General features: G+C 35.4%; 49 protein-coding genes, 1 riboswitch and 1 other annotated feature (1 of these 51 running past the window's edge). Of the genes, 45 read left to right on the top strand and 4 right to left on the bottom strand.

All coding sequences use genetic code 11. The annotated features are described in order from the left end of the window. The 7 genes from ezrA to KRR19_RS07885 form a co-directional block, all read left to right on the top strand. A protein-coding gene (ezrA, locus tag KRR19_RS07915) for a septation ring formation regulator EzrA (protein WP_002481192.1) crosses the window boundary here: on the top strand, positions 1-275 show its final stretch. The gene continues 1429 nt to the left of window position 1, outside the view; the window shows 275 of its 1704 coding nt (coding positions 1430-1704); the start codon falls outside the window, past its left edge; it ends in the stop codon at positions 273-275. Between the two features lie 141 nt (positions 276-416). Further along, positions 417-1556, top strand: a complete 1140-nt coding sequence (locus tag KRR19_RS07910; RefSeq protein WP_023015974.1) for a cysteine desulfurase family protein — start codon at positions 417-419, stop codon at positions 1554-1556. Then, positions 1553-2776 carry a tRNA uracil 4-sulfurtransferase ThiI gene (gene thiI, locus KRR19_RS07905; RefSeq protein ID WP_023015973.1) on the top strand — a complete coding sequence of 408 codons (1224 nt, stop codon included), beginning with the start codon at positions 1553-1555 and terminating at the stop codon, positions 2774-2776. The genes KRR19_RS07910 and thiI overlap by 4 nt, the downstream gene beginning before the upstream one ends. Before the next feature lie 30 nt (positions 2777-2806). Continuing rightward, positions 2807-3580, top strand: coding sequence for a TSUP family transporter (locus tag KRR19_RS07900; protein ID WP_207021163.1), 774 nt, complete (start codon positions 2807-2809; stop codon positions 3578-3580). A gap of 197 nt (positions 3581-3777) precedes the next feature. After that, the gene (tpx, locus tag KRR19_RS07895) at positions 3778-4278 is read left to right on the top strand and encodes a thiol peroxidase (protein ID WP_002481188.1); all 501 of its coding nucleotides are present in this window, start codon (positions 3778-3780) and stop codon (positions 4276-4278) included. Between the two features lie 118 nt (positions 4279-4396). Beyond that, positions 4397-5344 carry a class I SAM-dependent methyltransferase gene (locus KRR19_RS07890; protein ID WP_002481187.1) on the top strand — a complete coding sequence of 316 codons (948 nt, stop codon included), beginning with the start codon at positions 4397-4399 and terminating at the stop codon, positions 5342-5344. Between the two features lie 83 nt (positions 5345-5427). Continuing rightward, on the top strand, positions 5428-6624 hold the full coding sequence (locus KRR19_RS07885; RefSeq protein ID WP_002481186.1) for an acetate kinase: 1197 nt from the start codon (positions 5428-5430) through the stop codon (positions 6622-6624). Between the two features lie 140 nt (positions 6625-6764). On the opposite strand, the gene KRR19_RS07880 is transcribed toward KRR19_RS07885, so the two are convergent. Next, the gene (locus tag KRR19_RS07880; RefSeq protein WP_002481184.1) at positions 6765-7268 is read right to left on the bottom strand and encodes a universal stress protein; all 504 of its coding nucleotides are present in this window, start codon (positions 7266-7268) and stop codon (positions 6765-6767) included. A gap of 206 nt (positions 7269-7474) precedes the next feature. Here KRR19_RS07880 and ald point away from each other — a divergent pair, with 206 nt between their 5' ends. Further along, positions 7475-8590: an alanine dehydrogenase gene (gene ald / locus KRR19_RS07875; RefSeq protein WP_023015972.1), complete on the top strand. Its 1116-nt coding sequence runs from the start codon at positions 7475-7477 to the stop codon at positions 8588-8590. A gap of 177 nt (positions 8591-8767) precedes the next feature. Here ald and KRR19_RS07870 read toward each other — a convergent pair whose 3' ends face one another. Then, positions 8768-9823: a M24 family metallopeptidase gene (locus KRR19_RS07870; RefSeq protein WP_156666912.1), complete on the bottom strand. Its 1056-nt coding sequence runs from the start codon at positions 9821-9823 to the stop codon at positions 8768-8770. A 142-nt stretch (positions 9824-9965) separates the two neighbouring features. On the opposite strand from KRR19_RS07870, the gene KRR19_RS07865 reads away from it, so the two are divergent. Beyond that, positions 9966-10655, top strand: coding sequence for a metal-dependent hydrolase (locus KRR19_RS07865; RefSeq protein ID WP_002481181.1), 690 nt, complete (start codon positions 9966-9968; stop codon positions 10653-10655). A 51-nt stretch (positions 10656-10706) separates the two neighbouring features. Here KRR19_RS07865 and KRR19_RS07860 read toward each other — a convergent pair whose 3' ends face one another. After that, positions 10707-11120, bottom strand: coding sequence for a universal stress protein (locus KRR19_RS07860; protein WP_002481180.1), 414 nt, complete (start codon positions 11118-11120; stop codon positions 10707-10709). A gap of 223 nt (positions 11121-11343) precedes the next feature. Between KRR19_RS07860 and KRR19_RS07855 the strand changes: the two genes are divergently transcribed. From KRR19_RS07855 to pyk, 8 genes are all read left to right on the top strand, one after another. Then, positions 11344-12639, top strand: coding sequence for a DRTGG domain-containing protein (locus KRR19_RS07855; protein ID WP_002481179.1), 1296 nt, complete (start codon positions 11344-11346; stop codon positions 12637-12639). A gap of 35 nt (positions 12640-12674) precedes the next feature. Beyond that, entirely contained in the window at positions 12675-13613 is a 939-nt protein-coding gene (locus tag KRR19_RS07850; RefSeq protein ID WP_156666911.1) for a DHH family phosphoesterase, read from the top strand. Between the two features lie 32 nt (positions 13614-13645). Next, positions 13646-16846: a DNA polymerase III subunit alpha gene (locus KRR19_RS07845; RefSeq protein WP_156666910.1), complete on the top strand. Its 3201-nt coding sequence runs from the start codon at positions 13646-13648 to the stop codon at positions 16844-16846. 275 nt (positions 16847-17121) lie between these two features. Continuing rightward, positions 17122-18351: an NADP-dependent malic enzyme gene (gene ystJ, locus KRR19_RS07840; RefSeq protein ID WP_156666909.1), complete on the top strand. Its 1230-nt coding sequence runs from the start codon at positions 17122-17124 to the stop codon at positions 18349-18351. A 63-nt stretch (positions 18352-18414) separates the two neighbouring features. After that, positions 18415-19287 (top strand): acetyl-CoA carboxylase, carboxyltransferase subunit beta, encoded by an 873-nt coding sequence (gene accD / locus KRR19_RS07835; protein ID WP_216733577.1) that lies wholly within the window; start codon positions 18415-18417, stop codon positions 19285-19287. Beyond that, positions 19280-20227: an acetyl-CoA carboxylase carboxyltransferase subunit alpha gene (locus tag KRR19_RS07830; RefSeq protein ID WP_002481174.1), complete on the top strand. Its 948-nt coding sequence runs from the start codon at positions 19280-19282 to the stop codon at positions 20225-20227. The genes accD and KRR19_RS07830 overlap by 8 nt, the downstream gene beginning before the upstream one ends. 283 nt (positions 20228-20510) lie before the next feature. Continuing rightward, on the top strand, positions 20511-21479 hold the full coding sequence (gene pfkA, locus KRR19_RS07825) for a 6-phosphofructokinase (protein ID WP_216733576.1): 969 nt from the start codon (positions 20511-20513) through the stop codon (positions 21477-21479). A 36-nt stretch (positions 21480-21515) separates the two neighbouring features. Continuing rightward, complete coding sequence (gene pyk / locus KRR19_RS07820) at positions 21516-23276, top strand: pyruvate kinase (protein WP_216733575.1); 1761 nt, start codon at positions 21516-21518, stop codon at positions 23274-23276. A gap of 302 nt (positions 23277-23578) precedes the next feature. Here the strand turns inward: pyk and KRR19_RS07815 are convergent, their stop codons facing one another. Beyond that, positions 23579-24940: an amino acid permease gene (locus KRR19_RS07815; protein WP_002481171.1), complete on the bottom strand. Its 1362-nt coding sequence runs from the start codon at positions 24938-24940 to the stop codon at positions 23579-23581. A gap of 361 nt (positions 24941-25301) precedes the next feature. Between KRR19_RS07815 and KRR19_RS07810 the strand changes: the two genes are divergently transcribed. The 28 genes from KRR19_RS07810 to KRR19_RS07675 all read left to right on the top strand — a co-directional run bounded on the left by KRR19_RS07810 (position 25302) and on the right by KRR19_RS07675 (position 57512). Then, the gene (locus tag KRR19_RS07810) at positions 25302-26420 is read left to right on the top strand and encodes a citrate synthase (protein WP_216733574.1); all 1119 of its coding nucleotides are present in this window, start codon (positions 25302-25304) and stop codon (positions 26418-26420) included. A 62-nt stretch (positions 26421-26482) separates the two neighbouring features. Beyond that, entirely contained in the window at positions 26483-27748 is a 1266-nt protein-coding gene (gene icd, locus KRR19_RS07805) for an NADP-dependent isocitrate dehydrogenase (protein ID WP_216733573.1), read from the top strand. Positions 27749-27921: 173 nt separating this feature from the next. Continuing rightward, complete coding sequence (locus KRR19_RS07800) at positions 27922-28638, top strand: response regulator transcription factor (RefSeq protein WP_002481168.1); 717 nt, start codon at positions 27922-27924, stop codon at positions 28636-28638. After that, positions 28635-30353: a two-component system histidine kinase PnpS gene (pnpS, locus tag KRR19_RS07795; RefSeq protein ID WP_002481167.1), complete on the top strand. Its 1719-nt coding sequence runs from the start codon at positions 28635-28637 to the stop codon at positions 30351-30353. Before KRR19_RS07800 ends, pnpS begins: the two co-directional genes overlap by 4 nt. A gap of 92 nt (positions 30354-30445) precedes the next feature. Beyond that, a complete protein-coding gene (gene polA, locus KRR19_RS07790; RefSeq protein WP_207021167.1) occupies positions 30446-33076 on the top strand; it encodes a DNA polymerase I in 2631 nt (876 codons plus the stop codon). Positions 33077-33091: 15 nt separating this feature from the next. After that, the gene (gene mutM / locus KRR19_RS07785) at positions 33092-33964 is read left to right on the top strand and encodes a bifunctional DNA-formamidopyrimidine glycosylase/DNA-(apurinic or apyrimidinic site) lyase (RefSeq protein WP_156666383.1); all 873 of its coding nucleotides are present in this window, start codon (positions 33092-33094) and stop codon (positions 33962-33964) included. 26 nt (positions 33965-33990) lie between these two features. Further along, positions 33991-34605 carry a dephospho-CoA kinase gene (gene coaE, locus KRR19_RS07780; protein WP_023016089.1) on the top strand — a complete coding sequence of 205 codons (615 nt, stop codon included), beginning with the start codon at positions 33991-33993 and terminating at the stop codon, positions 34603-34605. A gap of 159 nt (positions 34606-34764) precedes the next feature. Beyond that, positions 34765-35787, top strand: a complete 1023-nt coding sequence (locus KRR19_RS07775) for a glyceraldehyde-3-phosphate dehydrogenase (RefSeq protein WP_156666382.1) — start codon at positions 34765-34767, stop codon at positions 35785-35787. A gap of 144 nt (positions 35788-35931) precedes the next feature. Beyond that, positions 35932-36405 carry a transcriptional regulator NrdR gene (nrdR, locus tag KRR19_RS07770; protein ID WP_002481162.1) on the top strand — a complete coding sequence of 158 codons (474 nt, stop codon included), beginning with the start codon at positions 35932-35934 and terminating at the stop codon, positions 36403-36405. Further along, the gene (locus tag KRR19_RS07765) at positions 36405-37835 is read left to right on the top strand and encodes a replicative helicase loading/DNA remodeling protein DnaB (RefSeq protein WP_103364028.1); all 1431 of its coding nucleotides are present in this window, start codon (positions 36405-36407) and stop codon (positions 37833-37835) included. The genes nrdR and KRR19_RS07765 overlap by 1 nt, the downstream gene beginning before the upstream one ends. Before the next feature lies 1 nt (position 37836). Next, positions 37837-38757, top strand: a complete 921-nt coding sequence (gene dnaI / locus KRR19_RS07760; RefSeq protein ID WP_002481160.1) for a primosomal protein DnaI — start codon at positions 37837-37839, stop codon at positions 38755-38757. Between the two features lie 319 nt (positions 38758-39076). Further along, positions 39077-41020 carry a threonine--tRNA ligase gene (thrS, locus tag KRR19_RS07755; protein ID WP_002481159.1) on the top strand — a complete coding sequence of 648 codons (1944 nt, stop codon included), beginning with the start codon at positions 39077-39079 and terminating at the stop codon, positions 41018-41020. A 57-nt stretch (positions 41021-41077) separates the two neighbouring features. Then, a riboswitch (Lysine riboswitch) is annotated at positions 41078-41253 on the top strand. A gap of 88 nt (positions 41254-41341) precedes the next feature. Beyond that, positions 41342-42829 carry an amino acid permease gene (locus KRR19_RS07750; protein ID WP_002481158.1) on the top strand — a complete coding sequence of 496 codons (1488 nt, stop codon included), beginning with the start codon at positions 41342-41344 and terminating at the stop codon, positions 42827-42829. Between the two features lie 64 nt (positions 42830-42893). Then, positions 42894-43030 (top strand) — a sequence feature (ribosomal protein L20 leader region). A 23-nt stretch (positions 43031-43053) separates the two neighbouring features. Next, positions 43054-43581, top strand: a complete 528-nt coding sequence (gene infC / locus KRR19_RS07745; RefSeq protein WP_031262802.1) for a translation initiation factor IF-3 — start codon at positions 43054-43056, stop codon at positions 43579-43581. A 31-nt stretch (positions 43582-43612) separates the two neighbouring features. Next, positions 43613-43813, top strand: a complete 201-nt coding sequence (gene rpmI, locus KRR19_RS07740) for a 50S ribosomal protein L35 (RefSeq protein WP_002481156.1) — start codon at positions 43613-43615, stop codon at positions 43811-43813. Positions 43814-43923: 110 nt separating this feature from the next. After that, positions 43924-44280, top strand: coding sequence for a 50S ribosomal protein L20 (rplT, locus tag KRR19_RS07735; RefSeq protein WP_002481155.1), 357 nt, complete (start codon positions 43924-43926; stop codon positions 44278-44280). A gap of 132 nt (positions 44281-44412) precedes the next feature. After that, positions 44413-45024, top strand: coding sequence for an NUDIX domain-containing protein (locus KRR19_RS07730; protein ID WP_156666380.1), 612 nt, complete (start codon positions 44413-44415; stop codon positions 45022-45024). 15 nt (positions 45025-45039) lie between these two features. After that, positions 45040-45981 carry a hypothetical protein gene (locus KRR19_RS07725; protein WP_156666379.1) on the top strand — a complete coding sequence of 314 codons (942 nt, stop codon included), beginning with the start codon at positions 45040-45042 and terminating at the stop codon, positions 45979-45981. Between the two features lie 161 nt (positions 45982-46142). After that, positions 46143-47477 (top strand): trigger factor, encoded by a 1335-nt coding sequence (gene tig / locus KRR19_RS07720; protein WP_107593436.1) that lies wholly within the window; start codon positions 46143-46145, stop codon positions 47475-47477. 400 nt (positions 47478-47877) lie between these two features. After that, on the top strand, positions 47878-49140 hold the full coding sequence (clpX, locus tag KRR19_RS07715) for an ATP-dependent Clp protease ATP-binding subunit ClpX (RefSeq protein WP_023016082.1): 1263 nt from the start codon (positions 47878-47880) through the stop codon (positions 49138-49140). 148 nt (positions 49141-49288) lie between these two features. Further along, complete coding sequence (gene yihA, locus KRR19_RS07710; RefSeq protein ID WP_023016081.1) at positions 49289-49876, top strand: ribosome biogenesis GTP-binding protein YihA/YsxC; 588 nt, start codon at positions 49289-49291, stop codon at positions 49874-49876. A 252-nt stretch (positions 49877-50128) separates the two neighbouring features. Beyond that, the gene (gene hemA, locus KRR19_RS07705; RefSeq protein ID WP_002481149.1) at positions 50129-51466 is read left to right on the top strand and encodes a glutamyl-tRNA reductase; all 1338 of its coding nucleotides are present in this window, start codon (positions 50129-50131) and stop codon (positions 51464-51466) included. 22 nt (positions 51467-51488) lie between these two features. Continuing rightward, entirely contained in the window at positions 51489-52313 is an 825-nt protein-coding gene (locus tag KRR19_RS07700; RefSeq protein WP_002481148.1) for a cytochrome C assembly family protein, read from the top strand. 31 nt (positions 52314-52344) lie between these two features. Further along, complete coding sequence (gene hemC, locus KRR19_RS07695; RefSeq protein WP_002481147.1) at positions 52345-53271, top strand: hydroxymethylbilane synthase; 927 nt, start codon at positions 52345-52347, stop codon at positions 53269-53271. A 60-nt stretch (positions 53272-53331) separates the two neighbouring features. After that, the gene (locus tag KRR19_RS07690) at positions 53332-53985 is read left to right on the top strand and encodes a uroporphyrinogen-III synthase (protein ID WP_234016460.1); all 654 of its coding nucleotides are present in this window, start codon (positions 53332-53334) and stop codon (positions 53983-53985) included. Continuing rightward, positions 53982-54965 carry a porphobilinogen synthase gene (gene hemB, locus KRR19_RS07685; protein WP_002481145.1) on the top strand — a complete coding sequence of 328 codons (984 nt, stop codon included), beginning with the start codon at positions 53982-53984 and terminating at the stop codon, positions 54963-54965. The genes KRR19_RS07690 and hemB overlap by 4 nt, the downstream gene beginning before the upstream one ends. Then, complete coding sequence (hemL, locus tag KRR19_RS07680) at positions 54966-56255, top strand: glutamate-1-semialdehyde 2,1-aminomutase (RefSeq protein ID WP_002481144.1); 1290 nt, start codon at positions 54966-54968, stop codon at positions 56253-56255. It begins immediately after the preceding gene. A gap of 180 nt (positions 56256-56435) precedes the next feature. Next, positions 56436-57512, top strand: coding sequence for an AbrB family transcriptional regulator (locus KRR19_RS07675; RefSeq protein WP_002481143.1), 1077 nt, complete (start codon positions 56436-56438; stop codon positions 57510-57512). The last annotated feature ends 159 nt before the right edge of the window (positions 57513-57671 follow it).

The raw sequence follows: 57671 nt of genomic DNA, 5'->3' as shown, positions 1-57671 counted from the left end.
AAGTTACAAAAGTTGTCTTACAAATGAATAATTTCGAAAATGAAGCAATGGATGTTTTAGTCAATGCAGTTCTTGCTGAAAAATTAATCCAGTATGGTAACCGTTATCGTAAAGATGACAGCAGCATTGATAAGAGCTTGAATGAAGCAGAACGTCTATTTAAAAATAATAGATACAAACGTGCGATTGAAATTGCAGAACAAGCTTTAGATTCAGTAGATCCAGGGATCTCACAACGTATTGAAGATGAAGTTGTTTCACAAAGTCAAATTTAGTACTTTATACAAGAAGGCGAGAGCAGTATTTTGTTCTCGCCTTCTTTTTGCTTATTGAGAATTCATTGATTTGTGGTAAAATATTAAAATTGGAACAAAAGACTCAAAAAGATAGAATTCATTAAGTGGAAGTGACGAAAAGTGATTTATTTAGATAATGCAGCGACTACAAAACCTGCACAAGATGTGTTAGACACCTTTGTTAAAGTCAACCAAGATTTATATTTTAATCCGAATAGTCCACACCAAGCAGGTTTGCAAGCTGAACAATTGTTGAAACAAGCAAAGCTACAAATCAACCAAATTCTGAACTTAGAAGATAGATACGATATTATTTTTACAAGTGGTGCGACAGAATCCAATAATATGGCATTAAAAGGTGCTGCTTATAACCGAAAACCTTATGCTGATGAAATTATTGTTTCTGTTTTAGAACATCCATCAGTGTTAGAAGTGATGCGTCACTTAGAAGAAGAAGGGTTTAAATTACGTTATGTGAATGTGACAAAAGCAGGCACCATTGATTTAGAACACTTAAAATCATTGATGAATCCGAATGTTGGTCTTGTCACATGTATGCACGTTAATAATATTACTGGCCAAATTCAACCGATTGAAGCGATTGCTGAAATACTTGAAGCGTATCCAAAAGCACATTTTCATGTGGATGCTGTGCAAGCTATCGGAAAAACTCCTTTACACTTTAATGGTGTAGACAGTGTTAGTTTTAGCGGTCATAAGTTTAATGGCTTAAAAGGACAGGGATTATTATTAGTACGTAATATTCATAACCTTGAACCTGTGATTCATGGCGGTGGCCAAGAATATGGTTTAAGAAGCGGAACAGTTAATTTACCGGTAGATATTGCGATTGTTAAAGCATTGAAACATGCTGTAAGCGAACAAGAACAACTGAATTCAAGATTGACTGAATGGAATGAAGACTTACGAAACTTCTTTAAAGCGTATCCAGGGGTACATGTGAATTCACCACATCAAAGTGCACCACATATTCTAAATGTTGGCTTTGATGGCGTGAAAGGGGAAGTATTAGTCAATGCTTTCTCAAAACAAGGTATCATGTTATCTACAACAAGTGCATGTTCATCAAAACATAGTCGTTTAAATGAAGTGTTACTAGCGATGGGGATCAGTGAATCAAGAATTGAAGGCAGTATTCGTATTTCTATGGGTGCAATAACGACTGAATCAGACATTGAAGGATTTAAAGAAGCGTTTAAAATTGTTTATGAAGAAATGAAGGAGTTGTTAAAGAAATGATCTATGATCATATTTTAGTGCGTTATGGTGAACTAACGCTTAAAGGTGCGAACCGAAAAATGTTTGTGAACCGTTTACGTTCAAATGTCAAACAGGCTTTAATGCCGCTTCAAGGCTACCATGTTAAAGCAAACCGAGACAGAATGTATATTGAAGTCACACCTGAAGCGGATATCGAAGAAATTATGCGTCGTATTAGCCAAGTATTTGGTGTGAAGTCCATCAGTCCTGTGATGAAGCTTGAAAAAGATTTAGAAGTAGTGAAAAAACAAGCAAGTGAATTTGCGAAAGCTTATGCAGACGGAGATTCATTCAAAATCGATGTGAAACGTGCGGACAAGCAGTTTCCATATGATACGTATCAATTACAACGTATGCTTGGCGGGGCAGTGTTAGAAAACAATGAACAAGTCCATGTAAATGTTAAACAACCAGATCATGTCATTAAGACAGAAGTACGCTTAGATGCAATTTATATTTATGACCGTGTGATTGATGGCGTTGGCGGATTACCAGTTGGTACAGGCGGTAAAACATTATTAATGTTATCAGGTGGTATTGATTCACCAGTAGCAGGTATGGAAATCATGCGTCGTGGTGTTACAGTAGAAGCCATTCATTTCCATAGTCCGCCATTTACTAGTGAAAAAGCTAAAGAAAAAGTCATTGAACTAACGCGTATCTTAGCTGAACGTGTAGGGCCGATCAAATTGCACATCGTTCCATTTACAGAAGTTCAAAAACAAATTCATAAAGTAGTCCATGAACGCTATACTATGACATCTACAAGAAGAATGATGATGCGCATTGCTGATAAAGTAGTACATCAAATTGGCGCAGATGCGATTGTTAATGGTGAAAACTTAGGACAAGTTGCCAGCCAAACACTTAAAAGTATGTATGCGATTAACCATGTTACTTCAACGCCAGTCTTACGTCCATTATTAACTTTAGATAAAGAAGAAATTGTCATTAAAGCAAAACAATATGGTACGTTTGAAACATCAATTCAACCATTTGAAGATTGCTGTACAATTTTCACTCCTAAAAACCCGGTTACAGAACCTGATTTTGAAAAAGTAGAACGCTATGAAAGTGTATATGACTTTAGTGAAATGATTGATCGTGCTGTAGAAGGTATTGAAACTATTGAAGTCACTAAAAATTATCAAAGTCAAAAAGACAAAACAACAGAAGCGTTAATGGAAGATTTATTCTAAGTAATATGTGAGTAAAAAGGGGTAAACATCGTGGAATGGGATTTGACACTGATATTAATCATAATTGTATTTGGATTTTTAGCTGCGTTTATTGATGCAGTAGTTGGTGGCGGTGGTTTGATATCTACACCGGCTCTACTTGCCATAGGTCTCCCGCCAGCAAATGCACTTGGAACAAATAAACTAGCAAGTTCATTTGGTTCTTTAACCAGTGCGATTAAGTTTATACGTTCCGGCAAGGTCGATTTGAAAATTGTAGGCAAGCTCTTCCCATTTGTCTTTTTAGCGGCAGTGGGCGGTGCGAGCTTGGCTTCCTTTTTACCAGCTTCAGTCTTAAAGCCGCTTGTCATAATCATCTTAACGATTGTGATGATTTATACACTCGTGCGTAAAGATTGGGGCAGTATACGAACATATCAAAAGCTTTCAACTAAAAAAGCGATTCTCTTTACAAGTGTACTATTACTGATCGGTTTTTATGACGGCTTTTTAGGTGGAGGCACAGGCTCGTTCATGTTGTTCACTTTACTGATAGTCGGATTTGATTTCTTAAGTGCTGCTGGTAACGCGAAAGTCCTTAATTTCGCTTCAAATATCGGTGCATTATTGCTATTTATGTTGCTAGGCAAAGTTGATTACGGGATCGGTTTGATTATGGCTTTCAGTATGATTGTCGGTTCCTATGCAGGTGCGCAATTTGCACTGAGACAAGGTGTCGGTTATGTCAGAGTATTGTTTGTCATCGTAACGAGTGCATTAATTCTTAAAAATATCTATGATTATATGCAGCAATGGTTTAATTAAAGTAAACTGCGTCTTAAACTGTACGCAGTTTACTTTTTGTTTATGACGATAAATCTTTCAATTCAAGGCATCTTCTACATGAAAAATAGTAAATAGTTCATTCAATCGAAGGATAAATATTGGAGTTGACGTGTTGATATCGGTATAATGGGGTAAAGAAAAAGTACTAACAAAATCTCAGGAGGTTGTTTATTAATATGGTACAAATTACATTCGGCGGAGATCCCGTTTCATTAGTAGGTAATGCAGTAGAAGAAGGGCAAGAAGCACCAGACTTCACAGTAGTAAACAATGATTTAGAAGAAGTTACACTTGCAGATTACGAAGGCAAGAAAAAACTAATCAGTGCAGTACCATCTATTGATACAGGGGTTTGTGATAAACAAACACGTAAATTCAACGAAGAAGCAGCATCAGAAGAAGGTGGCGTAGTGCTTACTATTTCTGAAGACTTACCGTTCGCTCAAAAAAGATGGTGTGCAGCAAGCGGTTTAGACAATGTTATTTTATTAAGTGACTACCAAAAACATTCATTTGGTAAAAACTTTGGCGTATTAATGGACGACTTACAATTATTAGCGCGTTCAGTATTCGTATTAGATAAAAATAACAAAGTTGTTTATAAAGAAATCGTGAATGAAGGAACAGACTTCCCTGATTTCGAATCTGCATTAAAAGCATATAGAGAATTAGACTAAAGTAAAGCAAGTATTTAAAGTAATTTTAAGTTAATAAATTTAGACCAGACTGCTCATAATTAGTGTAAGGATTTTAGATTCATTGATTATGAGCAGTCTTTTTAGGAAGGATTTTAAAATGGCTGAAGAACAAACAATTATGGAACGTTTGTTTCATGAATTAGATACTAAAACAAAAGAACTCAATAAAGAAAATGGTCAAAGTTTTATTGAGAACTTAGGGCTTGCGATGGAACAGATTTATCGTAATGACCGTGACTTATTAGAACAAGCAACACTAGCAGACCGACGTAAAGCTTTCCAATTTGCATATTTAAGCTTGTTGCAAGAACAAGATATTCAGGCAAATCATCAAATTACTCCTGACTCGATCGGCTTGATTCTTGGATTCTTAGTACAACAGTTTACACAAGATAAAAAAGAACTGAACATTGTTGATTTAACCAGCGGCAGTGGTCATTTAAGTGCAACTGTGCATGAAGTGTTAACAGAACAGACATTAATGCATCATCTTGTTGAAGTGGATCCAGTGTTATCTCGTGTCAGTGTACATCTAGCGAATTTCTTGGAAATTCCTTTTGATGTTTACCCACAAGATGCGATATTGCCTTTACCGTTTGAAGAAGCGGATGTCGTGATTGGAGATTTGCCTGTAGGTTATTATCCAGTAGATGATCGCAGTCATGAAATGAAATTGGGATTTGAAGAAGGACATAGTTATGCGCATTTCTTATTAATTGAACAAGCAATTGAAGCGTTAAGAGGTGCAGGTTTTGCATTTTTAATTGTGCCTAGCAATATTTTTGAAGGTGAACATGTAAAACAGCTCGAAAAATTCATTGCAACAGATACAGAAATGCAAGCATTCTTGAACTTACCGAAAACTTTGTTCAAAACTGAGCAATCTCGCAAATCAATCCTGATTTTACAGAAAAAAGAACGCGAGGTAACGCATGCTGTTGAAGTGTTGTTGGCCAATATACCAGATTTTAAATCTCCGCAACAGTTTCAAGGATTTTTAAAGGAATTGTCAGAATGGCTGCAACAAAATCATCACAAAAAATAAACTGTAATAATCTTGAAATTGAACTGTATTAATGGTTAAATAGATATGGTAAAAGAAAATGTAAATATTGGAGGCATAGTTTTATGTCAAAATTAGTGTTAGCAATTAACGCAGGTAGTTCATCACTGAAATTCCAACTTATAGAAATGCCTGAAGAAAAATTAATAAGTAAAGGTTTAATTGAGCGTATCGGCCTTAAAGGCTCAAAAATAACAGTAGAATTTAATGGTCAAAAGTATACTGATGAAAAAGAAATCAGCGACCACGTAAAAGCTGTTGATTTAATGTTGGATAGCTTAATTAACCACGGTATTATTCGTGACATCAATGACATTGATGGTACAGGACACCGTGTTGTTCATGGTGGGGAATTATTCCCTGAATCTGCGTTAGTTACAGACGAGGTAGAGAAACAAATTGAATCATTGACAGAATTAGCACCACTTCACAATCCAGCAAACTTAATGGGTATTCGTGCATTCCGAAAATTATTGCCGAATATTCCACATGTTGCAGTGTTTGATACATCATTCCATCAAACAATGCCAGAACAAGCATATTTATACAGCTTGCCATTCCATTACTATAAAGACTATGGCATCCGTAAATATGGTTTCCACGGTACAAGCCATAAATATGTATCACAACGTGCTGCTGAAATTTTAAATCGTCCAATTGAAGAATTACGTATTATTTCTTGTCACATCGGTAACGGTGCTTCTATTGCAGCAATCGATGGCGGCGAATCAGTAGATACTTCAATGGGCTTCACACCATTAGCAGGTGTTACAATGGGTACACGCTCTGGTGATATTGACCCAGCATTAATTCCATATATTATGGAAAAAACAGGTAAAAACGCTGAAGAAGTGTTAGATATCCTAAATAAAGAATCAGGTTTATTAGGTATCTCAGGTACTTCAAGTGACTTACGTGACTTAGAACAAGATGCGGATGAAGGTAAAACACGTGCACAATTAGCACTAGATGTATTTGCTTCACGTATCCACAAATATATTGGTTCTTATACAGCGAAAATGCACGGTGTAGATGTTATTGTCTTCACTGCAGGTGTCGGAGAAAACTCTGACGAAGTGCGTGGCCGTGTATTAGAAGGTTTAGAATTCATGGGTGTTTATTGGGATCCTAAGAAAAACGAACAAATTCATGGTTCAGAAGGATTTATCAACTACCCACATTCACCAGTTAAAGTATTAGTTATTCCAACAAACGAAGAAGTAATGATTGCACGTGATGCAGTTAAATTCGGTAGTTTATAATTGATAAAATTCATCCAGTTAATAGGGGAGATAACCTTGTTAACTGGATTTTTTTATGCGTAATGATAATTTTTAAAGTAATAAAAAAACCGATCAGTTATTAACTGACCGGTTAAACACTCATAGTAAAAGCAAATTAATTATCTTGCTTGATATTGTTTACGTAATTCTTCAGTTGCTACTTGAGGTTCGAAATCTTCAGGCATTTCTTCTGTACGAACTACTAGAACATCACAAGGTGAATGACGAACAATAGCTTCTGAAACAGATCCTACGATAAAGCGTTCTACTGCATTCAAACCAGAAGTACCGCAAATAACTAAGTCTGCTTTGACTTCTTGTGCGATTTTTTTAGGAATGATTGCTTTAGGTGAACCAAATTCAAGGAGTGTTTCAACGTCTTCCACGCCTTCTTTTTGGGCAAAATCTTTATAACCTCTAAGTAATTCTTCAGCGAATTGTTTAGATTTTTCAGTGAACTGAACATCATAAACTTCGTATGAAGTATATGTTCTAGAGTCAATAACATTAGTGATGATAAGTTTAGCGTTGTTACGTTTCGCTACTTCCACCGCTTTATTGAATGCCCATTCAGCTTCTTGTGATCCATCTACTGCGATTAAAATATTTTTATAAGTTAACATCGTACATGACCTCCTTCTTCTATTCACTTATATTTTACCACATTGACAGAATATTAGAAATAAAAGTAGCGATTGAATTTTTATAATTGATTGAATTTTATGAATATCTTATCTTTCATGATAACTTAATCTTATCATCCTTTTCCAACCGTAATGATTGCGCTTTCAGCATATAAGCGTTAGGATAAGGATGGGAGGTGTACGGAATGAAAATAGGTATTCCAAAAGAGATAAAAAATAATGAAAACAGAGTAGGTTTATCACCAAGCGGTGTTCATGCTTTAGTTGAAGCAGGGCACACAGTTAAAGTAGAGAGCAGCGCAGGTGAAGGTTCATTCTTTACAGATGAGGATTATAAAGACGCAGGTGCAACAATTGTTGATGGACCTGGCGAAGCTTGGGATGTTGAAATGGTTATCAAGGTTAAAGAACCAATTGAACCAGAATACAAATATTTCAAGAAAGATTTAATCTTATTCACTTATCTACACTTAGCAAACGACGAAACATTAACAAAAGAACTTGTTGATAATGAAGTCGTTGCGATTGCATACGAAACGGTGCAATTACCAGATAGATCATTACCATTATTAACGCCAATGAGTGAAGTTGCAGGTAGAATGGCGACACAAATCGGTGCGCAATTCTTGCAAAAATTCTATGGCGGTATGGGCGTATTGCTAGGAGGAATTCCTGGTGTACCTAAAGGTAAAGTCACAATTATCGGTGGCGGCCAAGCAGGTACAAACGCAGCGAAAATCGCTTTAGGCTTAGGTGCCGACGTAACAATCTTAGACGTTAATCCAAAACGTTTACAAGAACTTGATGATTTATTCGGCGGACGTGTGCATACAGTTATGTCTAACCCGCTTAATATCGAACAAAATGTTACGCAAAGTGATTTAGTTGTCGGTGCGGTATTAATTCCAGGCGCTAAAGCACCAAAACTTGTAACTGAACAAATGGTTAAAGACATGAAAGACGGTGCTGTATTGGTAGATATCGCTATCGACCAAGGTGGTATCTTCGAAACATCTGACCACGTTACAACGCATGATGATCCAACTTATGTTAAACATGGTGTGGTTCACTATGCAGTAGCAAATATGCCAGGTGCGGTACCACGTACTTCTACAATTGGTTTAAACAATGCGACATTACCTTATGCGCTACAAATCGCAAACAAAGGTTATTTACAAGCATTGAAAGATAACCAACCATTATCTTTAGGATTGAATGTGTACGACGGTAAAGTTACAAATGAAGGTGTAGCTAACACGTTTGATCTTCCGTATACACCAGTAGATCAAGCATTAAATTAATTATTAATTTAATGGGATGTAAGGAGCGTATAAAGCTCTGAAAACATCAAAAATGACGCCATCTCATTGCTGTTTGGGGTATAAACAGCGATGGGGTGGCGTTTTTCTATACTTAAAAATTTTTCAGCTCATAAAAAAGGTGGAGTATTCGTACTCCACCTTAAATTATTAATCTCATTATTTATCATAATGTGTTAAGACTTCATTTCCATCTTCTGTGACTAAGATGTCGTCTTCGATACGGACACCCACTTCACCAGGAACATAAACACCAGGTTCAACTGTGACAACCATACCTGGAACAAATTGATTTGTGTTGAATCCAGCAACATCTTGATATTCATGTTCTTCTAAGCCTAAACCGTGGCCAAGACGGTGTACGAAGTATTCACCAAAACCAGCATCATCAATAATACCGCGTGCTTTTCTGTCTACGTCACCAATAACTACGCCCGGTTTAATCATGTCAATTGCAGCTTTTTCAGCTTCTAATACAACATTATAAACAGATTGTGCTTTTTCGCTTGGGTTACCGAAAGCTACTGTTCGTGTCATATCTGAGCAATAGTTTTCATAAATAACACCTAAGTCGAATAAGACATATTCATCTTTTTGAAGTTGGCGATCACCAGGAATACCATGTGGTGAAGCAGCATGGTCACCAAATAAGACCATTGTATCGAAACTCATTGCGCTGACACCGTATTTTGTTTGGATTTCATACTCAATATGACGTACTACTTGTTTTTCTGTTACGCCTTCTTCTAAGAAATCTACACCGATTTCAATACATTTATCAGCAAGTCTTGCAGCTTCTTTGATTTTGTCAATTTCCTCAGGAGTTTTGACATTACGTAAATCTTTGATTGTTTGGTCAATTGAACCGAATGTTTCAACACCAAATCCTTCAATTAATTCTTTTTGACGTTTTAATGTCAGATGATCTTCTTCCACAAGAATTTTATCAAAGTTGTAATCTACAAGCTTAAATGGATCTTCACCATCAGCATTACCGACAACTTTACCAGTGAACGGAGAGGCTTTAACCTCTTCTACTTCTAATTTAGGGACAAATAAAACTTCTTCACCCTCAGCAGTAATTAGCAAGGCTAATAAACGTTCGTGGGGATCGCTTAAGTAGCCAGAAAAGTAGAATACGTTAAGCGGTGTCGTAATCCAAGCAGCCCCTGCATCTTGATTACGTATTTCATTAACAATTTCTTCTGTTTTCAAAATTCTTCAACCTCCATTCGTATGATTAACTTTATTTTAAGTCAAAGCGGTTCAGAATTCAAAAGGCAATGGTGTCATTTAGACTAAAGTGGGGTAAATGTTATACTAGAGTTAAGATTGAAGCATAAGGGGGCTTTTTAAAATGGAATTATCATTTCATGGACAATCAACAATCTATTTTGAAGCAAACGGCAAGAAAGTCATCGTAGATCCATTTATTACTGGTAATGATTTATCAGATTTAAATGCAGAAGATTTAGAGGTAGATTATATTATTTTAACGCATGGTCACGCAGACCACTTCGGTGATACTGTGAAAATTGCGCAAAAAAATAATGCGACAGTTGTCGGCCTTGCGGAAGTTGCAGATTATTTATCAACTGCACAAGGTGTAGAAAATGTACACCCAATGAATATCGGAGGTAAATGGGAATTTGACTTTGGAACAGTTAAGTATGTACAAGCGTTCCATAGTTCAAGTATCACAAATGAAAACGGCATTCCAGTTTATTTAGGTTCTTCAACTGGTTTGATTTTAGAAATTGAAGGCAAAACGATTTATCACTGTGGTGACACTGGCTTATTCAGTGATATGAAATTAATCGCAGATCGTCATCCAGTAGATGTATGCTTCGTACCAATCGGTGATAATTTCACAATGGGTATTGAAGATGCCAGCTACGCGATCAATGAGTTTATTAAACCGAAAATCACTGTACCTGTGCATTACAACACATTCCCATATATTGAACAAGATCCTGAAGAATTCAAGAAATTGGTTAAAGAAGGCGAAGTACAAATCTTAAAACCAGGTGAAGCTGTAGAATTCTAATAACACAGATAATAAAGATGCTTGTACAACTCAATGTACAAGCATTTTTCATTATTTTACAATCAATACTGGGATATGAGCACGTTTTGCGACTTTATGGCTGACGCTGCCTAGCACAAATTTCTTTTGCTCTTGTGCTTTACGGTTACTTACTACTAAAATGTCATAATCACCACTGTTCGCAAACTTAACAAGTTCTTCTTTTGGATTACCGCGTACAATGATTTCATCGTATTCGATACCGTATTCATCAAGAATATCACGTGTTGGTTGTAATTCTTGACTACGCGCTTTTGTTAAATCGTTTAAATGTGTGCCGCCCTTAATAGATGCTTGTGCATCTTGTTCAGTGATCGCATTTAATAATGTGACAATTGTGCCTTCACCAGACAATTTTCTGATATTAGCTAATGCTTTTTTGTTTTCTAAATCAGTATCAACGCCGAGTAAAATATTTTTATACATTCTCAATCCCTCCTTAATACATATTCTAATAAAAATGTGTCAACTTTTCCAATTAAATTTATTGTCAACTTAACAAACCGTATTTAAATTACAAAATGTCAACTATTGAGTTAGGTACTCCACCTATAACATGTTAAAATTCAAGAGAGATTAACTTCGATTTTTAGACTGAATCAAGTTATAATTAATAAGAAGAGTAAGCAGAGAATGAGGGAAGTAAGTAATGACAAAACATGAACAGATTCTTGCACACATTGAATCACTCGCTGTGGGTCAGAAAATATCTGTCCGTAAAATAGCAAAAGATTTAGAGGTATCTGAAGGAACAGCTTACCGTGCAATTAAAGATGCTGAACAACTTGGACTCGTCGCTACCATAGATCGAGTCGGAACTGTGAGAATAGAAAAGAAAACTAGAGAAGAAATCGAACATTTAACGTTTGGTGAAATTGTTAAAATTATTGATGGTCAGGTACTTGCAGGTCGTAACGGTCTTCATAACACGCTGACTAAGTTTGCTATTGGTGCCATGAAATTAGAAAATGTGGTTAAATATCTGACTAAAAATACTTTGTTGATTGTCGGTAATAGGACGGATGTACAATTAGAAGCATTGAGACATGGCAGTGCAGTGTTGATTACAGGTGGTTTTAGTACAACACCTGAAATTAAACGTTATGCAGATCAACATGATTTGCCTATCTTATCGTCTAATTACGATTCATATTTAGTTGCGAATATGATTAACCGTGCGATGTATAATCAGATCATTCGTAAAGAAATTTTAATTGTTGAAGATATTGTTAAACCTGTCACTGAAGAGACTGTATTGAAAGAAACAATGAAAGTTGCAGATGTTAAAAGTCGTTCGCAAGAGACAGGACATTCAAGATTTCCAGTTGTCGATGATGACTTTAAATTAGTGGGGATTGTGACAAGTAAAGATATTATTGCAAAAGATTCAGAAGAATATCTTTATAAAGTAATGACAAAGCCTGTGTTAAATGTGCAAGTGTCTACAACTGTTGCGACATGCGCGCATATGATGATATGGGAAGGTATTGAATTGCTGCCGGTCACGACAATCAATAAGAAATTACTTGGCGTAGTATCACGTGAAGATGTTCTGCGTGCTATGCAATTATTAGGACGTCAACCGCAAGTAGGGGAAACTATCAATGATCAAGTCGGCAAGTACATTTCAATTAATAAAGATAAAATTACTGTAGATGTTGCACCCCAACTGACAAGCCAATACGGGACGTTAAGTAAAGGTGCTTTTGTCGCAATTATTGAAGAAACGATTCGATATAAAATGCGTCAAATAAAAAAACAAGAAGTTATGATTGAAAGTTTAAGTATTATTTATATGAAGACAGTTTCTATTGAAACAGAACTTGAAATTAATTATGACATGTTAGATGTTGGGAGACACTTTGCTAAAATTGAGGTCAGCATGCGTGAAGGACAACAAGATGTAGCTAAAGCATTGATTATTTGTCAAATGCTAGAAAGCTGATGTACTGCATCAACAGATAATGAAGGAGTAATGATATGAATACATTTAATGAAATTATGAACCGAATTGAACAAGAAGATACAATTATTATCCATAGACATGTGCGACCAGATCCAGATGCCTATGGTTCTCAATTAGGTTTAAAATCTTATTTACAATTAAAATTTCCAGATAAAAAACTCTATGCTGTAGGTGAAAGTGAGCCTTCTTTAGATTTTATGGGAACATTTGATGCAGTAAGTGATGATACTTACAAAGAAGCCTTAGTCATCGTATGTGATACAGCTAATGCGCCTCGTATTGATGATCAACGTTTTGCTAATGGTAAAGGTTTAATCAAAATTGATCACCATCCTGCATTAGATCAATATGGCGAGTTAAATTATGTGAACACTGAAGCTTCATCAACAAGTGAAATCATCTTTGATATCATTGCGCATTTTAATGATACATCCATCATTGATGCAGAAACAGCACGCTTACTGTATTTAGGTATCGTTGGCGATACAGGTCGTTTCTTATTCAGCAATACAAGTGCGCATACAATGGAAGTTGGGGCACAACTTTTAAAATATCCATTTGACCACACTGCAGAATTGAATAAAATGGCTGAAAAAGATCCTAAACTTATGCCATTCCAAGGCTATGTGCTACAAAACTTTGTAATGAATGACAACGGCTTTGCGAAAGTTCAAATTACACAAGATGTTTTAAAACAATTTGATATTAAACCGAACGAAGCTTCTCAATTTGTAAATACAATTGCTGATTTACGCGGTTTAAAAATTTGGGTCTTTGCAGTTGATGAAGGCGAAGATATTCGTTGTCGTCTGCGTTCTAAAAAAGTTGTTATCAATGACGTCGCACAACAATTTGGAGGCGGCGGACACCCGAATGCATCTGGTGTTACAGTTTATAGTTGGGAAGAATTTGATCGTTTAGCAGAAGCCTTAAATCAAAAATTAATCGACTAACTGCACAATATTAAAAAGGGAGGGACAAAATTATGAAGGCACATCTAAATATCCACACTGCGTATGATTTGCTAGAATCTAGTCTACGTGTTTCTGACATTGTTGAAAAAGCAGTCGCAGAAGGCTATCAATCGTTGGCACTGACTGATAGAAATGTCTTGTATGCTGTCCCTCAATTTTATGATGCATGCAGACAAGCAGACATCAAACCCATTATCGGTATGACTGTAGATTTAAGTGATGGCTTAACAGAGTTAGAAACAGTATTATTAGCTAAAAATAATCAAGGATTAAAATCGTTATATCAACTTTCTTCAGCAATTAAAATACAAGATAAACGTACGATTTCTACAGAATGGCTAAAACATTATCAAAATGATTTAGTCATTATTTTTAAGCGTATCAATGCTGAACAAATGAATTTAGCGGAAATGTTTAGTGAACACGCAGATGTATTCACGGATCATTTAAGCAGCGGTGCAGCAGAACAATTAGATTTAAATCAAGTGTGGATGCAAGAAGCAAAATATCTTGATGAAGCAGATGCTGAAACTGTCAGTGCATTGCAAGCAATTAAAAACAATAAAGCATTAGACTTAGTAAATACAGGTAGCGAACAGCATGCCCATTTATATAGCCAAGCTGATATAGTTAGCTTGAGTTTATCTCAAGACATTATTGATAATACAAATGACCTTGCTGATCAATGTAATATTACGATTGAATATCATCAATCACTGTTACCACAGTATGATACACCTGAAGGTACTTCATCTAAAGAATACTTATACCAATTATTAGATAATGCTATTAAACGTATGAACTTAGATACTCCTCAGTATAGAAAACGTTTAGATTATGAGTTCGATGTCATTACGAAAATGGGGTACGAAGATTATTTCCTAATTGTAAGCGATCTGATTCATTACGCGAAAACACAAGATGTCATGGTCGGTCCAGGTCGTGGTTCATCTGCAGGTTCTCTAATCAGTTACTTGTTGAATATCACAACGATTGACCCATTAAAATATAACTTATTATTTGAGCGATTTTTAAATCCCGAACGTGTCACAATGCCAGATATTGATATCGACTTTGAAGATACAAAACGTGAACGTGTGATTGAATATGTACAACAAAAATATGGAGATTACCATGTTTCAGGTATTGTGACATTCGGACATTTACAAGCGAAAGCAGTCGCAAGAGATGTAGGACGTATTATGGGGTTTGAAGAAAAAACACTCAGTGAAATTTCACATTTAATTCCGTCTAAATTAGGTATAACTTTAAATGAAGCTTATGACACACAAGCATTTAAAGACTTTGTGCATCGCAATCATAGGCATGAAATGTGGTTCAAACTCAGTAGGAAATTAGAAGGATTGCCGAGACATACATCAACGCATGCGGCAGGCATTATTATTAACGAACGCCCATTATATCAATATGTACCATTATTAATGGGAGATACGGGTCTATTAACACAGTGGACAATGACTGAAGACGAACGACTTGGTTTGTTGAAAATCGACTTTTTAGGTCTGAGAAATTTATCCATCATTCACCAAATCATCAATCAAGTAAAGAAAGATTTAAATATCGATATTGATATAGAATCTATTCCTTTTGATGATGAGAAAGTATTTAAAATGTTGTCATTAGGGGAAACAACCGGATTATTCCAATTAGAATCAGACGGTGTCAGAGATGCGTTAAGACGTTTACAGCCGCAACATTTTGAGGACATTGTCGCAATGACTTCTTTATATCGCCCAGGTCCAATGGAAGAAATACCGACATATATTGCTAGACGTCATGACCCATCTAAAGTGGCCTATCTCCATCCTGATTTAGAACCGATATTAAAATCCACATACGGTGTTATTATTTATCAAGAACAAATCATGCAGATTGCAAGTAAGTTCGCAGGGTTCAGTTATGGAGAAGCGGATATTTTACGTCGAGCAATGAGTAAAAAGAATCGGGCTGTGTTGGAAAATGAACGTCAACACTTTGTAGAAGGTGCCAGTCGAAATGGCTACTCAGAACAATTAAGTAAACAAATCTTTGATTTAATTCTTAAATTCGCAGATTATGGTTTCCCACGTGCTCATGCGGTGAGTTATTCTAAAGTCGCCTATACGATGGCGTATTTAAAAGTACATTATACTAATTATTTTTATGCCAATATTTTAACGAATGTGATTGGCAGTGAGAAAAAGACTGAACAGATGATTGCTGAAGCTAAAACGATGAACTTAAAGATTTTACCTCCAGACATCAACGAAAGTCATTGGTATTATAAAGCAGCTGAACAAGGTATTTATTTATCTTTAGGTACCATCAAAGGTGTCGGTTATCAAAGTGTTAAAGCCATTGTAGATGAGCGTTATCAAAATGGTCGATATAAAGATTTCTTTGATTTTACACGTCGTTTATCTGGGCGCGTTAAAACACGTAAGTTATTAGAAGCGCTCATATTAGTGGGAGCATTTGATCAATTCGGTGAAACACGTGCAACCTTATTAGGAACATTAGATGAGGTTTTAGATTCATCAAGTCAAGTCGAACAAGATGCTTTGATTTTTGACTTTGTGACACCGAAATTAGAGTACCAACAAAAAGAAGAGTTGCCTGATTTAGCATTAAGTAACTTTGAAAAAGAATACTTAGGATTTTATATTACAAAACATCCAATGGAAAAATTGTTTGATTCAAAACAGTTTTTAGGCATTTATAAATTAAACAATGCGAACAATCATCAACCTGTACTTGTACAAATGGACACACTGAGACGTATTCGTACAAAAAAAGGGCAACCGATGGCTTTTGCGACTTTAAATGATGGTGAGCACACGTTAGATGGTGTTATTTTCCCTGATACTTTTCAACGTTATGAAACACTTCTATTAGAAGAAAAACCGTTTATTGTAAAAGGGAAATTCGAAAATAGAAATCAAAAGCATCAATTAATTATTAATGAAATACAAGATTTAGATGCATATGAAAAAACGATGTTTGAAAAAGCAACACGTATTATACTCAGAAAAATTAATGTTGATGATTTAGAATTTGATACTGAACCATCTGAAACACATCAACAACTTCCAATATATTTTTATGATGAACAGTCAAACCAAATGCGGCAAGTTGGAAGAATTGAACGTGATGTTGACACGATTGAAAGATTGGTTGAACAAATTGATCCTGAAAATATTCGCTTAATGTAATAGAAGTCTGTGACAATGGATTGCATTAGTTACAGACTTTTAAAACTTTTAAGCAATTCATTGACAAAATTAAGGAAATTAATAATTTAACCCATGAGAATCAGTGAAACAGTGACATCTGTGTTATAATCAGTACATAAAATTCAGAGTAGTACTAAAACCAAAAGTTTATTGTAAATTTTCGGTAAAAATAATAAAACAACTCAGTAATAGATTGAACATAATATGCGTGAATTTATTTCGATATTAAGATACAGAACAAAGGAGCGATTGGTTTGTCATTAAGAGACGATGCTTTAGAAATGCATAAAAGAAATCAAGGTAAATTTGATGTTACACCCAAAGTAAAAGTTACAAATAAAGAAGAATTAAGTTTAGCTTATTCTCCTGGTGTTGCAGAACCATGTAAAGAGATTTATGAGGATCCTCGTAAAGTCTATGATTATACATCTAAAGGCAATACTGTAGCTGTAGTAACAGATGGCACTGCAGTATTAGGATTAGGTAATATTGGTCCTGAAGCAAGTATTCCTGTAATGGAAGGTAAAGCAGTTCTATTCAAAAGCTTTGCTGGGGTAAGTGGTGTACCAATAGCTTTGAATACAACAGATACAGAAGAAATTATCAAAACAGTTAAATTATTAGAACCTAATTACGGCGGTATCAACTTAGAAGATATTTCTGCGCCGCGCTGTTTTGAAATTGAAAACCGATTAAAAAAAGAAACTAAAATTCCAGTCTTTCATGATGATCAGCATGGGACAGCAATCGTGACAATGGCTGGATTGATTAATGCTTTAAGAATTACAGATAAATCGCTATCAGATATCAAAGTGGTATTGAATGGTGCAGGCGCTGCAGGTATTGCGATTGTGAAATTATTATATTCATACGGTGTGCGCAATATGATTATGTGTGATTCTAAAGGTGCTATTTATAAAGGACGCTCGCATGGCATGAATGAAACCAAAGAATTTGTGGCAGAATGGACGAACAAGGATAAACAAGAAGGTAAGTTAGCTGATGTTATCCAAGGTGCTGATGTCTTTATCGGTGTTTCTGTTGCTAATGCATTATCTCAAGATATGGTAAAATCAATGAATAAAGACAGTATCATTTTTGCGATGGCAAATCCTAATCCAGAAATTAATCCAGATGACGCAAAAGCGGCTGGAGCAAGAGTAATTGGAACAGGCCGTTCAGATTATCCGAACCAAATTAATAACGTGTTAGCATTCCCAGGCATCTTCAGAGGGGCTTTAGATGTACGTGCAACACATATTAATGAGAAAATGAAACAAGCTGCTGTACAAGCTATCGCTAATTTAATTGGGCCGGATGAGTTGTCACCGGAATACTGTATTCCAGCACCATTTGATAAACGTGTAGCACCATCGGTTGCACGCAATGTAGCGAAAGCAGCTATGGAATCTGGAGTTGCTAGGGTTGAAGTTGACCCAGATGAAATATACAATAAAACGATGAGATTAACTGATATTAAATAGATTATTTTTACAATGTACTGTTATGTCTTTAAATTAACATAATAGTGATGTGGAGGTTGACCAATGTTTAAAGATTTTTTCAATCGAGGCAGTAAAAAGAAAAAATATGTAACTGTCCAAGATTCAAAACAGAATGACGTTCCATCAGGTATCATGACTAAATGTCCAAAATGTAAAAAAATCATGTATACAAAAGAACTATCTGAAAACCTCAATGTGTGTTTTAATTGCGATCATCACTTATCTTTGACTGCATATAAACGAATTGAAGCAATTTCAGATGAAGGAACATTTAAAGAGTTTGATAAAGGAATGACATCTGCCAATCCTTTAGACTTTCCTGGTTACGAAGAAAAAATTCAAAAAGATCAAAGCAAAACAGACTTGAATGAAGCGGTAGTAACTGGAACAGCCGAATTAGATGGTACAAAATACGGCGTTGCAGTTATGGATTCACGTTTCAGAATGGGGAGTATGGGTTCTGTTGTCGGTGAGAAAATCTGCCGTATTATAGATTATTGTACAGAACAACGTTTGCCGTTTATCCTTTTCTCTGCAAGTGGCGGTGCCAGAATGCAAGAAGGTATTATTTCATTAATGCAAATGGGTAAAACAAGCGTATCATTGAAACGTCATTCTGATGCTGGTTTATTATATATTTCTTATATTACACATCCTACAACAGGTGGTGTTTCTGCCAGCTTTGCATCAGTTGGTGATATCAACTTGTCAGAACCGCGTGCTTTAATCGGTTTTGCAGGTCGTCGTGTTATTGAACAAACAATTAATGAAAAATTACCGGATGATTTCCAAACAGCGGAATTCTTATTAGAACACGGCCATTTAGATAAAGTAGTTCACCGTAAGGATATGCGTGCTACTTTAAGTCAATTATTGAAAATGCATACAGGACAAGAGGTGAAAAAAGATGCTTGATTTTGAAAAGCCGTTATTTGATATTAAAAATAAAATAGATGCTTTGAAAGAATCACAAGAGAAAAATGATGTAGATTTGCAAGAAGAAATCGATATGTTAGAGGCTTCTCTAGAGCGTGAAACTGAAAAAATATACAAGCATCTTAAACCTTGGGACCGTGTTCAATTAGCTAGAATGCAAGAACGACCTACAACTTTAGATTATATTCCATACATCTTTGATGATTTCATGGAATTACATGGGGATAGAAATTTCAGAGATGATCCAGCAATGATAGGCGGCATTGGATATTTAAATGGTCAGCCAGTCACTGTAGTTGGTCAACAACGTGGTAAAGATACAAAAGATAATATTTACCGTAATTTCGGAATGGCTCATCCAGAAGGGTACCGTAAAGCGTTACGTTTAATGAAACAAGCTGAGAAATTCAACAGACCTATCTTTACATTTATTGATACTAAAGGCGCATACCCTGGTAAATCTGCTGAAGAACGTGGTCAAAGTGAGTCTATTGCTAAAAACTTAATAGAAATGTCTAGCTTGAAAGTGCCTGTCATCACTTTAGTTATTGGTGAAGGCGGAAGCGGTGGTGCTTTAGGTATTGGTATTGCAAATAGAGTATTAATGCTTGAAAACAGTACGTATTCAGTGATTTCACCAGAAGGTGCAGCAGCGTTGTTATGGAAAGATAGCAACCTTTCAAAAATTGCTGCTGAAACAATGAAAATCACAGCACCTGATTTAAAAGAATTAGGTGTGATTGATGAAGTTATTACAGAACCACTTGGCGGCGCACATAAAGATATTGAACAACAAGCGCGCAGTATTAAACATGCGTTTGTTTCTCATTTAGATGCGTTGAAAAAATTAGATGGTCCAGCGTTAGCTGACGATCGTTTTGATAAATTCCGTCAAATGGGTGAATATAAAGAACAATAAGGGAAAAGGATTCTATACTTCTTTTTTAGGGAAGAGTGTAGAATCCTTTTCATTTTGTATTTGAGAATTAATCCGGTTATGATGGTTAAAAATAGCAGAAATTGAAAAAATTAGACTGTAAAAATATGTCTATCGTATCCATATTAAATAAAAAGTGTGGCTATATTTCGAAAATAGAAATATAAAACGTTTACATTATGGATTGCATGGTATTTTTATGGATAACCACGCTATTTTATGGTATTTTTAATGTAAATCATACAAGTTAGGAAGGTCAGTTGTCATGAAAAAAATTGCAGTTTTGACAAGTGGTGGAGACGCTCCGGGAATGAACGCTGCTGTTCGAGCAGTTGTGCGTACTGCCATTTATAATGGGATTGAAGTTTACGGTGTGTACCAAGGCTACCTCGGATTGATAAATGATGATCTTAAAAAGCTTGAACTAGGATCAGTGGGAGATACAATTCAAAGAGGAGGTACATTCCTTTACTCTGCACGTTGCCCAGAATTCAAGGACAAAGAAGTACGTGCCAAAGCAATTGAAAACTTAAGAAGTCATGGTATTGATGGATTAGTTGTAATCGGCGGTGACGGAAGTTATCGTGGTGCTCAACGTATCAGTGAAGAATGCCCTGAAATTCAAACTATCGGTATTCCGGGAACAATCGATAATGATATTCCAGGTACAGACTTCACAATTGGTTTTGACACAGCACTCAATACAATTATTGATTCTGTCGATAAAATCAGAGACACTGCTTCAAGTCACGCGAGAACATTTATTATTGAAGTTATGGGCCGCGATTGTGGTGATCTTGCATTGTGGGCTGGTTTAGCTGTCGGTGCAGAAACAATCCTCGTTCCAGAAGTAAAAACAGATATCAAAGATATCGCAGAAAAAATAGAAGCCGGTATTAAAAGAGGTAAAAAACATTCTATCGTTATGGTAGCTGAAGGTGTTATGTCAGGACAAGATTGTGCAGAAGAATTAGCAAAATACATCCATGTAGATGGACGTGTATCTGTACTCGGTCATATCCAACGTGGTGGTAGCCCAACTGGACAAGACAGAGTGTTGGCATCAAGACTTGGCGGTCATGCCGTAGAATTATTAATTGAAGGTAAAACAGCATTGGGAGTTGGCATTAAACAAAATGAATTAACTCAAACACCATTTGATGATATCTTCAGTAATAAAGGTAGTAAGTTTAATTTTGATATGTATGAGTTAACACAAGAATTATCAATTTAATGATAGATTTAGTGAAATTTTTAGGAGGCTTTTATAATGAGAAAAACTAAAATCGTTTGTACGATTGGACCTGCATCAGAATCTGAAGAAATGTTAGAAAAATTAATGAACGCTGGCATGAACGTTGCCCGTTTGAACTTCTCACACGGTGATCACGCTGAACACAAAGTTCGTATTGACCGCATCAGAGAAGTTGCACAACGTTTAGACAAAACTATTGCAATCATGCTTGATACAAAAGGACCTGAAATCAGAACACACAACATGAAAGACGGTGTGATTTTCTTAGAAAAAGGTAAAGAAGTTATCGTAAGCATGGAAGAAGTTTTAGGTACAGCTGAGAAATTTTCTGTAACATATGCAGATTTAATCAACGACATTGAAATTGGTTCTTATATTCTATTAGATGATGGTTTAGTAGAATTAGAAGTTAAAGAAATCAATAAAGATAAAGGCGAAGTTTTATGTGAAGTCCTCAACTCAGGTGAAATTAAAAATAAAAAAGGTGTTAACTTACCAAACGTTAAAGTTAACTTACCTGGTATTACTGATAAAGATGCTGATGATATCCGCTTCGGTATCGATCAAAACATCGACTTAATCGCAGCAAGCTTTGTACGTCGTCCAAGTGACGTATTAGATATCCGTAAAATTTTAGAAGAAGAACGTAATACTAACATTCAAATTCTTCCTAAAATCGAAAACCAAGAAGGTATCGACAACATTAAAGAAATCCTTGAAGTTTCTGATGGTTTAATGGTAGCTCGTGGTGACATGGGTGTTGAAATTCCACCTGAAAATGTACCTGTAATCCAAAAAGACCTTATCAGACAATGTAACAAATTAGGTAAACCAGTTATCACAGCAACTCAAATGTTAGACTCTATGCAACGTAACCCACGTGCAACAAGAGCCGAAGCAAGTGACGTAGCTAACGCTATCTATGATGGTACAGATGCAGTTATGTTATCTGGTGAAACTGCTGCAGGTTTATATCCTGAAGAAGCTGTTAAAGCAATGAGAAACATTGCAGTTGCAGCTGAAGCCGCTCAAAACTACAAAAAATTATTAAATGACCGTACTAAATTAGAAGAAACTAACTTAGTAAATGCAATTGGTGTTTCTGTAGCACATACTGCCCTTAACTTAAAAGTTAAAGCAATCGTTGCTGCAACTGAAAGTGGTTCAACTGCAAGAACTATCTCTAAATTCCGTCCACATTCAGACATTATCGCTGTAACACCAAACCCAGAAACAGCTCGTCAATTAGCATTAGTATGGGGCGTATTCCCAGTTGTTAAAAAAGGACGCAAAACTACTGACGCATTACTTAACAATGCAGTAGCAACAGCAATCGAAACTGGCCGCGTTCAAAATGGTGATTTATTAATCATCACTGCTGGTGTTCCAACTGGTGAAAAAGGTACAACTAACATGATGAAATTACACTTAGTTGGTGACGAACTTGTTAAAGGTCAAGGTGTTGGACGTAATTCAGTAGTAGGTAACGCAGTAGTTGTAAACGAAGCATCTGAATTAGAAGGCAGAGATCTTTCAAACTCAGTAATCGTTACTCATTCTACAGATGAAACATTCGTACCTTATGTAGAACAAGCTGCTGGTTTAGTTGCTGAAGAAGCTGGTATCACATCACCAAGTGCAATCATCGGTTTAGAACAAGGTATCCCAACAATCGTTGGTGCTAAAAACTCAACTAAATTAATCGCTGATGATGTTACAATCACAGTTGATGCAAACACTGGCCGTGTATATGACGGTTATGCAAACGTACTTTAATCATCTCTAAATTATCAATATTAAACTTTAATTAGACAAGCTGTCTGTTCCTCTGGAGCAGACAGTTTTTTATTTTGATTTGGGAAGTGAATGTATCACCTTATAATTCATGTAGCATTTAAAAGCAGTCTATGCATTGTTTTAAGCATGATATAACATCAGATATGTATTTATAATAAAGAGAGTGTTGTTAATCTATGGGGCTCATATAGGGGATAGGAGAGGATAGGTTTTAGACAAAGCAAAATGCGCTTACTCTAAAAGTGAGTAAACGCATTTTGTTAGGGTGCGTATTTTTAATTTTATGATTGATGTTTCTTAAGTTGTTGTGTGTATCTCCAGTACATTAATCCTAAAAGGATAAACCAGATTGGAGATAAAAATACTGCAGTTCTTGTTACCGGGTTGACGAATAGCAATGCGAATACAAAGATGAAGAAAAATAAAATCATGTATCCTGAGAAACGTCCACCTGGCAATTTATAAATTGAATTTTTGTGTGCTTTTGGATTACGTTTATGATAGTTAATATAAGCAACGATAATCAATGCCCAAACTACTAAGAATAAAACTGTTGATACTGTTGTTACATATGTGAATACTAATGTTGCATCTGGGAAAATATAGTTCAATAATGCTGCGATAAGTAATAATGCACATGAAACAAAGATCGCAATGTGCGGCACACCATTTTTATTTGTTTTGTTGAAAACAGGTGGTGCTTGTTCTTGTCTTGATAATCCAAATAACATACGGCTGTTTGAGAAAATACCACTGTTACAAGATGATGCAGCAGCTGTCAGTACAACAAAGTTGATGATACCTGCTGCGAAAGGTATTCCGACTAACGCAAACAATCTTACGAATGGACTGTCAGAAGGATCTACTTTATACCAAGGAATGATTGACATAATTACTGCAAGTGATCCTACATAGAATAGTAAGATACGTACAGGTACACTGTTGATTGCTTTAGGAATAATCTTTTCAGGGTCTTTTGTTTCACCAGCTGTTACACCAATCAACTCAATCCCTACGAATGAGAAGAGTGCCATTTGGAAAGACATGAAGAAACCTGATACACCTTTAGGGAAAATACCATGGTCATAAAGGTGTGTGATACTCGCATGACCGAATTTAGTTTCATAAGCAACGAATATCATACCTAATCCGACAACGATTAACACGATGATTGTCGTAACTTTGATAATTGCGAACCAGAATTCTAATTCTCCAAAAAGTTTTGCGCTTAATAAGTTGAATGCCATTAAAACAAGTACACAGACTAAAGCGCTGACCCAGTTAGGAATTTCAGGCCACCAGAAACTGACATACTTCGCTACGGCTGTAACTTCTGCCATCCCTGTGATAATCCAACATAACCAATATGTCCAACCTGTCACAAACCCAGCAAAGGGTCCGATATATTCATTTGTCACATCTGCGAATGATTTAAATTTTGTGTTTGTAATTAAGATTTCCCCTAAACCCCTCATAAACATAAACAACATTAAACCAATAATGATGTATGTTAATAAAATCGAAGGTCCCGTCATCGCAATCGTTTGTCCTGCCCCTAAGAACAATCCAGTACCGATCGCACCGCCAATTGCGATTAACTGTATGTGCCGATTGCTTAATTCTCTTTGTAAATTGTTTGACATAAATTAATTCAACTCCCTTTTTGCACCTTAATAATATTATGCACATATCCATAGAATATGACAAATGGTTTTTAAAAATATTGAGAATTTTCATGCAATTATCAATGAATTTAAGTTATGATGAATGATAATAAATTAAAAATAATCGGTTAATTTGCATGGGTTTTCGTTACTTAAAACTATAAAAATGTAATATAATACCAATAAAGGCAATGAGATATGGTCTGAACAGGGTGTTTTAGCTGTTTGAGCAATGTAACCGCTTTATACAAAGTTTCGAAATTGTTCACAAAACCGTTAATATTGGATATAATACTAAATGAAAGCCATTTCAATTTGTTATAGAAAAGGGGAAATTAATATGGCAGAATTGCATAAAGGTTTAGAAGGGGTAATTGCAGCTGAAACAAAGGTAAGCTCAATTATCGATAGCCAATTGACATATGCTGGTTATGACATCGATGATTTAGCAGAAAACGCATTATTTGAAGAAGTTGTATTCTTACTATGGAATTACAGACTTCCGACGAAAGACGAATTGAACAAGTTGCAAGAAAAATTATATGAGTATGCAAAACTAGACCAAAAAGTTTATGAGCATTTCGAAGATTATGCAACAGACGACGTTCATCCAATGACAGCATTAAGAACTTCAGTTTCTTATATTGCACACTTTGATGAAAATGCAGAGTCAGAAACGGATGAAGAAAAATTAGAACGTGCAATTAGAATCCAAGCAAAAATGGCATCACTTGTGACGTCATTTGAACGTGTAAGACAAGGAAAAGAGCCAGTTTATCCTAAACAAGGCTTATGCTATGCAGCTAACTTCTTATATATGTTACGTGGTGAAGAGCCAACAGACATTGAAGTTGAAGCATTTAACAAAGCATTGGTATTGCATGCTGACCATGAATTGAATGCATCAGCATTTACAGCACGTTGTGCAGTATCATCTTTATCAGATATGTATTCAGGTATTGTTGCAGCTGTAGGTTCATTAAAAGGGCCTTTACACGGTGGAGCAAACGAACGTGTTATGAACATGTTATCTGAAATTCATTCAGTGGATGAAGTTGAACCATATATTGATAATAAATTGAAAAACAAAGAGAAAATTATGGGCTTTGGACACCGTGTTTATAAAGACGGAGATCCACGTGCGAAATATTTAAAAACAATGAGTAAAAAAATTACGGATGAGACAGGTCAAAAACATTTATATGATATCTCAGTAGCGATTGAAGACTTAATGAAAGAACGTACAGGCATTATTGCTAACGTTGACTTCTATAGTGCGACTGTTTATCACAGCATGGATATTCCACATGATTTATTTACTCCAATTTTCGCAGTCAGTCGTTCTGCAGGTTGGTTAGCACATATTTTCGAACAATATAGAGATAATCGTATTATGAGACCACGTGCTCAATATATCGATGAAACAAATCGTAAGTATTTACCAATTGAAGAGCGCTAATTTTTAACAGCGACATTCTTGAATCATTAATCACAAAATTTATATTAACGGAGGAATTTAGAATGGCACCAGAAAAAATTGTTAAACAAGAAGACGGTTTATTAGTACCGAATAATCCTATTATTCCATTTATCATCGGTGATGGTATTGGACCAGATATCTGGAGAGCAGCAAGCCGTGTATTAGATGCAGCGGTTGAAAAAGCTTATAATGGCGAGAAAAAAATCGAATGGAAAGAAATCTTAGCTGGTCAAAAAGCATATGATGAAACTGGCGAATGGTTACCACAAGAAAGTTTAGATACGATTGAAGAGTATTTAATCGCAATCAAAGGACCTTTAACTACACCAATCGGTGGCGGTATTCGTTCATTAAACGTAGCATTACGTCAAACATTAGACTTATATGCTTGCTTACGTCCAGTACGTTGGTTCAAAGGTGTTCCATCTCCTGTTAAGCGTCCAGAAGACACTGACATGGTTATCTTCCGTGAAAATACTGAAGACATCTATGCAGGTATCGAATTTAAAGAAGGTACGCCAGAAGCTAAGAAATTAATCGATTTCTTACAAGATGAAATGGGTGCTAAAAACATTCGTTTCCCTGAAACTTCTGGTATCGGTGTAAAACCTGTATCTAAAGAAGGTACTGAACGTTTAGTACGCTCAGCTATCCAATATGCGATTGATAACAATCGTAAATCAGTTACATTAGTGCACAAAGGTAATATCATGAAATTTACTGAAGGTGCATTCAAACAATGGGGTTATGATTTAGCTGAAAGTGAATTCGGTGATAAAGTATTCACTTGGCAACAACATGATCGCTTAGTAGATGAAAAAGGTAAAGAAGAAGCGGACAAAATCCAAGATCAAGCAGTTGCAGATGGTAAAATCATTATCAAAGACTCAATTGCTGATATCTTCTTACAACAAATCTTAACGCGTCCTGCTGAGTATGATGTAGTAGCAACTATGAACTTAAATGGTGACTACATTTCTGACGCATTAGCAGCACAAGTCGGCGGTATCGGAATTGCACCTGGTGCAAACATCAACTATGATACTGGCCACGCTATCTTTGAAGCAACTCACGGTACTGCACCTAAATATGCAGACCAAGATAAAGTAAACCCATCATCAGAATTATTAAGTGCAGTATTAATGTTAGAACACTTAGGTTGGCAAGAAGCTGCTGACTTAATTACAGATTCAATTGAAAAAACAATTGCATCTAAAGTTGTAACGTATGACTTCGCACGTATGATGGATGGCGCTAAAGAAGTAAAAACTTCTGAGTTCGCTGACGAGTTAATCAAAAATCTATAAGACTTAATTGATTTCAAGCTATACTGCTCTGATAAGGGCGGTATAGCTTTATTTTTTTGAATGATTGAACTTGTTAAGTGAATGTTAAGTTTATGTAAAGATGTTTCGTAGTATGTTATCTTTTTGAAAATATAAGTTATAATTAAGATGAAAAATACACAGGGGGTAAGACTATGACACAAAAAATTTTAGTAGTCGATGATGAACAATCCATTGTAACTTTGCTGAAATACAATTTAGAAACAGCAGGTTATTTAGTAGAAGTTGCTTATGACGGTGAAGAAGCACTTCAAAAACTGAATGCCGTACAACCAGATTTAGTCGTATTAGACGTGATGTTGCCGAAGTTGGATGGCATTGAAGTTTGTAAAACGATTCGTTCAGACCGAAATCTTGTTCCTATCTTAATGTTGACTGCCAAAGATGACGAGTTTGATCGCGTATTAGGCTTGGAACTCGGTGCAGATGACTATATGACTAAGCCATTCTCACCAAGAGAAGTTGTAGCACGCGTAAAAGCTATTTTACGCAGATCTAAACAAGTTCACAGTCAAAAAGAAGAAGAAACAGATAGTGAAGATGTAATCATCGGTTCAATCAAAATCAGACCTGAATACTTTGAAGTATATAAAAATAATGAACTGTTAGAATTGACCCCTAAAGAATTTGAGTTACTTCTTTATTTAATCGAGCGCCAAGGTCGTGTTATTACAAGAGAGCACATGTTGAACTCTGTATGGAATTATGAATTTACTGGTGATTCAAGAATTGTTGATGTGCATATCAGTCATTTAAGAGATAAATTAGAGGAAAACCCTAAGCAGCCGAAGCTTATTAAAACTGTTCGTGGATTAGGCTATAAACTAGAAAGACCTAAATCTGCAAATTGAAGTTTTACACAAGATTACTGCTGACGTTAGCCATCTTGATTATCTCTTGTCTTGTTGCTTTAGGTTTATTGATTAATCATGCGATTTATACAACGATTTCATCGAGAGATGCTGAAAACTTGAAGCATGATGCTGAGCGTATCAACAAGACATACAAAGCACATCATGAAGAGGCTTTAAAAGAATACGCACACTTAAATAATTTTACAATATCCATACATAGCAATGATGGAGGTAAAACATTATTTAAATCAGATAAAAAAGTTCCCGCAAATCCAAACATCAATGTAGTTGGAAATCCATCTAATCTGCTTTATGATACGCATCATGACAATCGTAGATTTACTTATAAATATATTAGTAATGATCATTTTATTATAATTACAGGTTACGATAATGAAATTACACAACTACAATTTGAAGCTTGGAAATATATTGCGATCATTGGTTTATTCATTATTGCCTTAGTCTTCTTAATTGTTAGAAACATTAACCGCACATATATCAGACCGATTAATGATGTAACTTATGCGACGAAACTCTTAGCACAAGGGCACTATCATATCAGAGTACCTGAAAGCAATGTGAAAGAAACGCGAGACTTATTCGTAACAACGAATGAATTAGCACGTCGTTTACAAAAAATGTATAATGAACAAAAAATTCAATCAAATCGTTTGAAAACAACACTTGAAAATATACCAAGTTCAGTTTTAATGATTGATAAATACGGTAAAATTGTTATCGCAAATACAGCATATTATGAAATGTTTAATCCTGAAACAAATGTCGTGAATCAAAATTACAATCGTGTGATCAAAGGTAAATTGAATACATTGATTATCGATGCCTTTAAAACCGAGAAAACGATGAATGAACAAGTCAAAGTATATTTGAATAATGTTCACGAACGTTATTTTGATACCGTCTGTGTGCCGATTTTATCTCGTAAAAAGAAAAGAATGCAAGGGATGGTTGTCGTTCTTCACGATATTACCAGCTTGAAGAAATTAGAGAATTTGCGTCGTGAATTTGTCGCAAATGTCTCACATGAGCTGAAAACACCTATCACTTCAATTAAAGGATTTGCGGAAACTTTAATTGATGGGGCGAAGAATGATGAAACGACGTTGGATGAATTCTTAAATATTATTTTGAAAGAGTCTAATCGTATTGAGTCATTGGTCGAAGATTTATTAGACTTATCACATATTGAACAACAAAAAGAAATTGAAACAGAACCTGTGGATTTATCTGATGTAACGAGAAACACCGTAAAAACTTTATATACAAATGGTAAAAAGAAAAATATTACGTTGGAAACGGATATTGAAGATTACGTGATTATCGATGCCGAAACATCGAAAATTGCTCAGGTTGTGGTGAACATCGTCAGCAATGCGATTAACTATTCACCTCAAGATAGTCGTATTCATGTGCGTGTCTATAAAGATGGAGAAAAACGTGTCTTAGAGGTCGAAGATTTTGGGATTGGAATCGCTCCAGAAGATCAAAAACATATCTTTGAACGTTTTTATCGTGTAGATAAAGCTAGAAGCCGTGATTCAGGCGGTACAGGACTTGGTTTGTCTATTACGAAACATATTGTCGAAGCTTATCACGGACGTATTCAAATAGACAGTCAAGTTGGCGTAGGTACAACGTTTAAAGTGATATTTTTCGATAATAAAAATAAATCAATTAAGTTATCTTAATATATGCGCCGGATGGAATTCCGGCGCTATTTTTATGAGTGGCTATGTCACATATGATAAAATAGAAACAAATCAATTCTGGAGGTTATAGTGTGGAAAAATTAGTGTTAATTGATGGGAATAGTTTAAGTTTCCGAGCATTTTATGCATTGCCTCTTTTAACGAATCGTGCAGGAATTCATACAAATGCCACTTATGGATTTGCGATGTTATTAGAAAAAATTATCAAAGAAGAAAAACCGACCCATTTCTTAGTCGCATTTGATGCTGGAAAAACGACATTCAGACATCAAACATTTAAAGAATATAAAGGCGGCAGACAAAAGACGCCACCAGAATTAAGTGAACAATTTCCGTTAATCAGACAATTATTGGATGCATATCATATTAAGCATTATGAACTAGAAAATTATGAAGCGGATGATATTATTGGAACGTTAAGTCAAGCAGCAGATAAAGCAGGTTTTGAAACAATAATTGTAACGGGTGACCGAGACTTAACACAACTCGCTTCTGATAACGTGACTATATACTATACGAAAAAAGGTGTGACAGATGTTGACCATTACACACCTTCATTCATCGCGGAAAAATATAATGGTTTAACACCGTCACAGATTATTGATATGAAAGGTTTAATGGGAGATAGCTCAGATAATATCCCAGGTATCGCGGGTGTCGGTGAAAAAACAGCTATTAAACTTTTAAATCAATTTGATTCAGTTGAAAATCTTTATAATCATTTAGATGAAGTATCTGGTAAAAAGTTAAAAGAAAAACTTGAAAACGGTCATGATGATGCGTTGATGAGTAAAGAGTTAGCAACGATTAATAGAGAAAGTCCAATTGAAGTTACACTTGAAGAAACGAAGTTGCCTGATGAAGTGGATCAAACACAAAAAATTGAACTGTTTAAAGAACTTGATTTTAAACAAATGTTGAACCAAATCGATGTTGATGCCGATACTGAAACTGAATCTGATCGAACATATGATATTGAAACAGATTTCAACTCAATTGACTTTGATCAATTAAAACAAGCAGCGCTTCACTTTGAAGTAGATGAAGGTGACTATCTCACTGCAGATATTTTGAAATTCGGCTTTAAAGCAGATGAACACTTTGTAGTGATTAATGCGGATGAGATTCAAAATTATCCTGAGTTAATAAAATGGTTAGAAGATGAACAAACAGAAAAGTATGTCTATGATGCGAAAAAAACATATGCAGAAGCACATCGCATGAATATCGATATTAAAAATATTACGTTTGATATTATGTTAGCAAGCTACATTTTAAATCCATCTCGCTCAATTGATGATGTTCATTCAGTAGTTGTCGATTATGGCCAAGGTTATGTACCTGAAGCAGTACACGTTTTTGGTAAAGGCAAAAAACGACAAGTGCCAGAAGATGATGTGTTGAATCCTTATATTGCTTCGATTTTGGATGCGATTGATACGAGTACACCTGTAATGATTGATGCATTGAAAGAGTACAATCAATTAGATTTATTCAATGACTTAGAATTGCCGCTTGCGCGCATTTTAGGACAAATGGAAGAAATGGGCATTTACACGGATATTGAAGAGCTAAAAGAAATGGAAAGAGAAATTCAAGGTAAGCTTGATACTTTAATTGCTCGTATTCATGAAGCAGCAGGTGAAGAATTCAATATTAATTCACCGAAACAATTGGGTGTCGTATTATTCGAAAACTTGAAGTTACCAGTTATCAAGAAAACGAAAACGGGTTACTCAACTGCAGTAGATGTTTTAGAACAACTACAAGGCGAACATCCGATTATCGAAGATATCTTAGAATATCGCCAGTTATCTAAATTACAATCTACTTATGTAGAAGGCTTACAAAAAGTGATACAAGATGATAATCGCATTCATACACACTTTAACCAAACACTTGCACAAACAGGACGTCTGTCATCTGTCGATCCTAACTTGCAAAATATTCCTGTACGTTTAGAAGAAGGTCGCCGCATTAGAAAGGCCTTTAAACCTGCAGAAGCGGATAACGTTATTCTTTCAGCGGACTATTCTCAAATTGAATTACGCGTACTTGCTCATATTACGCAAGATGAAAGCATGATGAATGCCTTCAGAGAAGGAAGAGATATTCATACAGCTACAGCCATGAAAGTCTTTGGTGTAGAAGCAGACGAAGTAGATGGTTTAATGCGTCGACAAGCTAAAGCTGTAAACTTCGGAATAGTATATGGCATTAGTGATTATGGTTTAAGCCAAAGTTTAGGTATTACGAGAAAAGCAGCGAAGAAATTTATTGATGATTATTTAGATAGTTTCCCAGGCGTTAAACAATATATGAGTGATATCGTTAAAGATGCGAAAGCAAAAGGTTATGTAGAAACATTATTACACCGTCGCAGATATATCCCTGATATTACAAGCAGAAACTTTAATCAACGCAGTTTTGCAGAAAGAACAGCTATGAATACACCAATTCAAGGCAGTGCTGCAGATATTATCAAACTAGCAATGGTTAATTATGATAAAGCTGTGAAAGAAACAGATTTCAATGCACACTTATTACTGCAAGTACACGATGAGTTGATTTTTGAACTGCCAAAAGATGAGGTAGAAGCTTTCAGTGAATTTATTGAAGATATTATGGATAATGCCATTGAATTAAAAGTACCATTACAAGTGGATACTAACTATGGTCCAACATGGTACGATGCAAAATAGAAAGAAGGTCGCAAATTGCCTGAATTACCAGAAGTAGAGCACGTTAAAAGAGGGATTGAACCCTTTGTGATCAATCAAATTATTGAAAGTGTTGAGTTCTCGGATAAAGTCATCGATGGAAAAGCGAGCGGTAGAGACACAATTATTAAACAAATTGATTTGCCGATGTTTAAAAATCGTACAGAAGGCTATAAAATTACACGTGTGGAACGCAGAAGTAAATATATTCTTTTATATTTAGAGAAAGATGAAGATAAAAGAGTATTAGTCAGTCATTTAGGAATGACTGGTGGCTATTTCGTAGTCAATGACTTAACGGAGATTATTGTACCGAATTATCAAAAACATTGGCACGTCAATTTCAAACTTAGTAACGGCAAACAATTAATCTTTTCTGATATTAGACGCTTTGGTGAAATTAAAAATGTTGATGATATTACAGCATACACGTCATTTGAAAAGATGGCTCCAGAGCCTTTTGATGACAATGCATACACACACTATCAAAAACAATTAGCATTGCCGAAGTATCAGAATAAGCCGATTAAACAAGTTATCTTAGATCATCATGTTATTGCAGGTTGCGGTAATATTTATGCTTGTGAAGCTTTATTTAATGCACGTATTCATCCAAAACGCAAAGTTAATACTTTAACGAAACAAGAGCAAAAGCGTGTATTTGATGAAGTAGTGGCTGTTCTAACATTAGGTATTGAACACGGCGGAACCAGCATTTCTGATTATCGCCATGCAGATGGTCAAACTGGACATATGCAGGAGTATTTAAATGTATATAAAAAGAAAATCTGTCCTGTATGTGGTGGACCGATTGAGACAGAAGTGATAGGTGGCAGAAACAGTCACTTTTGTCCAAACTGTCAAAAATAAATTAATTGAACGAGGGAGATTAGATTATGCAAAAAGTAATTGGTTTAACAGGCGGAATCGGAACAGGAAAATCTACTGTATCTGAATTGCTTGCAGTCCACGGTTTTAAAATTGTGGATGCGGATATTGCGGCAAGAGAAGCGGTAGAAAAAGGTTCTGAAGGTTTAGAACAAGTCCGCCAAGTATTTGGCGATGAAGCGATAGATGAAAATGGTGAAATGAATCGCAAATACGTCGGTGAAATCGTATTTAATGATGACAAAATGCGAGAGAAATTAAACCAAATCATACATCCTATCGTGAGAGATTTAATGGAAAGACAAAAAGAAGCTTATTTAAAAGAAGGCTTCAATGTAATTATGGATATTCCATTATTATTTGAAAATAACCTTCAAGATACTGTTGATGAAACATGGTTAGTCTATGCTTCTGAAAGTATTCAAGTGGAACGTTTAATGGAACGTAATGACTTAACACAAGAAGAAGCGAAAGCGCGTGTATATAGTCAGATCTCTATCGACAAAAAACGTCGTATGGCAGATCGTGTTATTGATAATCGCGGTACGTTGCTAGAGCTTAAACAAAACCTTGAAGCATTGTTGATGGAGGAAGGTTATATTCAAAGTTCTGAAGAGGTTTAATGTGAATATGATTTTAATCTGAACATGAATACAAAAAATTGCTTATCATTAGTGATAAGTAATTTTTTTAATTATTTTGCTAAAACGCTTTCATTTTAACGTGAATATGTTATACTGATTCCATAAAGTATAACACATATAAAACGAGGGGTGCTTTTTATGACAACGAATATTGCAATTAATGGAATGGGACGCATTGGGCGCATGGTTTTGCGTATTGCTTCTAAAAATGATGATTTAAATGTAGTGGCAATTAATGCGAGTTATCCTCCAGAAACGATTGCACATTTAGTAAAATACGATACAACACATGGTAAATATGACGGTGATGTAGAACCGACAGAAAATGGTATTCGTATTGATGGTCATGATATTAAATTAGTTTCAGATCGTAATCCAGAAAATTTACCTTGGAAAGATTTAGATATTGATATTGTCATAGAAGCGACTGGGAAATTTAATCACGGAGACAAAGCGGATGCACATATTAAAGCAGGCGCTAAAAAGGTCTTATTAACAGGTCCTTCAAAAGGCGGTCACGTACAAATGGTTGTTAAAGGCGTTAATGATGACAGCTTAGATGTTGAAGAATTCGATATCTTTAGTAATGCTTCATGTACGACAAACTGTATCGGTCCAGTAGCAAAAGTATTAAACGATAACTTTGGAATCGAAAATGGTTTAATGACTACAGTACATGCGATTACAAACGACCAAAAAAATATTGATAACCCACACAAAGATTTACGCCGTGCGCGTTCTTGTAACGAAAGTATTATCCCAACTTCAACAGGTGCTGCAAAAGCATTGAAAGAAGTTTTACCTGAATTAGAAGGTAAATTACATGGTATGGCACTTCGTGTTCCTACTAAAAACGTTTCATTAGTAGACTTAGTAGTAGACTTAAAAGAAGATGTAACAGCTGAGCAAGTCAACAAAGCATTTGAAGATGCTGACTTAGAAGGCATATTAGCTGTTTCAGATGAGCCGCTTGTATCAGTTGACTTTAACACAAACCCTAACTCAGCAATCGTTGATTCAATGTCAACACTTGTAATGGATGACAAGAAAGTTAAAGTGATTGCATGGTACGACAATGAATGGGGTTATTCTAACCGCGTTGTTGATATTGCAGTTCAAATTGGTGAATTGTTAAAAACAAAAGAAAAAGCAACAGCTTAATTGAAACTGCTGTCATAAATTTTTAACCAGTTAATCAGAAGTAGGGCTCTGATTAACTGGTTTTTTTATGTGCTGGCTTCCTTTCTTTTGTGACTTGCACTTTTATAGTATAATAGGCGTAATCAATTAAAGAGGTGAAAATGAATGAAATGCCCTAAATGTAATTCTACGCATTCTCGTGTGATAGATTCTAGACATGCTGATGAAGCCAATGCCATTCGCAGACGTCGTGAATGTGAAAATTGCGGCACTCGTTTTACTACATTTGAGCATATTGAAATGAGTCCGCTTATCGTAGTGAAAAAAGATGGCACACGTGAGCAGTTTTCACGTGACAAAATATTGAATGGGCTCGTTCGTTCGTGTGAAAAGAGACCAGTCGGTTATCAACAGCTTGAAGATATTACAAATAAAGTAGAATGGCGTTTAAGAGATGAAGGCCATGCAGAGGTTTCATCAAGAGAAATTGGCGAACATGTGATGAATTTATTAATGCATGTGGATCAAGTATCCTATGTAAGATTCGCCTCTGTATATAAAGAATTTAAAGATGTCGATCAATTGCTTGAATCTATGCAAGGCATCTTACAAGAAAAGAATAAACGGAGTGAATCTTGATGAAGTTGAGTCAAAATGACTTTGGATTACGTCCGCAAGATCCATTCAAAGTGCTGCAAGCACAAAAACTTTCTGCATCTCAACTCGAAGTATTGAACCGTTTGTTTACACCACTTATCGGTACAACAGCCATCGGTGTGTATCATTATCTTTCTCAGTTTGCAGAGGTTAAACAACAAAAAGACTATACACATTATGTGATTATGAGTGAGTTGAAATTAAACCTAGGTCAATTCAGAGAAGAAATGAATCGTTTGGAAGCGATTGGACTGATTAAAACCTATGCAAAACATGATGAAAATCAATCACAATTTGTGTATTTGTTAGTCGATCCGCCATCACCAAAAACATTTTTCAATGATCCTATGTTATCTGTTTATCTCTATAAAGAAGTTGAGGGTAAACGTTTCCATGAATTACGTCGTTATTTTGAAACGACACAAGTTGATTTATCAAATTATCATGAAGTGACAAGAAATTTTACAGATGTTTTTAAAGTACCAAATCATGCGTTAGATAAGGTAGATACGACACATCAAATAACAGAAACACAAAAATACGATGGTATGAACTTAGACCGTGTTCACTTTGACTTCGAATTGTTGTATCAATTACTAAGCAATCATTTTGTCAGTGCAGAAATAATAGAAGAAAAAACGAAACATCTCATTACACAACTCGCTGTGCTATACGGTATAACGCCGGAAGGGATGAAGAATTTGATTTTAAAATCGCTGACAAGTGCACAAAAAATTTCGTTTGAAGAATTGCGTAAACAAGCGCGTGCGTTTTATGCGATTGAACACGAAAATCAATTGCCGTCTTTAGAGGCGCAAGCAGAACCTGTTCGACCAGAAACTGCAGAAGAGGCACAAATAGAAATCAATTCTATTCCTCAAACAGATGAAGAGTTTAAACAATGGTTTAAATTAATGGATAATTTAAGTCCGATTGATATGTTGACAGGGTGGTCGGGTTCAGAACCGACACCTCAACAAAAATATATGATAGAAGACATAATCGTGCGAGAACAATTACCGTTTGGTGTAATTAATATGTTATTACAATACGCCATGTTAAATAGTGGGATGAAATTGACTAAAAAGTATATATTAGAGATTGCATCAAACTGGAAAAAATTGGAAATCAGTTCTGCAGAAGAAGCCTATCATCATGTGATGAAGTTGAAAAAGGATGAACAAGAACGTCAAACTAAAAGTTATCAACAACAAAGCGGTCCAAAACGCTTTAATAATAGAAGAAATCCTGTATCAAAAGAGATTACACCTGATTGGCTGTTGAATCGAGAACATGAAAAACGTCGTAAGAAAGGTGAAAAACGTTCATCCGCTTCAACCGACCAATCTCTCGCGCAAGATAGTGCAGCCTTTTTACAACACTTAAAAGAAACATGGAAGGAGGATGAATAATATGAAACGTTTCAGCAATATCATGCAGACATCTCCAGATTTTCAAAAAAGATTTGAGAAAATTAAAAGAGATGTAATTAATGATCCTGACGTTAAACGCTTCCTAGAAGAACATCAATCTGAAGTAACGAATCGGATGATTGAAGAAGACTTGAATATTTTGCAAGAATATAAAGACCAGCAAAAACATTATGATGGCCATGAATTCAAAGATTGTCCTAACTTTGTTAAAGGTCATGTACCTGAACTCTATATTGAACATAACAGAATTAAAATCAAATACCTTCCATGTCCATGCAAAATCAAACACGATCAAGAACAACGAGAAGCACATTTAATCACTTCACATCATATGCAGAGAGATACGTTAGATGCTAAATTAGCAGATATTTATATGGATAATCGTGAACGTTTAAATGTAGCTATGAAAGCTGATGAATTATGCAAAGCAATCGTAAGAGGAGAAAGTGTTAAAGGTTTATATTTATATGGTTCTTTTGGTACAGGTAAATCCTTTATTTTAGGTGCGATTGCCAATCAATTGAAGTCCAAACTGATTCCTTCAACAATTGTATACCTACCTGAATTCATCCGTACGTTAAAAAATGGATTTAAAGATGGTTCATTTGAACGTAAATTACAAGTGGTCAGAGAAGCGAATATCCTCATGCTAGATGATATCGGTGCAGAAGAAGTCACACCATGGGTGCGTGACGAAGTCATCGGACCATTACTGCATTATAGAATGGTACAAGAGTTGCCGACATTCTTTAGCTCAAACTTTGATTTCAAAGCTTTAGAACACCATTTAGCGATGACGCGAGATGGCTCTGAACAGACAAAAGCTGCTAGAATTATGGAACGTATTAAATCTTTAGCAGAACCCTATGAATTAGTCGGCGAGAATTATCGTGATGATTGATATTTTTTGAAAATGAGTTATAATAGAATTAAATCTAAATCAACGTAAACATTAAAGGATATGACATGTTTTTCACTGTTATACAGAAAATTGCTGGTGATGAGAAAGCAGTTAACATACTAATATGTTACTCCCTTTTAGATAAATGATATTCGTAATGGATATCCGGCTCAAGACCGTTATCTTATGCAGAGATGAGAAACAGTATCATGGGAATGTTCTGTTTCTTAAACTAGGGTGGTATCACGAGAACCTCGTCCCTTTATAGGGCGGGGTTCTTTTTGTTTTACGTGAAGATTATAAATGGAGGCGTTTATGAATGGACAAAATTAGTATTACATTTCCAGATGGCAACAGTTCTGAATTTGATAAAGGCATTACTACTGAAGAAATCGCACAATCAATCAGTCCTGGGTTAAGAAAAAAAGCAGTAGCAGGTAAATTTAATGGACAAATGGTTGATTTGACTCGTCCACTTGAAGAAGATGGATCAATTGAAATCGTAACTCCTGGCAGTGAAGAAGCACTTGAAGTGTTACGTCACTCTACAGCGCATTTAATGGCACAAGCATTAAAACGTTTGTATGGCGACGTGAAATTCGGTGTAGGTCCTGTCATTGAAGGCGGTTTCTACTATGATTTCGATACTGATGCTAAAATTTCTTCAGATGATTTCCCCGAAATCGAAAAAACAATGAAACAAATTGTAAATGAAAATCATAAAATTGAACGTAAAGTAGTCAGCCGTAATGAAGCGAAAGACTTCTTTAAAGACGATCCGTATAAACAAGAATTAATCGATGCAATTCCTGAAGATGAAAATGTGACACTATATACACAAGGTGAATTCACTGACTTATGCCGTGGTGTACACGTACCATCTACTTCAAAAATCAAAGAGTTCAAACTATTATCTACAGCAGGTGCATATTGGCGCGGTGACAGCAACAATAAAATGTTACAACGTATTTATGGTACAGCGTTCTTTGATAAAAAAGAATTAAAAGCACATTTAAAAATGCTTGAAGAACGTAAAGAACGTGACCACCGTAAAATCGGTAAAGAATTAGACTTATTTATGAACAGTCAATTAGTAGGCGCTGGTTTACCATTATGGTTACCAAACGGTGCAACAATTCGTCGTGAAATTGAACGTTACATCGTAGATAAAGAAGTGAGTTTAGGCTATGACCATGTTTATACACCTGTTTTAGCTAATGTTGACTTATATAAAACTTCAGGACACTGGGATCATTACCAAGATGACATGTTCCCACCAATGAAATTGGACGAAACTGAAGAAATGGTTTTACGTCCGATGAACTGCCCACACCATATGATGATTTATAAAAATAAACCACATTCATACAGAGAATTACCAATTCGTATTGCTGAATTAGGTACAATGCATCGTTATGAAGCAAGTGGTGCGGTATCAGGCTTACAACGTGTACGTGGTATGACTTTAAATGACGCACACATCTTCGTACGCCCAGATCAAATTAAAGAAGAGTTCAAACGTGTAGTTGAATTAGTTCAAGAAGTATACAAAGACTTTGGTTTCGAAAACTACAGCTTCCGTTTAAGCTATCGTGATCCAGAAGATACAGAGAAATATTTCGATGATGATGAAATGTGGAACAAAGCTGAGGCAATGTTGAAAGAAGCAGTAGATGAAATGAACTTACCGTATGAAGAAGCGGTAGGGGAAGCGGCATTCTACGGTCCTAAATTAGATGTTCAAGTTAAAACAGCTATGGGTAAAGAAGAAACTTTATCAACAGTTCAACTTGACTTCTTATTACCAGAACGCTTCGACTTAGCTTATATCGGTAAAGATGGTGAAGAACACCGTCCAGTAGTTATCCACCGTGGTGTGGTATCAACTATGGAACGTTTTGTAGCATTCTTAACTGAAGAAACTAAAGGGGCTTTCCCAACTTGGTTAGCACCAATGCAAGTTGAAATCATCCCAGTTAATGTGGACTTACATTATGATTATGCACGTCAAATCCAAGATGAATTAAAATCACAAGGTGTGCGTGTAGAAATTGATGATCGTAATGAAAAAATGGGATATAAAATCCGTGAAGCACAAATGCATAAAATCCCATATCAACTTGTAATTGGAGACAAAGAAATTGAAAACAATGAAGTGAACGTGCGTAAATACGGTTCTAAAGATCAAGAAACTGTAGAAAAAGATGAATTCATCTGGAATTTAGTCGATGAAATTCGTCTAAAAAAACAACGTTCAAATTAAGACCTTGAAATCAGTCTGGAATTAAGGTATATTACAATGTAGTTAATTAAATATTAAAAAAGTGTTAGAGGTTGCATCTTTGATGAGTTGCTTATCAGAAGCTTTATTGGAGCGTAGGTTGAATAAGTTAAAGGCAAAGATGCCGAAATTTACAATAGCCATAACTATTGTATTTTGGGTCAGTTTCCGAATAGGAACTGGACTGTCACATAATGTGATGTGCTACCGTATATGATAAATTTCAAGTGATGGTCGCATATCTGTAGCGGCCATCATTTTTTGTATTCATGCAAGCCTCTATACTAAAGAAAGGAATCGATTATGAACAATCAATCTAATCAGGATGCAGGCATCCAAAGAGGTCTGAAAGACCGTCATATTTCCATGATCGCCATCGGGGGATGTATCGGAACAGGATTATTCGTTACATCTGGCGGTGCAATTCATGATGCTGGACCACTCGGCGCATTAATCGCCTACGCAGTTATCGGTATTATGGTGTTCTTCTTGATGACATCATTAGGAGAAATGGCAACGTACTTACCAGTATCTGGTTCATTCAGTACGTACGCAACACGATTTGTAGACCCATCATTAGGCTTTGCTTTAGGATGGAACTATTGGTTTAACTGGGTTATCACTGTAGCAGCTGACGTAACTATTGCAGCGCAAGTGATTCAGTACTGGGATCCAATGAAAGGCATTCCTGCATGGGCATGGAGTGTACTCTTCCTTATCATCATCTTCGCTTTAAACTCATTATCAGTTAGAGTGTATGGTGAAAGTGAATATTGGTTTGCATTAATTAAAGTAATAACAGTTATTGTCTTTATTGGTATCGGTTTACTTACTATTGTCGGTATCATGGGCGGTAAATTCATCGGATTTGAAACATTTACTTCTGGTGACGGCCCGATTTTAGGTGGTAATTTAGGCGGAAGCTTATTATCAATCTTAGGTGTATTCTTAATTGCTGGTTTCTCATTCCAAGGAACAGAGTTAATCGGTATTACAGCAGGGGAATCAGAAAATCCTGAACGTGCTGTACCAAAAGCAATTAAACAAGTATTCTGGAGAATTTTATTATTCTATATCTTAGCTATCTTTGTAATTGGTATGATTATTCCTTATACTCATCCAGCATTGATGGGCGGAGAAGATAACATCGCGACATCACCATTTACATTAGTATTTAAAAATGCTGGTTTAGCGTTTGCGGCATCATTTATGAACGCAGTTATCTTAACTTCAGTATTATCAGCAGGTAACTCTGGTATGTACGCATCAACACGTATGTTGTACTCTATGAGTAAAGATAAACTTGCAGCATCAGCATTTGGTAAAACTACAAAGCATGGTGTGCCATTCTTAGCATTAATCGCAACTGGCGCCGTAACAGTATTAATCTTCTTAATACAACGCTTAAGCGGTGATGCATATGAATACATCGTTGCAGCAAGTGGTATGACAGGCTTTATCGCATGGGTTGGTATTGCAATCAGTCACTACCGATTCAGACGTGCATTTAAAGTCCAAAATTATGATAAACATGAATTGAAATACAAAGCTAAATGGTTCCCATTCGGTCCGATATTCGCAGGTATCTTATGTGTGATTGTTATTATCGGCCAAGATGTTGATTTCATTAAAACAGGTGATTTTGATCCAAATCGCTTCATTATCACTTACATGGGTATTCCAGTTTTCTTAGCATTCTTCTTGTATCATAAAATCAGATATAAAACTAAAAAAATTCCATTGAAACAAGTTGACTTAAGTCAAGACGTGGATATGAGCCAATTTAAATAAAGTTAAAAATTTTAATTGACTTTGTCTTGTAATGTTGATATGATTGTATACGTTGAATACGAAACGAACCAAGTAGAAGCTTCCCGCTTCTCACCTGTAGCGACGCTTAAGGCTGTTGGCAGGTCCAAAACAACGTTACAATGATGACGTTGACTTTATGGAAAAGAGCGGGCACTTCTGTGTCCGCTCTTTTTTACTTGGGATATTTCGTAAATATAACGGAGGTGTTAACCATAGCAAAAGATCAAACGCAAGTTAACGATAGAATTCGCGCAAGAGAAATTCGTGTCATTGGTCAAGACGGTGAACAAATCGGTGTTAAACAAAAACGTGAAGCATTAGAAATGGCTGATCGTGTTGGTTTAGATTTAGTCGTAGTAGCGCCTAACGCTAAACCACCTGTTGCTCGTATTATGGATTACGGTAAATACAAATTCGAGCAACAGAAAAAAGAAAAAGAAATGAAGAAAAAACAAAAAGTTATCAATGTTAAAGAAATTCGTTTAAGTCCAACAATTGAGGAACATGATTTCCAAACTAAGTTGAAACAAGGACGCAAATTCTTAACTAAAGGCGATAAATGTAAAGTTTCAATTCGTTTCAGAGGACGTGCCATCACTCATAAGGAAATTGGTCAACGTGTATTAGAGAAATTTGCAGGTGAATGCAAAGATATCGCTACAGTTGAACAAAAGCCTAAAATGGAAGGCCGTCAAATGTTTATTATGCTAGCACCACTAGCAGAAAAATAATTTTTAAAGATATTACAGGAGGAATTTCATTATGCCTAAAATGAAAACACACCGCGGAGCAGCTAAACGTGTTAAAAGAACTGCTTCAGGTAAATTAAAACGTTCAAGAGCTTATACTTCTCACTTATTCGCAAACAAAAGCACTAAACAAAAACGTCAATTACGTAAATCAGCTTTAGTTTCTAAAAGTGATATGAAACGTGTAGCACAATTATTAGCTTACAAAAAATAAGTTATTAACGAGATAAACACACAGGTCAGCTTTAGCTTTGAAATAAAGAAAGCGCCTGAAACAAATCAAAAATAATCAGAGTTATAGATATAACCAAGGAGGAATTCAATATGCCACGTGTTAAAGGTGGAACAGTAACAAGAGCGCGTCGTAAAAAAGTAATCAAATTAGCTAAAGGTTACTTCGGCTCTAAACATACTTTATATAAAGTAGCTAAACAACAAGTAATGAAATCAGGTCAATACGCATTCCGTGACCGTCGTCAAAGAAAACGTGACTTCCGTAAATTATGGATCACTCGTATCAATGCAGCAGCTCGTAACCACGGCTTAAGCTACTCAAAATTAATGAATGGCTTAAAACAAGCTGACATCGACATTAACCGTAAAATGCTTTCTGAAATTGCAATTTCAGACGACAAAGCTTTCGGCGAATTAGTTGAAAAAGCTAAAGCAGCTTTAAAATAATTCATTTACAATACTCAATCATTGGTAGATAAGCGTACTGATGATTGAGTTTTTTTAATACAACTTTACGTTGATTTTAAAACTTTGATAGAATACAGACAAGTACATAAACACAAAGTAAAGGAGAAACACATGTCGAAATTTGATGAAAGAATAATTGTAGTACCAAGAGAAATTGTTTTTAACAAAGAAAAAGACGCATTTAATGGTTTCTTATCAAAAAATGATCCGTCAGGGGAAGCGATTTTCGATAACTTAGACAAGTACGAAGTGAAACGTCGCGGTGATATGGAAGAAGATCCGACATATAAACAATTAATTTCATATTGTTTATTAGAGAACGAAAAGGGCGAAATATTAGTATATGAACGCCTTTCTGGTGGCGGTGAAAGTCGTCTGCATGGACAGTCATCAATTGGTGTCGGCGGTCATATGAATGATGTTATGGATGCACAATCTATTAATGAAGTCTTACGTGTGAACGCACAACGTGAACTAGAAGAAGAAGTCGGTCTTAACAGCAGCAAAACACAAAACATGGAATACATTGGTTTTATTAACGATGATACGAACGAAGTAGGAGAAGTTCATTTAGGTGTCGTATTTAAAATCAGAGTAGATTCAAAAAGTGTAGAAGCAAAAGAAACTGACACACTTAAAATCAAATGGATGAATCAAGGTAAAATTGAAAATTACGATGATTTTGAAACATGGAGTGCATTAATCTTACAAGCATTTAATTAGAAGCGGGTGTTAATAATGACTGACATAATCCCATTTCCACAAAATCAATCCAAATTGATTAATGATATTAAAACATCTTTTAAGCATGAACAGTATGATAAGATGTATGATCTTTTTATGAAGTATGAAAAAGATTTTGAACTCGATACTGACTTGGCTTTATTGAAGTGTGAAATGCTTCTGAGAATGGAACAATACTTAGAATTGCGTGAAGAAGCGATTATTTTGTTGAAACAAGGCTTCGATGCATATAATCGCTTAATGGTGTATTATATGACAAGTCTGCATGGGTTAGGCCAATATTATGAATGTGTTAACCTGTTCAATCAGATTATTGATCAAGTAAAAGATCATGATATACGCATGCAGTTGTTTCCTATTAAAGAAGATGCACAAATGCAGCTGAATCAAAATAAAAAGCACTATATTTCAAAAATGAGTCGCTTTACAACGCTGACTATTGATCAACAGTTATATTTATTATTCGATATGATGCATGAAGGCCAATATGGCTTTGCGGAAACTTTTGCGGAAATTTTAAATCAAGAACGACTTCATTCGCATGTGCAAACAATTATCTTAGAATATTTGAAAAAAGCGCAGTATCAACACGAAATCAATTTTGTTAAAAATAATGCAGAATTTAAAGTCGTACCGAAAGCTCTGCCAGGACTTGAATATGCATCTTTTACACAAAAGGTAATTCCAGCGGTGATGCAACAATTTGAAGACCAATTCGGCAGTCAGATGCGAAGTGAAATTTCACAGATGTTGCAAGGTTTTGCAATTGGTATTTATCCATTGGAAATCGAACAAGAAGCACCTGTAGACGCATGGATTGACACATTCTTCAATTATATAGAAGATATGTTGAATCTATCAGAATCAGCAGAGAAACATATGAGTGAACCTGTTTTGAAGTGGATTCATGCGATAGAACAGAATATCACTCAATAATTGGGGTAATATGATATTATTGACCTTGATAGAAAATGAAAAATTAGTTTGTTTTAACATTGCGTATACGTTCTAATCACCAGGTTTGTAACCAATTTATACGTATGCTATAATGAAAAAGTTGAAAAATTAAAAAAGGATTATCATGGAGGTTTTTATACATGACAGCAACATGGGAAAAAAAGGAAGGTAACCAAGGCGTTTTAGAAGTTACAGTTCCTGCTAAAAAAGTAGATCAAGCAATCGATCAAGCATTCAAGAAAGTAGTTAAACAAGTAAATATCCCTGGTTTCCGTAAAGGGAAAGTTCCTCGCCAAATTTTTGAACAACGTTTTGGTGTAGAAGCACTTTACCAAGATGCAGTAGATATCTTATTACCAGAAGCTTATGGTGAAGCTATCGAAGAAACTGGTATCAAACCAGTTGATCAACCAGAAATCGAAGTAACACAAATCGAAAAAGGTAAAGACTTGAAATTCAACGCTACTGTTACAGTTGAACCAGAAGTAAAACTTGGTGAATACAAAGGTCTTGAAATTGAAAGACAAAATGCTGAATTAACAGACGAAGAATTACAAGAACAAATTGATCACAGCTTAGGTCACTTAGCTGAAATGGTAATCAAAGAAGATGGTGCAGTTGAAGAAGGCGATACTGTAAACTTAGACTTCGATGGTTATGTTGATGGTGAACAATTTGAAGGCGGACAAGCTGAAGGTTACGATTTAGAAATCGGTTCAGGTATGTTCATCCCTGGTTTCGAAGAACAATTAGTTGGCTTAAAAACTGGTGAAGAAAAAGACGTTAAAGTTACATTCCCAGAAGAATACCACGCTGAAGAATTAGCTGGTAAAGAAGCAACATTCAAAGTAAAAATCAATGAAATCAAATACAAAAATGTTCCAGAATTAGACGATGAAATTGCGAACGAATTAGATTCAGATGCAGATAGCGTTGATGAATATAAAGAAAATCTTCGCAAACGTCTTGAAGAAGAAAAGAAAGTCAATGCTGAAAATATTGAAAAAGAAGAAGCAATCAACAAAGCAGTTGAAAATGCTGAAGTAGATATTCCAGAAGCTATGATTAACACTGAGTTAAACCGTATGATGCAAGAATTCGAACAACGTATTCAACAATCAGGTCTTAACTTAGAAACTTACTTCCAAATCTCTGGTCAAGATGAATCTCAATTAAGAGAACAAATGAAAGACGACGCAGAAGCACGTGTTAAAACTAACTTAACATTAACTGCGATTGCGAATGCTGAAGACGTAGAAGCATCTGAAGAAGATGTTGATAAAGAGTTAGAAGCAATGAGCACACAATTCGGTATCTCTGCTGAAGATATCAAGAAAACATTAGGCAACACTGACTTAATTAAAGGTGATGTACGTGTTAAAAAAGTTATCGATTTATTAGTAGACAATGCTAAATTTGTTGAAGGTAAAGAAGATAACAAAGAAGAAGAAAAAGAAGAAAAAGAAGAAAAATAATTCATTCATTTCCAATTGAATAAATGAATAGGTAGAGGGTGAAGTTGCATGATAACTGATTCATACTGAGATGCATGTGCATCATATGAATTAAAACATGTGATTTCATCCTCTACAGTGATTTACGGTCGAAATCATTTCGTTTTAGATATGCTTGTGCTATATTGTTTGTAAGCAATTTTGTTGCATAACCTTTACAAAATGATATATTCAATATACAAGTTGATAAAGTAATGAAATCACCATAGATAAAATAAAAATAATTGTAAATGAACTAAAACCTGCAAAAATGTCGGATATATACAGGTTTTAAAAGAAACGATAAAGTCTATAAACACATTTATTGCATACTATAAAGTGTTTTAGTATAGTCTTTATGGAATAGAGGTGTAAATAATAAATGTTTAAGTTCAATGAAGATGAAGAAAAATTGAAATGTTCTTTCTGTGGTAAAGACCAAGACCAAGTTAAGAAACTTGTAGCTGGTAGCGGCGTGTACATTTGTAATGAATGTATTGAATTATGTTCAGAAATTGTTGAAGAAGAACTTGCGCAAACTGCTACAGAAGAATTTACAGATTTACCGACCCCGAAAGAGATTATGGATCAATTAAACAACTATGTAATTGGTCAAGAAAAAGCTAAGAAATCATTATCTGTTGCTGTATACAACCACTACAAACGTATCCAACAACTAGGACCGAATGATGACGATGTAGAACTACAAAAAAGTAACGTTGCTTTAATCGGACCTACAGGTAGCGGTAAAACATTACTTGCACAAACTTTAGCTAAAACATTGAATGTTCCATTTGCGATTGCGGATGCAACAAGTTTAACTGAAGCAGGTTATGTTGGTGAAGACGTAGAAAATATCTTACTACGTTTAATCCAAGCAGCTGACTTTGATATTGATAAAGCTGAAAAAGGTATTATTTACGTGGATGAAATTGATAAGATTGCACGTAAATCAGAAAACACTTCAATTACACGTGATGTGTCAGGTGAAGGTGTTCAACAAGCATTGCTTAAAATTCTAGAAGGTACAACTGCAAGTGTTCCACCTCAAGGCGGACGTAAGCATCCTAACCAAGAATTTATTCAAATTGATACAACGAATATCTTATTTATCCTTGGTGGTGCCTTTGATGGTATCGATGATGTCATCAAACGTCGTTTAGGTGAAAAAGTAATCGGCTTCGCAAGCAATGAAGCGGCGAAAGTTGATGAAAGTGCACTATTAGAACACATTCGTCCAGAAGATTTACAATCTTATGGATTAATTCCAGAATTTATCGGACGTATTCCAATTGTCGCAAACTTAGAAACATTAGATATTTCAGCATTGAAAAATATCTTAACGCAACCTAAGAATGCGTTAGTTAAACAATACAAAAAAATGCTTGAGCTAGATCATGTTGAACTAGAATTTACTGAAGAAGCTTTATCAGCGATTGCTGAAAAAGCTATCGAACGTAAAACTGGTGCACGTGGCTTACGTTCAATCATTGAAGAGTCATTAATTGAAATCATGTATGATATTCCATCTACAGATGATGTAGCAAAAGTGGTTATCACTGCTGATACAATCAATAATGAATCTACACCAGAATTGTACGATGCGGAAGGAAACAAAGTGAATTTAGAAAAAACTTCTGCATAGTTTAGATAAATCAAGCACTCTTTTACTCTGTTGAGAGTAGGAGAGTGCTATTTTTATGGGCATTTTTGATAATAGATTCACTTTTAAAATTAAAATTTGATATAATGAAACGCGAATCAATCTAAAAGTAGTAGAAAAGAGGTCGAATATGAATATCAACCCAAATAATATAGAACTGTTAATCAGTGCAGTCAAACCTGATCAGTATCCAGAAACAGGACTTGATGAAGTGGCGTTAAGCGGGCGTTCAAATGTAGGCAAATCAACGTTCATCAATAGTATGATTGGACGTAAAAATATGGCAAGAACTTCACAACAGCCAGGGAAAACACAAACATTGAATTTTTATGATATAGATCAACAACTTGTTTTTGTGGATGTACCAGGTTATGGCTATGCGAAAGTAAGTAAAAAACAGAGAGAACAGTTTGGTAAAATGATAGAAAAATATATTACTGAACGTGAACAATTGAAGCTGGTAATCCAATTAATTGATATTAGACATGCGCCGACTCAAGACGATGTACTGATGTATGATTTTTTAAAGTATTATGATCTGCCGGTTTTAATCATTGCGACGAAACAAGATAAAATCGCCAAAGGTAAGATTCAAAAGCACCTTAAAGTGATTAGAGAAAAACTTGAAATGGAAAGTGAAGATACAATTATCAGTTATTCATCGATAAATAATAAGAATCAACAAGTGATATGGAATGCGATTCAAAGTTATTTATAATGAGTTTTATGTAAAAAGGTGACCTTTATTATTTATGAAACCTATGAATCATGATAAAGACTGTGAGTATCAACTTTTTAGCAAATGTGTCAATAATATGGATGTAGTTAGCATTTAAAGTGAAATATGACAAAATTATGACTAGACCTTTTCTAGATTAGAATATTTCTAATTAAAAAGGTTTGATGACTTTAAGGTTTAAATTTGTGTGTTATAATTAGTGTATTGTCAATAGTATGGAGGGCGTTAAAAATGCATATAATTGCGATAAGCATCAACCATCGTACCGCTGATGTAGCACTGAGAGAGAAAGTTGCTTTCAAAGCTGATGCCATACAAGAATCGCATATTGATTTATTTGAAACTAAATCAATATTAGAAAACGTGATTTTATCAACATGCAACCGAACAGAAGTCTATGCAGTAGCAGACCAGATTCACACTGGACGTTATTACATCCAACGCTTTTTAGCGCGTAAATTCGGTTTAGAAGTTGAAGAAATCAAATCAATGTCTGAAGCATTGGTGGGGGATGAAGCTGTAGAACATTTATTTAATGTAACTTCAGGCTTAGATTCTATTGTGTTAGGGGAAACACAAATTCTTGGCCAAATGAGAGATGCATTCTTTACAGCACAAGAAGTTGGTACAACAGGTACGATTTTCAATCATTTATTTAAACAAGCAATCACATTTGCGAAACGTGCACATCATGAATCTGATATTGCTGATAATGCTGTCAGTGTTTCATATGCAGCCGTAGAATTAGCTAAAAAAGTATTCGGCAATCTTAAATCACAACACGCTGTGATTATTGGTGCCGGCGAAATGAGTGAACTCTCATTACTGAACCTAATGGGTTCAGGTATCGAACATGTTACGGTTGTGAATAGAACAGCTGAGCGTGCACGTCAATTAGCAGAGAAGCATCAAGCTTCTTATGCCACTATGGAAGAATTAGAAAACTTATTAGTCAATGCGGATATAGTAATTAGTTCAACAAGTGCATCTGACTATATTATTACTCGAAATATGATGGAATCTGTAAAACGTCAACGTAAACAAGAGTCAATGGTTTTAATCGATATTGCGGTACCTAGAGATATTGATCCAGCTATTGAATCCGACATGAACATTTTCAGCTACGATATCGATGACCTAAAAGGACTTGTTGATGCTAATTTACGTGAAAGAGAAGCAGCAGCAGCGCAAATCGCTGAACAAATTCCACATGAAATCGCAACGCATAACGATTGGGTCAACATGTTAGGTGTCGTTCCTGTTATCAGAGCTTTACGTGAAAAAGCAATGCATATCCAACAAGAAACTATGGATAGCATTGACCGTAAATTACCTGATTTAAGTGAACGTGAACGTAAAGTGATTTCTAAACATACTAAAAGTATCATTAATCAAATGTTGAAAGATCCGATTAAACAAGCTAAAGAATTGAGTAATGATAAAAATAGCAGTGAAAAATTAGAGCTGTTCCAAAATATCTTTGATATTGAAGCTGAAAGCGAATATGAAAAGAGTGTTGCAAAAAAAGAACGCCGACTTTCAGCAAGACAAATCTTAGGTTTTGATTAAACAGCCATAGTATGGTGATGATATGCAAGATATATTTTTCGTGCGTTTCCATGAAGTAACCTTGCTGATTTATTTACTCAGTATTTCTTGCTATTTTTATGATTTTTTTAAAAAGAATCATAAAATTAGAACCTTAGGGTTCTACACACTAGGGATTGTTTGGTTACTGCAAACAATCTCTTTGTCTTTATATATCAATATGGCCAGAGCGGTTCCGCTCGGTTCGGTCTTTGATGTGTTTTATTTTTTGAACTGGATGATTTTATCGATTTCTATAGTCATCAGTGTTGTAAAACATTTAGACTTTTCTATATTTTTGTTTAATGCCATTGGGTTTGTTGTGATGTCGATACATACCTTCAGACCAAATGAAACATATATTCGAGATGCAGAATTCAATGTTAATCATGAATTGTTGATTATACATGTCTCGCTGGCCATTATCAGTTATGCATTATTTTCACTCGCATTTGTAAATGGTGTGTTATATGTATTGCAGTATCGTAACCTTAAACACAAGCATTTCGATCAAAAATATTTTAGAATAGGTAGTGTGTACAGCTTAGAAAAGATGACGTTTTATTCAACAGTCATCGGATTAGTTATTTTAATTATCGGAGTAATTTTAGGCGCACAATGGGGTTTTCAGACAATAGGTTTCAATATTTTGCTAGATCCTAAAGTGGTATCTTCAATAATTGTAATGATTTGTTATGGTATCTACATTCTCTTACGAACAAGAAAATGGGTAAGCCCTTTAAATCATGTTTTATTTAATATGCTGATTTATCTTTTCAGTATGTTCAACTTATTGTTTATTTCTCATTTTCCGAATTTCTTCGGATAAAGTATAACCTTATGCAGAGGAGGACGTTGGCATGCGTAAGCTTGTCGTTGGTTCAAGAAGAAGTAAATTGGCATTGACTCAGAGTCGTCAATTTATTGAAAAGTTAAAAGAGGTACAACCAGATTTAGATATTGAAATCAAAGAAATCGTCACAAAAGGTGATCAGATTGTAGATAGACAACTTTCTAAAGTCGGGGGTAAAGGTTTGTTTGTTAAAGAAATACAACAAGCCTTATTTGACCATGAGATTGATTTAGCCATTCACTCTTTAAAAGACGTGCCAAGTGAATTACCAGAAGGGCTAACACTTGGATGTGTTCCTGATAGAGAAATTCCATTTGATGCATTTATTTCTAAAAATCATGTGAAACTTGCAGATTTACCGGATGGTAGCATTGTTGGTACAAGTTCTTTAAGACGTGGCGCACAAATCCTAGCAAAATACCCTAATCTTGAAATCAAATGGATTAGAGGTAATATCGATACAAGACTTAATAAACTAGAAACTGAAGATTATGATGCGATTATTCTCGCAGCTGCAGGCCTACGTAGAATGGGTTGGTCTGATGATATCGTTACCGAGTATTTACAACCAGATTTACTCATTCCAGCAATCGGTCAAGGTGCACTAGGAATTGAATGTCGTAGTGATGACGAAGAACTTTTAGACCTGTTGAAAAAAGTGCATAATCAAAGCGTAGCAGAATGTGTTACTGCAGAGCGTACGTTTCTTAAAGAAATGAACGGTAGTTGCCAAGTCCCTATTGGAGGTTACGCAACAGTTGATAATGACGGACAGCTAACATTTACAGGCTTGATTATGTCGCCTGACGGTAAACAACGCTTTGAACATACGGTTAACGGACAAAACCCAGTTGAACTTGGCAAAGCAGCAAGTGATGTCTTGAAAGAACAAGGTGCATATGAAATCATTAAAGCATTAAATGATGAAGCCTAATCTATAAGTCGGAGATGAATTGCTATGAGTGCATCAGTCATAATGACGCAATCTAGTTCAATGCCAACAGAAGATCAAAGATGGATACATTTGCCTTTTATTAAATTAGAACCACTCGCTTTTGATGATTCTGTATTAAATCGTTCTTATACTTGGCTTGTATTTTCTTCTAAAAACGCAGTGCGATATTTTTTGCCGTATCTTTCACTATTACGCTATGAAAAGGTAGCAGTTATAGGTGAAAAAACACAACGCTTTTGTGAACAACATGGTATAGAAGTAGATTTTTGTCCTGAAGATTTTTCACAAGAAGGATTTCTAGATAAGTTTACGTTCAAAGAAGGAGCCTCTATTTTTATACCCAGCAGTAAAGCAGCACGACCTATATTAGAAGAGGTATTAAAAGAACGTGGGGCAGATGTGGTAAAAATTGATTTATATGAACCTGTTGAGCATCAACAGAATATTCTTTATGCGATTAAGTTGTTAAAAGAACAGTCAGCTGATGGTATTGCATTTGCGAGTTCATCTTCCGCTGAGAACTTTTTTAAAGCATTGAAACGATGCCAAGTACAACCTGATTTTGAGTGTTATGCTATTGGTCAACCAACTTATGAAACAGTTCGTAAAAATGGTTATGATGCTGTCATAGCACAAAAACAAACAATTGATGGTTTAATCTATACAATAAAAGAAAGTAGGAATCTTAAATGAGTTTTGATAGACACAGAAGATTACGTATTAATGAATCAATGCGCAGTCTTGTAAGAGAAAATCACGTACGTAAAGAAGATTTGATTTATCCTATCTTTGTCGTAGAAAGAGACGATGTTAAACAAGAAATTCCATCTATGCCAGGGATTTATCAAATCAGCTTGAATCACCTAGAAGAAGAATTGCAAGAAGCTTATGATTTAGGTATCAGAGCGGTGATGTTCTTTGGTGTCCCAAATGAAAAAGATTCAGTGGGTACAGGTGCTTATGCACATGAAGGTATCATTCAACAGGCAACTAGAAAATCTAAAAAACTTTATCCAGACATGTTAGTGTTAGCAGATACATGTTTATGTGAATATACAGATCATGGCCACTGCGGTTTAATTGATGATCATACACATGATGTTGATAATGATAAAACATTACCATTGCTTGTGAAAACAGCAATTTCTCAAGTAGAAGCGGGTGCTGATATTATTGCGCCAAGTAATATGATGGATGGTTTTGTGACTGAAATTCGTAAAGGTTTAGATGATGCAGGTTACTACAATATTCCAATCATGAGCTATGGTATTAAATATGCATCAAGTTTCTATGGTCCATTCCGTGATGCTGCTGAATCAACACCATCATTTGGTGATCGCAGAACATATCAAATGGATCCAGCTAACCGTCGTGAAGCACTGCTTGAACTTGAAAGTGACTTAAAAGAAGGTGCAGATATGATGATTGTGAAACCTGCGTTAAGTTACTTAGACATTATCAGAGATGTTAAAGAAAGAACGAATGTTCCAGTTATCGCATATAATGTCAGCGGTGAATACAGTATGGTTAAAGCAGCTGCATTACAAGGATGGATTGACGAAGAACGTAACGTTATGGAACAAATGGTTTCAATGAAACGAGCAGGTGCAGACATGATTATTACGTATTTCGCGAAAGATGTTTGTCGTTATTTAGATAAGGAGGACAAATAAATGAGTTACGAAAAGTCTATTGAAGCATTTAAAAAAGCTGAACAATTAATGCCCGGCGGTGTGAATAGTCCAGTTCGTGCATTTAAATCTGTAGATATGCCAGCAATCTTTATGGATCATGGTAAAGGTTCTAAAATCTATGATATCGATGGAAATGAGTATATTGATTATGTATTAAGCTGGGGACCTTTAATTTTAGGTCATGAAAACAAACAAGTGATTGACAGCTTGCATAAAGCAGTCGATAAAGGTACAAGTTTTGGTGCTTCTACATTAGAAGAAATTAAATTGGCAGAACTTGTAGTCGACCGTGTACCATCAATTGAAAAAGTCAGAATGGTTTCATCAGGTACAGAAGCAACTCAAGATACAATTCGTTTGGCTAGAGGTTACACAGGCCGCGATAAAATCGTGAAGTTTGAAGGCTGCTACCATGGTCACAGTGACTCACTTTTAATTAAAGCGGGTTCTGGTGTTGCGACTTTAGGTTTACCAGATTCTCCTGGCGTACCTGAAGGAACAGCAAAAAGTACGATTACAGTGCCTTATAACGATTTAGATGCGATTAAACAAGCGTTTGAAATGTATGGCGATGACATTGCCGGCGTGATTGTAGAACCTGTAGCAGGTAATATGGGGGTTGTTCCACCAATTGAAGGTTTCTTACAAGGATTAAGAGATATCACGAATGAGTATGGTTCATTATTAATCTTTGACGAAGTTATGACTGGCTTCAGAGTTGGTTATAACTGTGCACAAGGTTACTTCGATGTTATGCCTGACTTAACTTGCTTAGGTAAAGTAATCGGTGGCGGTTTACCAGTCGGTGCATTCGGCGGTAAAGCGGAAATTATGGATAAAATTGCGCCAGTGGGTTCAATTTATCAAGCAGGTACATTATCAGGTAACCCATTAGCAATGACAAGTGGTTATGAAACACTGAGTCAACTTACACCAGAAAGCTATGAATACTTCAATGAACTTGGAGATATTTTAGAAGAAGGTTTGAAAAAAGTTGCGAAAAAACATAATGTACCATTAACAGTTAACCGAGCAGGTTCAATGATTGGTTACTTCTTAAATGAAGGTCCAGTGACTAACTTTGCTCAAGCAAACCAAAGTGACTTGAAACTCTTCTCAGAAATGTATCGTGAAATGGCTAAAGAAGGCGTCTTCTTACCACCATCTCAATTCGAAGGTACATTCTTATCTACTGCGCATACAAAAGAAGATATTGAGAGAACAATTGAAGCGTTTGATAAAGCATTTGAACGCGTCACAAATAAATAATATAAATTCACTTAATTAGAGAGTGAGACATCAAATTCTAGGTGTCTCACTCTCTTTTTGTATAAATTATTTTTGTGAACGATTATAATATCGGTTAGAAATCAATTCTTATAACTTTCGTATAAAGCGTGTTATGATGATAATGAATGAAAAGTAGTGGGATAAGGGTAGTGGTAATCAATGAATAAAAAATTGCGTAATAATATTATAGTATTATTACTGGCAATCGTTATCAGTTTGATTCTATCTGCAATGAATATCATGCTGCCTTATATGTTTGGTCCTATAATCGCAAGTATCATTTGTATCCGAGTCTTCAAGTTGGAAGTAGAATGGCCGTTTTGGCTCAGTCAGTTGGGTTTAATTTTACTAGGGGTACAAATTGGATCCACATTTACACGGACGGTTTTAAATGATATTACGCAAAACTGGTTATCTATTGTTTTAGTAACAGTATTGCTGTTGGGGATGGCAATACTGATTGCATATTTCTTTAAAAAGATTGCAAAAGTAAATAATGAAACAGCATTGTTAAGTGTTATTCCTGGAGCATTAAGCCAGATGTTAATTATGGCTGAGGAAGACAAGCGTGCCAATATATTAGTAGTGAGTTTAACACAGACTTCACGTGTTATCTTCGTAGTCATCTTGGTTCCAATGATGTCTTATTTTATGTCGAGTGGAAGCGGAGAAGCATCTAGCAGTAAATTGGTGGAACTTGAACCGCTCACTCACGTGTTGAATATTGGACAAATCGTATTGTTGATTGTTGCTATTGCGATCGTTTACTTTGTAATGGCAAAAATTAATTTTCCAACGAAGCAATTGCTGGCTCCAATTGTGGTATTAATTGCTTGGAACATGTTTACGAATGAAACATTTTCACTGGATAACTATTTAATTGCGGCAGCACAGATTGCCTATATGATTAGAATCGGTATTCAAATTTCTAAATTAATGAATGATTTAAAAGGACGCGTGGCAGTTGCTATTGCTTTCCAAAATGTAATGCTCATCTTATTAGCTGGTGTCATGGTCTATTTAATATCACTCTTTAATCATATGCCGTTAAATGATTTATTCTTAGGTGCAGCACCCGGAGGTATGAGTCAAATTGTCTTGGTTGCGATGGAAACACATGCTGATGTAGCCATCATTTCTAGTTTCCATATCTTTAGAATTTTCTTCATTTTATTCTTAATCGCGCCAATCATAAAATATTTCTTAAGCTATACTGAGCGTAAACTGAATAAGTAGCACATGAAAATAACCGCCCGATGAGGCGGTTACAGACCGTAGACAAACTACCGTTATAACTTGAAAAAGTGTAACGGTAGTTTATTTTTTTTATGAAATTTTCGAAAATATGTATAAAAATCTTTATAATAGAAGTCCTCACGGACTCTTATGTAAGCC

The sequence above is a fragment of the Staphylococcus sp. CWZ226 genome, from assembly GCF_018986355.1.
Taxonomy (GTDB): domain Bacteria; phylum Bacillota; class Bacilli; order Staphylococcales; family Staphylococcaceae; genus Staphylococcus; species Staphylococcus simulans.
This window is presented reverse-complemented; position numbering and strand designations above follow the sequence as displayed.

Bases quoted from the DNA above. Each gene is read 5' to 3' on its own strand.
- KRR19_RS07865 (WP_002481181.1), top strand. From the start codon at position 9,966: ATGGAATTATCATTTCATGGACAATCAACAATCTATTTTGAAGCAAAC.
- clpX (WP_023016082.1), top strand. From the start codon at position 47,878: ATGTTTAAGTTCAATGAAGATGAAGAAAAATTGAAATGTTCTTTCTGT.
- KRR19_RS07730 (WP_156666380.1), top strand. From the start codon at position 44,413: ATGTCGAAATTTGATGAAAGAATAATTGTAGTACCAAGAGAAATTGTT.
- coaE (WP_023016089.1), top strand. From the start codon at position 33,991: ATGCAAAAAGTAATTGGTTTAACAGGCGGAATCGGAACAGGAAAATCT.
- KRR19_RS07885 (WP_002481186.1), top strand. From the start codon at position 5,428: ATGTCAAAATTAGTGTTAGCAATTAACGCAGGTAGTTCATCACTGAAA.
- KRR19_RS07890 (WP_002481187.1), top strand. From the start codon at position 4,397: ATGGCTGAAGAACAAACAATTATGGAACGTTTGTTTCATGAATTAGAT.
- KRR19_RS07850 (WP_156666911.1), top strand. From the start codon at position 12,675: ATGAATACATTTAATGAAATTATGAACCGAATTGAACAAGAAGATACA.
- yihA (WP_023016081.1), top strand. From the start codon at position 49,289: ATGAATATCAACCCAAATAATATAGAACTGTTAATCAGTGCAGTCAAA.
- KRR19_RS07675 (WP_002481143.1), top strand. From the start codon at position 56,436: ATGAATAAAAAATTGCGTAATAATATTATAGTATTATTACTGGCAATC.
- KRR19_RS07725 (WP_156666379.1), top strand. From the start codon at position 45,040: ATGACTGACATAATCCCATTTCCACAAAATCAATCCAAATTGATTAAT.
- icd (WP_216733573.1), top strand. From the start codon at position 26,483: ATGGCACCAGAAAAAATTGTTAAACAAGAAGACGGTTTATTAGTACCG.
- thiI (WP_023015973.1), top strand. From the start codon at position 1,553: ATGATCTATGATCATATTTTAGTGCGTTATGGTGAACTAACGCTTAAA.
- KRR19_RS07800 (WP_002481168.1), top strand. From the start codon at position 27,922: ATGACACAAAAAATTTTAGTAGTCGATGATGAACAATCCATTGTAACT.
- KRR19_RS07830 (WP_002481174.1), top strand. From the start codon at position 19,280: ATGCTTGATTTTGAAAAGCCGTTATTTGATATTAAAAATAAAATAGAT.
- rplT (WP_002481155.1), top strand. From the start codon at position 43,924: ATGCCACGTGTTAAAGGTGGAACAGTAACAAGAGCGCGTCGTAAAAAA.
- KRR19_RS07815 (WP_002481171.1), bottom strand. From the start codon at position 24,940: ATGTCAAACAATTTACAAAGAGAATTAAGCAATCGGCACATACAGTTA.
- KRR19_RS07810 (WP_216733574.1), top strand. From the start codon at position 25,302: ATGGCAGAATTGCATAAAGGTTTAGAAGGGGTAATTGCAGCTGAAACA.
- KRR19_RS07690 (WP_234016460.1), top strand. From the start codon at position 53,332: ATGCCAACAGAAGATCAAAGATGGATACATTTGCCTTTTATTAAATTA.
- hemB (WP_002481145.1), top strand. From the start codon at position 53,982: ATGAGTTTTGATAGACACAGAAGATTACGTATTAATGAATCAATGCGC.
- KRR19_RS07765 (WP_103364028.1), top strand. From the start codon at position 36,405: ATGAAGTTGAGTCAAAATGACTTTGGATTACGTCCGCAAGATCCATTC.
- tpx (WP_002481188.1), top strand. From the start codon at position 3,778: ATGGTACAAATTACATTCGGCGGAGATCCCGTTTCATTAGTAGGTAAT.
- pfkA (WP_216733576.1), top strand. From the start codon at position 20,511: ATGAAAAAAATTGCAGTTTTGACAAGTGGTGGAGACGCTCCGGGAATG.
- rpmI (WP_002481156.1), top strand. From the start codon at position 43,613: ATGCCTAAAATGAAAACACACCGCGGAGCAGCTAAACGTGTTAAAAGA.
- hemA (WP_002481149.1), top strand. From the start codon at position 50,129: ATGCATATAATTGCGATAAGCATCAACCATCGTACCGCTGATGTAGCA.
- KRR19_RS07750 (WP_002481158.1), top strand. From the start codon at position 41,342: ATGAACAATCAATCTAATCAGGATGCAGGCATCCAAAGAGGTCTGAAA.
- nrdR (WP_002481162.1), top strand. From the start codon at position 35,932: ATGAAATGCCCTAAATGTAATTCTACGCATTCTCGTGTGATAGATTCT.
- accD (WP_216733577.1), top strand. From the start codon at position 18,415: ATGTTTAAAGATTTTTTCAATCGAGGCAGTAAAAAGAAAAAATATGTA.
- KRR19_RS07775 (WP_156666382.1), top strand. From the start codon at position 34,765: ATGACAACGAATATTGCAATTAATGGAATGGGACGCATTGGGCGCATG.
- KRR19_RS07860 (WP_002481180.1), bottom strand. From the start codon at position 11,120: ATGTATAAAAATATTTTACTCGGCGTTGATACTGATTTAGAAAACAAA.
- hemL (WP_002481144.1), top strand. From the start codon at position 54,966: ATGAGTTACGAAAAGTCTATTGAAGCATTTAAAAAAGCTGAACAATTA.
- KRR19_RS07855 (WP_002481179.1), top strand. From the start codon at position 11,344: ATGACAAAACATGAACAGATTCTTGCACACATTGAATCACTCGCTGTG.
- KRR19_RS07880 (WP_002481184.1), bottom strand. From the start codon at position 7,268: ATGTTAACTTATAAAAATATTTTAATCGCAGTAGATGGATCACAAGAA.
- KRR19_RS07845 (WP_156666910.1), top strand. From the start codon at position 13,646: ATGAAGGCACATCTAAATATCCACACTGCGTATGATTTGCTAGAATCT.
- ald (WP_023015972.1), top strand. From the start codon at position 7,475: ATGAAAATAGGTATTCCAAAAGAGATAAAAAATAATGAAAACAGAGTA.
- thrS (WP_002481159.1), top strand. From the start codon at position 39,077: ATGGACAAAATTAGTATTACATTTCCAGATGGCAACAGTTCTGAATTT.
- KRR19_RS07700 (WP_002481148.1), top strand. From the start codon at position 51,489: ATGCAAGATATATTTTTCGTGCGTTTCCATGAAGTAACCTTGCTGATT.
- hemC (WP_002481147.1), top strand. From the start codon at position 52,345: ATGCGTAAGCTTGTCGTTGGTTCAAGAAGAAGTAAATTGGCATTGACT.
- tig (WP_107593436.1), top strand. From the start codon at position 46,143: ATGACAGCAACATGGGAAAAAAAGGAAGGTAACCAAGGCGTTTTAGAA.
- dnaI (WP_002481160.1), top strand. From the start codon at position 37,837: ATGAAACGTTTCAGCAATATCATGCAGACATCTCCAGATTTTCAAAAA.
- pyk (WP_216733575.1), top strand. From the start codon at position 21,516: ATGAGAAAAACTAAAATCGTTTGTACGATTGGACCTGCATCAGAATCT.